Source organism: Nocardia sp. NPDC051990 (assembly GCF_040680755.1).
Classification (GTDB): Bacteria; Actinomycetota; Actinomycetes; order Mycobacteriales; family Mycobacteriaceae; genus Nocardia.
In genome coordinates, this window is record NZ_JBFAXH010000001.1 from 549726 (window position 1) to 604841 (window position 55116).

A 55116-nucleotide genomic window follows, 5' to 3' on the forward strand; every position below is an offset into this window, starting at 1 on the left:
ATTCGTCGACTTCAGCATCCCTGTCGTCGATTTCGGCATCGGGCTCCGCCGACCCGGCTTCGGGCGGGTTCTCCGTGGGATTGTCGTCCTCGGTGACCTGGCCGTCGGCCGGTGGGGTCATCCGGTCCTCCGCATCATCGCTATGGGAAAGCCTTCTCTGCATTCGGGTCGGCCGGTAATCCGGATCGCTGTCGTGTCCGGCGGCCGGACCACTCTTGGTGCGCCGCTTGGAACCTCCGCGGTGCAATACACGGGTCGCCAACCCCGCGTCGGTTATCTGTCTGATCCTGGGGTGCCGGTCGGCGAGGATCGGGAACAGCACGAAGACCCAGAACACAACCAGGCCGATCCACAGGATCGAGTTCGGCATCTCGCCTCAGCACCTCCGTCCCCACCGCATCGTCCGCTCGGCCTTTCGACCGGGTCGAACCGCGCCCCGTCGCGGTGCGTTCGCTCGCCGCAAAACGCCTCGGACGGACGGACGTCCGGCCGCCGTGAGGCGTATTCGGCACTGCCTCACAGGCTGGTTGCCGGCGGCGCGGGACGCACCTCCGACGTCCGTAGGTTAATTCCGTGTCGCACCAAGTTCGGTCAGGCGCGCCGGGCACATACGCCACACCTGTCACAGTTCCACCATCTTCGCCGCGCGTCGAAGGCGGCCGGGCGCATCGAAAACGGTGCGTAGGTGCAGGTATCCGAATTTCAGGGCAGCGTGGCCCGACCATCGCGCACCAGTCGATCGACGACGGTCCCCGCCACCTCCTCGACGGTAATGCCGACCAGCAGGTGATCGCGCCAGGCCCCGTCCACATCCAGGTACCGCTTCAGCAGCCCTTCCTCACGGAACCCTACATTGCGCAGAACCGCTTGACTGGCCAGGTTTTCCGGCCGCACAGTCGCCTCGACCCGATGTAATCCGAGGGGCCCGAAGCAGTGGTCCAGCCCGAGCGCGAGCGCGGCCGTCGCCACGCCCTGACCGCTCAAATCCTTGGCAACCCAATAGCCGACCCATGCCGAACACAATGCGCCGCGCACGATATTGCCGACGGTCAACTGCCCGCTGAACGCGCCGTCGACCTCGATCACGAGCGGAATCATCGCACCGCGCCTGGCCTCGGTCTTCAGACTCGACCACAGCGACGGCCAGTTCGAGACGTGGTTGCGCGCCTCCCAGGTACCGCGGCCGGTCGGCTCCCACGGCTCCAGATGTGCCCTGTCGCGCAACCGGATCCGGCTCCAGGCCGCCGCATCGCGCAACCGCACCGGACGCAATGTCACCTTCCCGGCCGCGACGCGCACCGGTCCCAGATGCGCGGGCCAACCGGGATGCTGCGCCACCCGGAACACATTCATCGTCTCCACACCTCAGCCGCGCTGTGCGAGAAATGCGACCCGGACCTCGTCACCGGTCCTGATCTCGGTGACGTCCGGGTCGATCACGATCAGACTGTTCGCCTCGGCCAGTGTGGCGAGCAGATGCGAGGAACCGCCCGCACCGCCGCCGAGCGGCTGGACCAGGTAGTCGCCCGTGGCCTCATCGCGCATGAGTTGCGCGCGCAGATAACCCTTGCGTCCGGGTATCGAGGTGATCGGCGTGATCGTTCTGGCGCGAATGATCCGGCGCATCGGATGTCTGCGCCCCAATGCGATTCGGATCAACGGTCGCACCATGACTTCGAAAACCACCAGTGCGCCAACGGGATTCGACGGTAGCAGAAATGTGGGAACCTCATCGCGCCCGAGTCGCCCGAACCCTTGTACCGAGCCGGGATGCATGGCGACCCTGGTGATTTCGAGGTCCCCGAGACCCTCGAGTGCCTCGCGCACCTGCTCCGAAGCCCACCCACCGACGGCGCCCGCGATCACCACGACCTCGGAGCGAACCAGCTGCCCCTCCACCACATCGCGCAGCCGCCGCGGATCCGAACTCACGATGCCGACCCGGTTCACATCCGCACCCGCATCGCGCGCTGCGGCGGCCAGCGCGTACGAATTCACGTCGTAGACCTGTCCGGGTCCGGGCGTTCGATCGATATCGATCAACTCGCCACCCACCGAGATCACCGACAGCCGAGGGCGCGGATGTACGAGCACCTTGTCCTGCCCGACCGCGGCAAGCAGACCGACCTGCGGCGCACCGATAATGGTGCCCGCACGCACCGCGACATCGCCGGGCTGCACATCGTCGCCTATGCGCCGGACATAGTCGCCAGATCGCACCGGCTCGTACACCTTGATCCTGGCCCGGCCGCCATCGGTGAAATCCAAGGGCAGCACGGCATCCGCCAACGTCGGTAGCGGCGCACCGGTATCGACCCGCACGGTCTGGCGCGGCTGCAATCGGATCGGCTGTTTGGAACCGGCGACCACCTCGCCGACCACCGGCAACGTCAGATCGACCAGTTCGCCTTCCTCGTCGCGAATATCGGTGCCCGCGGCGGACACATCGACACTGCGCACGGCGTATCCATCGATCGCGGCCTGATCGAATCCAGGCAGCGGCCGCTCGGTGACGACATCCTCGGCACACAGCAGGCCCTGGGCCTCGGAGATCGCGACCCGGACCGGCCTGGGCGCGACCGCCGCGGCCGTTACCTTGATCTGCTGATCCTCAACCGAGCGCATCCAGCCCTTCCTGATCTCTTCACACCGGCCCGATTCCGCGACCGCGCAACCGAACCCGCGCGACGAAGATGGACCATCATTCGTACCCGACGGTCCACCATCGGCGAAACCCGGCGCCCACGCCTATCAGTCGTCGGTCGTCAGCTGTGGGTCCCAGTCCGCACTGAGCCGATGCTGCAGCCACTCCCGCAGGGCGGGGCCGTATTCCTCTCGTTCCAAAGCGAAATCGACCGCAGCACGAAGATAACCGCCCGGGTTGCCCAAATCGTGGCGCGACCCACGGTGGACCACCACATGGACGGGATGGCCCTCCTCGATGAGCAGTGCGATCGCGTCGGTGAGTTGTAACTCGCCGCCTGTGCCCGGTTCGATCCGGCGCAGCGCGTCGAAGATGGCGCGGTCCAATAGGTATCGGCCCGCGGCCGCGTAGGTCGACGGTGCATCCGCGAGCGCGGGCTTCTCCACCATTCCGTTGACCCGCAGCACATTCGGGTTCACCGCATCGGGCACCGGCGCGACGTCGAAGACACCGTAGGCGCTGACCTGGTCCTTGGGAACATCGATGGCGCACAACACGGTTCCACCACGCTTGCGCCGCACCCGGCTCATCACATCGAGCACCCCACACGGCAGCACCAGGTCGTCGGGCAACAGTACGGCGATGGCATCCTCGTCGTCATCGAGGGCGCCCTCGGCCTGGGCGACGGCATGGCCGAGGCCAAGCGGCTCGTCCTGGACCACCGAGGTGACATCCAGCAGCGCGGGCGCCTTGCGCACCTTCTCCAATAGCTGGAATTTGCCGCGCTCGGCGAGCGTGCCCTCCAGCACCAAGTCCTCTACGAAGTGTGCGACCACACCGTCTTTACCCGGCGAGGTCACAATGACCAGCCGCTCCGCACCGGAATCGGCGGCTTCCGTCGCGACCAGTTCGATGCCAGGAGTGTCCACCACCGGCAGCAGCTCCTTGGGCACGGTCTTGGTCGCGGGCAGGAACCGCGTCCCGAGTCCGGCCGCGGGCACGACGGCCGTGCGGAAACACGACACGACCGCGCCATTCGCGGATTGTCCGGCCTTTGCTGTCATACGCCTACCCTATCCATCCATCACAGGCCCGAAGTGGCCATCACGCCGACTCGGGTCCCGGTGAGCTTAAGGTGATCACTATGGACATGCCCGGCGAGCGCGACAAACATGCGTGGCGGGCCGAAATCATTGCGCGACGGGCCGCGATAACCAACGCCGACCGGGAAACCGAGGCACGTGAGTTGGCCCACACTATCGCCGAACTCGACGTCCCCGAGTGGGTGTGCGCATACGTGCCGGTGCGTGGTGAACCCGGATCGACGGCGATGCTGATGGCACTGCGTACGGCAGGCGCTAGGGTGCTGCTGCCGATCACCGGACCGCCGGGACCACTGCAATGGGCCGAGTTCACCAGCCCGGACGAGCTGCAGCGGGCCGGATTCGGACTGCTGGAACCCACGAGCGAGGTGCTCGCCGATGCAATTACGTTGGCGGAGTTGATCCTGGTCCCGGCACTCGCGGTGGACCGCCGTGGCGTTCGGCTCGGCCGTGGTGCCGGTTACTACGACCGGACGTTGCCCGCGGCCCGTCCGACGGCGCGGTTGATCGCGGTGGTCCGCGACGACGAACTGCTCGACCAGCTCCCCGAGGAGCCGCACGATCTGCGCATGGGCTGGGCCCTCACACCGCACGGCGGACTGCATCGATTGGGTAGCGATAGGGACGTGGAATGAAATGCCGATTAGCGGTGTTGGCACTGTCGGCTGTAGAGTGCCAAATTGACGTACCGTGCGGAGGATCCAGTGCCAACTTATTCATATGCGTGCACCCAGTGTGACAACCGCTTCGACATCGTTCAGTCCTTCACCGACGAGGCGCTGAGCGTCTGCTCGGAGTGCTCTGGCAAGCTGCGCAAGCTTTTCAACTCCGTCGGCATCGTATTCAAGGGCAGCGGTTTCTATCGCACCGACAGCCGTGGCGGCTCGTCGACCGCCAGCGAGCCCGCGAAGTCGGACAACGGCACCAGCAGCTCCGCGTCGAGTTCGGATTCCGGTTCGTCCAGCAGCTCCAGCACCGCAAGCACGGCCGTCGCCAGCTGAGTTTCACCTGGTTGGAAGCAGCCCTGTGGGAGTTATCCCCAGGGCTGTCGTTATCCACAGGCCACGTCTTTCCCGGGCGAGTCGCAGTGCCGGTGACCATAGGCTCCCGGCATGGCTCCCCTGGGCATCATCCCGTCCGGCAAGACCCGATCCTTCGCCGATCTCGGCCGCCGCGATTCACTGCGCTCCACAATCTGGGCGATCTGGAATGGGGCGATCTGGAATCGACCGTCGTGGGCGGATGCACTACTGGCCCGACGCCTGCTCGCGGCGGCACTCACCGCACTCGCGCTCGTGCTGTTCCTGCGTGGTGATCCCGGCAGCGCCCACACCGAGGTCATGGTCGCCCGACGCGATCTGCCACCCGGTCACCTACTCGAAGCTACCGACCTGCGCGCTGCACCTGTCGAATCCGGCACACTGCCCGTGGGCGCCATCGGCGATAGCGCCGTCCTGGTCGGCGCGACGTTGACCGGCGCCATGCGCACAGGCGAGGTATTCACCGATCTGCGCATCGTCGGACCGCGACTGGCGGCGGTCGCCGCCGGCACGGATGATGCCCGCATCGTGCCCATTCGGCTGGCTGATACCGCGGTCGCCGAGATTCTGCGGGCGGGTGACCGGGTGGATGTCATCGGGGCGGAGGAACAGAGCGGTCCGAGCGCCCGGCCCGCCCGGCTGCTCGCGATCAATGCCGCGGTCGTGCTGGTATCCGGCCTGGGCGACCGGCGCAGTGTGCCCGAGCGGGTGGTGCTGGTCGCGATGGACGCCGAACACGCCACCGCGGTCGCCGCGGCCTCGCTGCGCACCGCCCTGACCGTGGTTTTTCATTGATCAAGTTTGCCGAACATTTGCAATCAGGGTCAACTAGCATCGGTCGATACGGCAGCCCGAACCGCCTTGCACAACGAGTCAGCTCCCACCCGAAGAGGAGATATCGGCAATGTTCAAGGGTTTCAAGGATTTCCTACTCCGCGGAAATGTCGTTGACCTGGCAGTAGCCGTAGTTATCGGTACGGCGTTCGTCGCGATCATCACCGCGTTCACCAACGGCATCATCAACCCGATTCTCGCCGTCTTCGGCAATCGCGAAGACCTCGGCCTCGGTTTCCGGTTGGTTGCCGATAAACCGGCAACCTTTGTACAGGTGGGTCCGATCATTACCGCGGCCATCAATTTCGTGATCATCGCGGCGGTGCTGTACTTCGTGCTGGTACTCCCCGCCCTGCACGCGAAAAAGCGGTTCGGCACCATCCCGGATACCAAGCTCAGCGATTCCGAGGTGCTGATCGAGATCCGCGACCTACTCGCCGACGGCCAGCGCAGCGCGGGCGGACGTCACGAATTCTGAATCGAATTCCCTGCCCGACAATACGAACGGGAATTCAATTGCGCCACAATCGCATACGGTAATTCGCAATCGCAGGTAAACGGGCCCATCGCGCACGGCGGATTCCAGGGGTCGCCGCAACCTCCCAAATCGAGAGTGTTGCGACGACCGCGGGAACCCAAGCACGCGACGGGCCTGTTCCCATAGTCGAGCGGATTACTCAGCCGAGACTGAACGGCTGACCCCACAACGTTGTCCAGGTGACGACATTGTCGGTCTCGACCTCGACGCTGACGAAGGACCGCGCCTGCGCATAGCCACCGCAGCCGGTCAGGCCGATCGTCTCATCGGACCAGGTGACCGAGCCGCTGCCGCCCTTGAACTTGTTGCGCTTCTTGTGCGCCTCGTTGCCGAAGTCGTCGGCCTGCTCGAGATCGAGCACATAGAACGACCGCGCCTGGCCGGGACCGAGACTCAGGTTGGCGCCGCTGCTGGCGCTCACCTTCGGCTTGACATTCTGGCTGTCACTCCAGTCCAGACCACCTGTGACGCCGCCGTCGACACTGCCGCCGTCGATATTCACTTGGCAGGCAACGACATAACCCGGGAAGATCGCGCCGTTCCAGCCGTCGGTCACCTCGACCTGCGCGCTACCGGATACCCATGCATTGCGGTGTACCGGTGTGGCACCCATAGAAGGACTGATATTGGCCGATTCGCCGGCCAGTCGGATCGTGAGAACCGTTCCGTCGGACAGGGTTTTGACGATTTGGCCGCCCGGTAGCGGAATGAAGGTGTCGGCATTTGCCGCACCGGTGGACAACAGGCCGAGTGCCAGCGCGGCGGCGCCGCCGAGCCCGGCCACGCGCGCCACAAACTTACGATCGATCATGATTGGTACTACCCCTAGCGATTGAGTTCGATGAATTCGATTAGGCGAGTAGAGATTCGACAGATCCCACCGCGGCGTTGCCGTCAGGCCCGGAGGCGCCAGCGTGTGTAACCACGTGGGGCCCGGGAACGCCACAGATCGGATACCGCGGTCAGCCGATACTGAACGGCGCTCCGTACAGGGTGACCTTGGAGTAGTTGTTGCCGATGATCTCGACAACGGTGTAGGCACGCGCCTGGGCATAACCCGCGCAGCCCTGGATCTCGATCTCCGCATCCTGGTACTCGACCGAGTAGCGACCCGGCTTCAGAATGTCCTTGTAATCGATCTGCACGAACTTGACATCGCCCGGTCCGAGATTGAGGCCAATCGAACCACCGAGCGAACCGCCCGAGAGGTTGATGCCGCCGGAAACCCCAGCCGAGATCGCATTATCGGCGATGCTGACCTGGCAGCCGACGATATAGCCGGTGCTCAACTGCGAAGCGCCGTGCGTCGAGGAGTTATTGGTACCCGGTGCCCCGGAGGCGCCGTTGCTCGGGCCGACAGTGCCCTCGGGCGTGACGGACACATCGGCATTGGCGTTACCCGAGACCCATACGACTCGGCCCGCGCCATTCGCGGCCAAAGATGGTGAAATCAAGGCGTGCTCACCCGTCCGGCTGACGGTCACACCCGGGCCCAACTTCTGGCCGTCCGGCAACGGCACAAAAACATCGGCGTTGGCGGCGCCGGTCGAAAGCAGGCCCATCCCAGCAGCGGCGGCGACAGCGGCACCCGCGATGCGGACACCTCGACGCAGACCGCTGGTGCGGTTCTCGCTCATACTTCCCCTCATCAGATTCTAGCGGTCGTCCTCGGGGTACCGAGGCCGAAGACCCTTTCATGCGGACACCGCTCGCTGGAAAGACATTGGCCATCAAGCGGTTTGCCGACAATCTCGTTGGTGGACGATCTTGGGTGCGCACAATATTAGTGGTTTGCGCCGAATTCCTGTGAGATTTCGTACATGTTACCGCTCGATCCGTTACGATCTGCGAATTTCGCTGGGCGCTAAGGGCTTTCACATGAAAGCGGGCCCGCCGCGAATGCGACGAGCCCGCTTACGTTTTCCGGGGCGATGCCCGTGTCGATCAGCCGAGGCTGAACGGCTGGCCCCACAGGGTGGTCCAGGTGATGACGTTGTCGGTCTCCACCTCGACGCTGACGAAGGACCGCGCCTGGGCGTAACCGCCGCAGCCGGTCAGGCCGATGGTCTCATCGGACCAGGTGACCGAGCCGCTGCCGTTCTTGAACTTGTTGCGCTTCTTGTGCGCCTCATTGCCGAAGTCGTCGGCCTGCTCGAGATCGAGCACGTAGAACGACTGCGACTGGCCGGGACCGAGGGTGAGGTTGGCGCCGCTGTTCGCGCCGACACCACCGGTGACCTTGTCACCACTCCAGTCCGCGGTGCCCTCGACACCACCGGTGGCACCGCCACCGGAGATGTTCACCTGGCAGCCGACGGTGTAGCCCGGGAAGATCGCGCCGCCGCCGTCACCGGATACCGTGACCTGAGCGCTACCCGAAACCCACGCGTTGCGGTGCAGCGGGGTCGAGCCCATGGACGGGTTGATGTTGGCGGATTCGTTGATCAGGCTGATGGTGACCACGGTGCCGTCGGACAGCGTCTTGGTAATCGAGCCGCCCGGCAGCGGCACGAAGGTATCGGCGTTCGCGGCGCCGGTGGAGAACAGGCCAAGAGCGACAGTGGCAGCGGCGCCGAGACCGGCCATCCGTGCCACCTTCTTACGGTTGATCATGCTAGTAATCCCTCGAGGGTTGAATCGCTTGAGCGAGAAGAATATTCGTGGATTGACCGACGTCAGCCGATGCTGAACGGCTGCCCGTAGAGGGTGGTCTTCGAGTAGTGGTTACCGATGATCTCGACGACGGTGTAGGCACGCGCCTGGGCGTAGCCGGCGCAGCCCTGGATCTCGATCTCGGCATCCTGGTACTCGACCGAGTAGCGACCCGGCTTCAGAATGTCCTTGTAATCGATCTGCACGAACTTGACTTCACCGGGGCCGAGGTTGATGCCGATCGAACCACCGAGCGAACCGCCCGAGAGGTTGATGCCGCCGGAGAGACCGGCCGAGATGGCGTCGCTGGCGATGCTGACCTGGCAGCCGACGATGTAGCCGGTGCTCAGCTGCGATGTGCCGTGGGTCGACGAGTTGTTGGTACCCGGGGCGCCGGAGGCGCCGTTGTTCGGGCCGACCTCGCCTTCCGGTGTAACAGCAACATCGGCGATGGCATTGCCCGAAACCCAGACCACGCGGCCGGCGCCGTTGGCAGCCAGCGAGGGCGAAATCAGGGCGTGCTCACCGGTGCGGGTGAGCGTCACATCGGGGCCGTTCTTCTGGCCGTCCGGCAACGGCACGAAGGTATCGGCATTGGCAGCACCGGTCGAAAGCAGCCCCATGGCCACGGCCGCGGCAGCGCCGACGCCCGCGATCCGGGCACCGCGGCGCAGACCGTTGGTGCGGTTCTCGCTCATACTTCCCCTCATCAGGTTCTAACAGTCAACCTCGACCATCGAGGCTGGACAGTGGTCCTCTCAGGCCCAGCTCAGTTTGTCGCCCGATTGTTGCCGATATGTATCCGGCTGTTATTTCGGCGCAACGGTCAGGGCTGGCATCGGAACCGAGCCAGGTTCCGCCGGGTCGGCAAACGTACGTGCCGCACCCGAGCCTGCGAGGTCCAGCAGCGTGGGTGGCTCGTGGCGAGATTAGACCGACCAGTAACGGTCTGGCAACGTAAGTTTCCGTTAAGATCAATGTGATCTAGATCACACCATCTCAAATGCTCATATTGCTTGACGTGCATAAACAGGAAAGTAGCGCCACCCAAACCGCCCCAAAAGGTAGCCACCGTCACAACGACGCCGGCGGTAACTACGGGACAGCACCGTACTTGATGATTCAGCAAACTTCAGCGTGAGCGATTCACAATGGATGAAGACGCAGCCGCGAACAATGATACGTGGCGAGACCGTAGATTGGTCATCAGCCGTGATGGGGCGGCACCTGCGAGCGGAACCAGTCATCGGATAACGATTCGGTATCGGCCCGATGCTCGTCACTGGTCGTCTCTGGGAGGACGTCTCCGAAAATTTTTGCCAGACGCGCCGCATCCCTCGCCCGGCGTGTCACCGGACGAGGGTCATCGGAGGCTGCGGCGGTAATTTATTCCGCCAATCCCGACAGCTCGCCGATGACTCGGCTGGCGAGCGGACCGAGGGTTGCCATGCCGTCGCGGACCGCAGCGCGGCTGCCCGGCAGATTTACCACCAATGTGCTGCCGGAGACGCCGGCCAGACCGCGCGAAAGACCGGCGTCGAGCGAACCGGCTACCCGACCGGAGGAACGCAGCGCCTCGCTGATCCCGGGCAGTTCCCGGTCGAGCACCTGCGAGGTGGCCTCCGGCGTGACATCGCGCGGGGACATACCGGTGCCGCCGACGGAGATGACCAGGTCGACACCGCCGATCACCGCGGTGTTGAGCGCATTGCGGATCTCCACCTCATCGGCCTGTACCGACACCGAAGCGTCCACCAGGAAACCCGCCTCGGTGAGCAGCTCGGTGACCAGCGGCCCGAGCGAGTCCACACCTCCATGCGCCGTTCGATCGTCGACGACCACCACCAGAGCACGCCCCGCGACAGGAGCATCGATTTCCATGGTGGTAACCGTAGCGTCCAGATCGACGAGGTGGGCGTCGGCTCCCGGTCGCGCCGAAAATCCGCCAGGCAGGATCCGCATCAGCGGCCACCGTCCGCGGCCGCACCGGAGAGGGTCACCTCGACCGTCTTGGGGTTATTGCCTTGTTCATCGGTATAGGTGATCTTCACCTTGTCTCCTGGCTGGTGGGAACGGACCGCGGCGATGAGTGCGTCGCCCGAGTCGATGGTCCGGCTGTCCACCTTGGTGATGATGGCACCGGCCGGGATGCCCGCCTTGGCGGCCGGACCATCCGGCGTCGCCTCGAGCACCCGCGCGGCGGTGTCCTGCGGGCGCAGTTTGATGCCGATCTGGGCGTAGGTAGCGTGACCGGTCTTGATCAGTTGTTCGGCGACCCGGCGGGCCTGATCGACCGGGATGGCGAAGCCGAGACCGATGGAACCGCTCTGCTGACCGGACGCCTCGCTACCGCCGAGGCTGGCGATGGCGGTATTGATGCCGATGAGCTTTCCGCTGGCGTCGACCAGCGCGCCACCGGAGTTGCCCGGGTTGATCGCGGCGTCGGTCTGGATCGCGTCGATGACCGGCTGCACCTGGCTCGGGGTGCCCTCACCGTTGGTGGAGACCGGACGGTTGAGTGCCGAGACGATGCCCGTGGTCACCGTGCCCGCCAGCCCGAGCGGCGAGCCGACGGCGATAACCGGCTGGCCGACCTGGAGATTCGACGAAGTACCCAGTTCGATCGGGGTCAGTCCGTCCTTGCCCTGCACCTTGATGACGGCCAGATCCGAGACCGGATCCGCGCCGACCAGCGTGGCCGGTGCCGTGGTGCCGTCGGCGAAGGCGACCTCCATCTTGGCGTTGACGCCACCGCCGGACGCGACATGGTTATTGGTGAGGATCAGACCGTCGGAGGACAGCAGCACACCGGAGCCCTCGCCCTGTGCGCGATTGCTGGCGACCTTGATCATCACCACGCTCGGGAGCACCTTCTGCGCCACCGCCTGGGTGGAGCCGGCCGGTGCGTTGGTGATATTGCTGACATTGGGCTTGGGTGCGTCCAGGGCATTGGTCACCGCGGTGTGACCGTTATCGGAGCGGGTGACCAGCGCGCCGACCGCGCCACCGACACCACCGCTGACCAGTGCGAGTGCGAGCGCGCCGGCGACGAGGCCGGTGCGGACCGGACGGCGTGCGGGTTCGGGCTGCGGCGCGGCGGCCAATGGGGCACCGGGATACGGCCCGCCGGGCGGGATCGGCGGGGCGAAGGACGGCTGGGCGTACTCCGGGCCCGCCTCTGGACCCGGAAATTGCTGAGTAAGGTTCTGCGCCGTGCGTTGCTGCCAGATCGTTGGACGCGGTGACTGCTCCCGGGGCCCGTATCCGGATTGCGCATGGGCCTGATCCGGCTGGCCCGGTGGTACGACCGGGATCTCCTGGGTCGGATACGGACCGGGCGCAGCATTGGTGTTATCCGGCTGCGGTATCGAGCCTTCCTTGGAATCCTCGGTCATTTTTCTCCTTAACGTCTTCGACCAGCTTGGCGACGACGACTGAGAGCGAACTGAGACCGCGCTTTCAGTTTTCCGAGATATCGCGGACGGCCCCGGTGCCGCCCCCCATCACCTTAGTCTCGAACGGCGTCAATCGGTTACGGAGTCGGTCGCACCATCGAGCATGGTCGCCGCGCCCGGCAGCACAATTCGGACCAAGGCGCCGCCGCGCTCGGAGGTCTCGATGGTGATCGTGCCGCCGTGCTTGGTCACCACCTGTTTGACGATCGCGAGGCCGAGCCCCGAACCCGGCATGGAACGCGACGCCGTGGTCCGATAGAAACGGTCGAACACCAGCTCGCGCTCGGCGGCCGGGATGCCGGGTCCGGCGTCGTCGACATCGAGTTCGAGCAATCCGCGACCGGTTTCCCGCATGGTGACCTTCACCTGCGCGCTCGCCGGACTCCACTTGGCGGCATTGTCGAGGACATTCAGAATCGCCCGCTCCAGGCCCGCCTCATGGCCGTACACGAACCAGGGCTGCAACTGCGCGGCGAACTCGATCGCACCGCGGCGGCGGGCCCGCTCCAGTGCCCGCTCGGCCACCTCGCCGAGATCCACTCGTTCGTAGACGGTTTCGGGCGCGTCCTCGCGGGCCAGGTCGACGAGATCGCCGACCAGGGTCGACAGCTCCTCTATCTGTGCCATCACATCGGCGCGCAGCTCGGCCATATCCTGTTCCGGAATCTGCGGCGCGCCAGGGCGACTGGAGGCGATCAGCAATTCCATATTGGTGCGCAGCGAGGTCAGCGGCGTGCGTAATTCGTGTCCGGCGTCGGCGACCAACCGGCGTTGCCGATCACGCGATTCGGCGAGTGCGCGCAGCATTGTGTTGAAGCTCTCGGTGAGCCTCGCGAGTTCATCGTCACCCGTCACCGGAATCGGTGTCAGATCGTCGGTGCGGGCGACCCGTTCGGTCGCGGCGGTCAGCCGTCCGATCGGGCGCAGCCCGGTGCGGCCGACCGCGGTACCCGCTGCCGCCGCCAGCACAACACCACAACCGCCCACGACGAACAGCAACCACGCCAGCCGGTCCAATACCTCGCGGGTTGGCTGCAACCGCTGCGAGACGACCAGCGTCGCGCCGGAATGCGTCGGCACCGCGAGCACACGCTGATTACTCACGGTGCGCAGTGACGAGGGCAACTCACCGTTCGCGACCGCCAGTTCCTGGGTGCCCACCGGCGGAATCGTTTGCTGCGGTGGCATATACGCCTTGTCTTTCGCGTATATCAGCGCAACTCCGACATCGTTGGAGTACAGCCCGGCCAGCACGATCGACTGAAACCCCAAACTGTCGAAATTATTGTTGATCATGGTGTTCGCGCGCGCTTTGAGTTGCGAGTCCACATCGGCGTTCAGCGCGCGGGCCACCATGGCATAGGCAGCGATCGAGGTGACGGCCACGGCGATGGCGACCACCGAGGCGGCGAGCAGGGTTACCCGCCAGCGCAGGGAGACCGATCTGGTCAGCGGCATCGGCGGACGCATATCCGCTGGTTGCGGGGGGTATGCGCCGAGCGCGGCGACCACTGGCCGCTTGGGATTGGTTCTGGCCATGGGGTATCGACCCGTCTACGGGGGTGTTTCGCGCAGCACGTAGCCGACACCGCGCACGGTGTGGATGAGCCGGACCTCACCCTCGGCCTCGGTCTTGCGGCGCAGATAGCCGATATAGACCTCGAGCGCATTACCCGAGGTCGGGAAGTCATAGCCCCAGACCTCCTCGAGGATGCGGCTGCGGGTCAGCACCCGACGCGGATTGGCCATCAGCATTTCCAGCAGTGCGAACTCGGTGCGGGTCAGGCTGATCGAGCGGTCAGCGCGCGTCACCTCGCGGGTCACCGGATCCAGCGACAGATCGGCGAACGTCATGGTCTCGGAAACCTCGCCGGGATCGGCGGCCGTGCGGCGCAGCAACGCCCGCAATCGGGCCAGCAATTCCTCTAGCGCGAATGGTTTCGGCAAATAGTCATCGGCACCGGCATCGAGTCCGGCTACCCGTTCGGAAACCGAATCTCGCGCCGTCAAAACCAGAATCGGCAGATCGTCTCCGGTGCTGCGCAGGCGTCGGCAAACTTCCAGCCCATCCATCCGGGGCATCATCACATCTAGTACGAGTGCATCCGGTCGCTGCGCGGTTGCCTTGTCCAGCGCGTCTACTCCGTCGACCGCGAGATCGACGGAGTAGCCGTTGAAGGTCAATGACCGGCGCAGCGATTCCCGGACGGCACGATCGTCGTCGACTACCAGAATGCGCATGTCCCCAGTTTGACCGCATCGACTGAGAGCCGACTGAGAGGGCGCCGCTCGACACGCCACACCCAGCAGCGATACCGCCCGCTCGGGGCTGGTCTAGCGACCAGCAGGTTTGTGATCACGTACAGATCTCGATGGAAACGGGCAACCGTTTTGCGCGTCGAAACCCGTTCTGAGTAGCCATATTCGAGTGAATTATAGAGTGCCTGCCCCAGATTGCCGTTGGTCACTCTGCACGGTATGTTCCGTGCGGTAAAAAGAAGACCTCTAGTTGGTTCTCAGCGGGTTGATTCAAAACCGAACAGCCATGCGCCATCCGGGGGCACTCGTGCAAGCTCGTGAAGCGGAGGCAACGGAAGCGGATGGAAGCTGCACCGCGGTCCTGGCAATTCAGTCTGTCCAACTGGTCGGTCACTCGCAAGGTTGGCATCGTGCTGGTCCTGCCCGTGCTACTGGCCACCGTCTTCGCCGTGCTCCGCATCAACAACGAACTGCGCACCATGTCGCAGTTGGATGCGGCGACCGAACAGGTCATCATCATTCGCCCGATCGTCAAGTTCGGTACGGCGACCGAACAACTCGCCGTCGCGGCGACCGCGTCCTGGGGAAACACCGCGGATCCGGCAACCGACGCGGCATTGACGAAATTCGATCAGGCGCTCGCTGATCTCCAGGCCGGAATGCGCACGACCAAGGTGAGCACCCGAGTCACCTCCGAATTGGCCTCGGCCGTCGCCACCGCCACCAGCATGCGCAACAGCCTGCGCAACGGATCGCCGATGATGGTCGGTGAGCAGGCCGATGAGATCGCGGTTCGCATCGGCAACGCGTACGCGCTCTCGCCCTCGGTCGAGGACCTCGTCATCCAGCGCTACTTCCTGCAGATCGGCGCGATCCAGAACGCCCGGCGCGTACTCACCCTGCAGCGCATGCTGATCGGCTCCCCCGAAGCCGGCCACAATCCGAGCGTGCGCGCGAAGGTACTCACCTCAGCAGGCGCCGAGATGACCATGGTCAATACCTACGGCATCATCCTTCCGGACAATGCGCCGAATATGCCGCCGCTGCTGGACGCGGTCGGCATCCGCCTCGGGGCATTCAGCCAGAACGGCGGGGATCCGACATCCGAGCCGGCGGTGCTGGATTCCCTGCAGGCCAGCGCGGACATCTACGACAAGACCACCAACTCCCTCGCCGACACCATCGATAGGGCGCTGGCGAAACGGACCACCGAGGCGCAGGGCGGCGCGCTACGCGAGACCACGATCGTCATCGGCATGCTGCTGGCCGGTCTGGCGCTGGCCCTCGCCGTCGCGCGCACCCTGGTCGTCCCGGTGCGCAGGCTGCGCCGCGACGCACTCGAGGTCGCGCATATCAAACTGCCCGACGAACTCGCGGTCGTGCGCAGCGGCGGCGCCACCCCGGAGATCACCCCGGTCGGCGTGCACACCACCGACGAGGTCGGCCAACTGGCCCGCGCCGTCGACGAAATCCACGAGCAGGCGCTGAATCTCGCCGCCGATCAGGCCCGACTGCGCCTGCAGATCGGGAATATGTTCGAAACCCTTTCCCGCCGTAGTCAGTCCCTCGTCGAACAGCAGCTGTCACTGATCGAGGATCTGGAACACGACGAAGACAATGCCGAACGGCTCCAGAGCCTGTTCCGCCTCGACCACCTCGCCACCCGCATGCGCCGTAACGGCGACAACCTGCTGGTGCTCGCCGGTACCGCATTGCGCCGCGGTCAACTACATCCGGTGCCGCTATCGGACATGCTCTGGAGTGCGGTCTCCCAGGTGGAGGACTACCAGCGGGTGGAAATCGGCGCGGTGCCCGACGGCATCGTCGCCGGTGAGCCCGCCGTCGATATCGAACATCTGCTCGCCGAACTGATCGATAACGCGCTGCGCTACTCCCCGCCGACCACACCGGTCGCGGTGACGGTGGCGCGCGCGGTGGACGGCGGCTATCTGATCGAGATCACCGACCGCGGCCTCGGCATGTCGCCGGAGGATCTGCAGCTCACCAATGACCGGCTGGCCTCCGGTGGTGAGGTCACCGTCGAAACCGCGCGCCGCATGGGTCTTTTCGTCGTCGGCCGACTCGCCAAGCGGCACACCATCACGGTGGGCCTGCGCCGCACCTCGACCATGGCGCAGCAGCCCGGCATCACCGCCAGCGTGCACCTGCCCGGCGCACTCGTCGCGCCGCCGCTCGATGCGACCGATCCGAACCAGCGAGCCATCGAGGCGCAGGCCATGGCCGCGTCGCCGGCCCCGTCACCACAACAGCCGCCGCGCACCCTGGTGCCGGTGCCGAGCCTGCCGCAGCGTGAACCGTCGCGGTTCGCGGTCACCAGTTCTGGTCTGCCACAACGTCGTCCGACCATACGCGTCGCCGACGCGCCTGAGGTATCTATACCCGGCCATGATCACACCGAAACCTCGATCGACGTATTCGCGGAGAATCCGAGCAGCCGCCGCGTCGAGGACAACCGATCCCGCAACGCGCCGTTCGGGCCGCCGACTCCGACGGATGAGCCTGCCACCGGGCCGAATTCGGTCACCGATGGGGAACCGCAGGTGTCCCTCGGCGCGGTTACCGATCTGTGGGCCGAACAGCCCGACGAACCGGCGCACACCGAATCGATGCCGATCGTCTCCCGCGAGCCCGCCGCGCCGGATGCGACCGGGCCACGGCCCACCCTGCGGCCGCCGCTGCCGGCCAGAAGGCCCGCCGCCGCAGCGGAACCGGAGCCGACCTCGACTCGACTGCAACCGGTCTCGGCCGAAGCCACGACCAACACCTCGACCCGACTGCAGCCCGTGCAGGGCGAATCGCCCACCCCGATCTATCAGCGGATGGTCTCGGAGTGGTTGGTCGAACCCGCGGCGGCGCAACACTCGCCGTCCGCATGGACCTCCCCCGCCGACGCGGGCTGGACGGCCGCCGAACAGGCCAGCCATCCGACCGCCGAGGCCCGTACCGTCGGCGGACTGCCGATCCGCAGGCCCGGAGCGCAATTGGTGCCCGGCGGCCTCGCGCCGGTCGAGGAATCCGGCATACGCGATCCGGAGGAGATCCGGAACAACCTGACCAGGCATCTCAGTGGGGTCCGCAGCGGGCGGGCCGAAGCGCAGTACAACGACGGAGGGCTTGTATGACCAACCCGAACAGCACCACGGACGAGAACCTCAACTGGCTGGTTGCCCGCTTCACCAAGGATGTGCCCGGAGTGTCGCATGCGGTGCTGGTGACGGCGGACGGTCTGCTGCAGGCGACCAGTCCGAATCTACCCGCGGACCGCGCCGAACAGCTTTCCGCGGTCACCGCGGGCCTGGCCAGTCTCTCCACCGGAGCCGCATCGCTTTTCGACGGCGGCAAGGTGATGCAGTCGATTGTGGAGATGCAGCGCGGCTATCTGTTGGTGATGAGCGTTGGCAACGGGTCGCACCTGGCCGTGCTCGCCAACAAATCGCACGATATCGGCCGGATCGGCTACGAAATGGCCCTGCTCGTCGATCGCGTGGGCACGGTGGTCACCGCCACCGCCCGGACAGCCGTCTGATCCAACGATGTCGAGTCCACTCGGCCACGGGCCGAACCGGCCGACCACCCGCGTCAGACCATATGCCCTGACCTCCGGGCGTACCGAACCCGCGGTCGACCTACCGCTCGAAGCGGTTATCGAAACCCTGTCGTACACTGCGCATCTCGATTGGCCAGCGGGCGATCTGCGCACCGAGATCCTACGGCTGGGCACGAACCGACTGTCGGTCGCCGAGATCGCCGCCCACCTGGATCGACCGCTCGGCATGGTCCGGGTCATGGTCGGTGACCTCGTCGTCGACGGCGCGCTGCGCGTGCATTCGACCCTGAACGACGAGGCAAGCTTCGATGAGCGCCGTTCCCTTATGGAAAGGACTTTGCGTGGACTCCGTGCCCTATAGGCAAGGCGGAAATTACGGGCAGCCCGGCAACTCCGGATCCGCCGAGACCGACACGCGCGTCGCCTCGACCAAGATCGTGGTCGCGGGCGGCTTCGGCGCGGGAAAGACGACCTTCGTCGGCGCGGTATCGGAGATCGTCCCACTACGCACCGAGGCCATGGTGACCCGCTTTTCCGACGGCATCGACGATCTCGCCGATACTCCGGATAAGGCAACCACCACGGTCGCTATGGATTTCGGCCGCATCATCCTGCCGGGCGACCTGGTGCTGTACCTATTCGGTACGCCCGGCCAGCGCCGCTTCTGGTTCATGTGGGACGACCTGATCCGCGGCGCCATCGGCGCGGTGGTGCTCATCGACACCCGACGGCTCGAGGACAGCTTCGCCGCCGTCGACTTCTTCGAGGCGCGCAATCTGCCGTTCCTGATCGCGGTCAACCGGTTCCCGGGCGCACCCCGCTTCCCGATCGCCGAACTGCGCGAGGCGCTTTCGGTGCGCGAGGGGGTGCCCATCGTGGATATCGACGCGCGCAATGCCATGGAGGTCCGCCAGGCGCTTGCGGCCGTTACCGAGTACGCGATCGCCCAACTGAAGGCGCTCGAACTGGAAGGAACCGCCCGACATGCATGACGTCCGGTTGTTCGCTGCGGCGAACGGCGGCGCGGCGGTGGACCAGTTCTCGATGGGGTACTGGGTCGCCGGACTCTCCCTCGGCGTTTCGGTGCTCGGCGCCGTGGTCGGGCTGGCATGCGTGCTCCACGCGGCGCGTTCATCCCGGTTCCGGTTGGTGTGGGTGACCTCGGCCGCGGTGGCGATCGGCGGCGTGGGCGCGTGGCTGTCGACCTCGGTCGCGCTGCTCGGCCTCGATATTTCGGGTACCGCCGCGCGCTTCGACGGCGGCCGGATGATCGCGGCCATGGTGACGTCGTTCGTCGCGGTATTCGTCGCGCTGATCATCATCGGCCGCCGACCGCAACTGGCCCGGCTCTTCCCGGGTGGGCTGGTCATGGGATTCGGCATCAGTCTGACCCTGTATCTGGAGCTCGGGTCCCTCCGCATCCAGGGTTCGGTCGAGATCTCGCCATGGCTCACGGCGGTCGCGGTGGCGGTCGCGCTGATCACCGGTGTCGGCACGCTGTGGTCGTTCCAGGCGCTGCACGGCCTGCTCGCGCGGGCGGCCACGGTGCTGCTGTTCGCCGTCGGCATCGCGGGCATGTATTACGCCGGTATCGCGGCCCTGGATCTGACCGTCGACACCACCGCGAAGGCGCCGGACGGACTCACGCTGTTCGAATTCGTTTTCCCGATGTTCGTCATCGGATTGCTCGCCCTGGCTGTCCCGATCAGCGCGGTGCTCATCGCACCCGACCGGCGCGAAACCGCGGCCGCGCTCGAGGCCAAGCGCCAGTCCGAGCTCCGGGCCAGCCGGTCCGACCTCCAGTCGGCGCGCTGAACCGACTGGAGCCCTGGTCAACCACCGGGCGCGGGCGAGTTCGGCGGGTTCGGCGATGCCGCCGATTTGTGCCGATGATGCCCCCTACAGTTACCGATATGCGTCTCGGTCTCGACTATGCAGCGGGCCGTCCCGGCGGTGCGGCCATCCGAGCGGCCGGTTTCGATTTTGTCATGCGCTACCTCGCTGAGGGCGGTCCGCCCCTGCCCCGCAAACAGTCGACCCCAGCCGAGGCCGATGATCTGCGGACGAACGGCATCTCCATCGTGTCGAACCGGGAGACGACCGCGACCAGGATGCTGGACGGCTATGACGCCGGAATCGTCGATGCGCGTGCGGGTTCGGCGCAGGTGCTGCGCTGCGCAGTCGTCCCGATCGGCCGATCAACTTCTGCGCGGATTTCGATTCGACACCGCGGGATCAACTGGCGATCAATGCCTATCTCGCAGGTGCGGCGACCGTACTCGGCCCCACGAATGTGGGTAGCTACGGCGGTTTCTGGTCGATCAGCCGAGCGTTGGACACGAGCGTCGCGACCTGGTCGTGGCAGACCGCTGCCTGGTCGGGTACCAATGTGGAGACCAGCCGCAATATCCATCAGACCTTGCGGCAGGTAGTCGTCAACGGCGTCTCGGTGATGTAAACGAGGCAGAGACAATAGATTTCGGCCAGTGGGACTTCGTATGGGAGGAACCGGACGTGATGCCCGAACAAGATGCAGTGCTGCGCGATATCCAGATCCAGCTGCGCGGTCCGGGGCTGTCCGGTTGGCCGCAGCTCGGCACCGATGCGGAGGGCCGCTATCTCACCCTGGTGGATGGCGTGGCCGCGGTGCTGCAGCGGATCAAGGAGTTGGAGGACGAATCGGCCGAATTGCGTACGCAAGTAGGCGAATTGCGCACGGAAATCAGCGAACTCGAAGCCACCACCGCAGAGCTGGCCGAGGAGGTCAAGCGATTGGACGGGCCGCATCTGCCGTGGCCGCTCTCACTGATCGAGGGTCCGGCCGACTTCGTGGGTGAGCAACTGGCCCGGCTCGAGTCGCTATTGGCGGAATTGCCAGGTCTGCCCGGTAGCCGGGAAGTGGGGAAATCACCAGAGGGGTCAGAATTTTGGCGATGAGCGGGTTCTCGGAGATCTGGTGAACCGGATTCCGAGAACCCGCCCTCTTGGATGAGAGTACCGGCGCAGGAGCACGAAATCATCACTGCGCCAGGACTTTTACGACCACGAAAAACCAACTCCCAGTATGCAATCGACCGGAGAGCTACCACATCGCAATCGAGTACCCGGAAAATTTCCATGTGGCACGCATCATTCGAGTAGCTATTAGTTTGCCGCACTCTCGAGTGGTTCCGATCCAAGACCTCGCGAGAGCGTCAACAGCCATTTCGGCCGATCGACCATCGCCCCCGCCCCATGCCAGCAGCGCGCGAGTTATCGTGGGCTTGCACAGAGCGGTTCGCTCGAAGGAGTTCGCATGGCCGTGAACATGGTGCTCGGAGGAATTCGAGAACAAGTCCCTGAGGGAAATCCTCTCCGCCCCGCCGTCGCGCTGGCCGGCCTCACCCCCGCGCACGATCAGCAGCAGCTGGAGGCCCTGAAGCTCGAGACCGTCGCCGACCTCGGCAACAACAAGTTCTTCCAGCGCTGAAGTATCTACCGCGCCTGCGGCGCGGCGTGTTCACGGCCCCCTGCTGTCTCGCGTCCGACCCTTTCGAGCGACCTGCAAGCAGTCGCTAGCGGCGCCGTCGAGACATACGACTGCGTCGTATGCGCTGCGACAACTCGGTTGTGTTCGATAGCCGCGCCTGCGGCGCGGACGCGAGACGGGCCGCGAACGTCGCTCGTAAGACTCGCTCCGTGGTGGTTACCTGAGCTCAAAGTCCCCGTGGATCAACAAGTCCGCGTTTGACCGCCTGCACCAGACGACGCGGCACCTTGTGTACGACCCCACCGACACTGACCGGCATCAGGTCCGGTGGGGTCGCCTTCCACTGCGAGCGGCGGCTGCGGGTATTCGACCGCGACAACCTACGCTTGGGCACCGCCATGTCAGCCCTCCCCTCGTGAGGGCTGGGACGCGACCCGCGCTCGCTTGCCGTATTTGCGCTCGAACTTCTCCACCCGGCCCTGGGTATCCAGCACGCGGTGCGCGCCGGTCCAGAATGGGTGCGAATCGGAGGTGACATCCACGACCAGCAGCGGGTAGGTATTGCCGTCTGCCCACTCGACGGTGCGTGCGCTGGTGGCGGTGGATCGGGTCAGGAACCGCTTTCCGGTGCTCGAATCCTCGAACACCACCGGGTGGTAGTCCGGATGTATGTCGCTCTTCATTTCGCTTCTCCTCTCGGGCTTTTCGCCTGGCCATCGATCGGCAGGCCGGTGGATTCGCCGGTCTCGCAGGGGTCGGCATGCCATTCGCCGAACGGGTCCGCCCACTGCGCGACCCGCTCCGGTGCGCGTTCCACCAGGCGCAGTTCGTCGTCCTCGACCAGCGCCCAGTGCAGGGCCTGACGAATCTCGGCCGGGTCCGCGTCATGGGCGAGGATGGCCAGCGAAATATCGCGGTCGCCGAACTGCTCGTCCCAGCGCAGCGCGGCCATGGCCCGACGCGTGGGGTCGGCCTGTTCCCATTCGCTCGGGCTCATGGCGGCCAGCCACGGCCCCGCGCTGCCGACGCGCAATCCGCCGCCCGCCGATTCCAGCCACACCACCTCGTTCGGCTGGGTGGCCAGCCACATCCGCCCGCGGGCGGTCACCACTCCGTCGAAGAGCACGTCGAGGGCCTCATGCAGGCGGGCCGGATGGAACGGGCGGCTCGCGGCGAATTCGATGAGGGCAACACCGTATTCGGCGCCGAGCGGCGGCTGGCCGCGCAATAGCGGCGCGTGGGCATCGAAGACGCGGCCGCGCCGCGAATGGGCCGGGATGCGCGCGAGCAATGCCTCGACATCGGCCGAGTCGAGCAGATCGATATCGTCGATCCAGGCCACCGGCGCCTCGGGCACGAGCCGGGAAAGCACAGCGCCGAGTCGCGCACGATCGTTGGGGTCGCCGGTATGACCGTGTGCCACAACGGCATCCGCGAAGTCGACCTGGCCGACCGCCACCTGAGCCACGGTCCGGTCGTCGTCGGCGGTCGCCAGTCCGCGCTCGGCCAGGGTGTCCTCGCCGGTGGCATCGGCCAACCACGTTCGCGCGTCCACACAGGTGAGTACGGCCTCGACCCGCACATCGCGGCCGGCCGGCCCGTCGACGCGACCGATCACGCCGGTGACGGCGATATTTTCGATCGCCTGGCATACCGCTTCCGCCTCGAAGGCCGGATCCAGTTCCAGCACAATGCGATCCACCGAATCACGGGCGGCGAGCCTGCACAGCAGCGGCAGCAGATCGATGCGCAGGGTGCACGAGACGCAGCCGTGTGCCAATTCGAGCACAGTGCAGCTCTCCTGCTCGCCGATGCGCACCGTGCGATGCACGATGCCCTCGCCGAGTCCGCTCAGGTCGTGGCGGATGGTGACGGTGCCCGGCCTCTCGCGCAGCGCGGCGGCCAGTCGAGCCACACCCGCCGCGGCCGCTCCCGAACATCCGGCGGCCACCACGACGGGCGTTCTCCGGTCGGACTGCCTCCCGGGCGGGAGTAGGGCGGGTTCCACGAGCGCCCCCTTTCGGTATCCAATTCGGTATGAGCGGAGGCCCTACCTGGTTACGCAGGCTGCCTCCTCCGGACCCGATCCACTCATACCGGAAACGATTTTCATTTGCTGTCACGCAACGGTACATTGTCGAGCAGCCGTTGTCGAAAATGATTATCAAAAACAGGAAGGAGTCCGCATGTCGGCCCACTGCCAGGTCACCGGGCGCAAGCCGGGATTCGGCAAGTCCGTATCGCACTCGCACAAGCGGACGAGCCGGCGCTGGAATCCCAATATCCAGCGCAAGACCTATTACCTGCCCAGCGAGGACCGCCGCATCACGCTGCATGTCTGCGCAAAGGGCATCAAGACCATCGACCGGGACGGGATCGAGGCCGTGGTGGCGCGCATCCGCGCGAGCGAAGCGAAGCGGTCCACGAAACACAGCCGGGCCCGCGGCAACAAGATCTGACGGGAGCACCATGGCCTCGAAATCGGCCGAGATCCGGCCGATCATCAAGCTGAAATCCACTGCGGGAACGGGATATACCTACGTCACGCGGAAGAACCGGCGCAACGACCCGGACCGGATGGTGTTGCGCAAATACGATCCGGTGGTGCACAGGCACGTCGACTTCCGCGAGGAGCGCTGATGGCCAAGAAGTCGAAGATCGCCCGCAATGAGCAGCGCACGGAGATCGTCGCCCGCCATGCTGCACGGCGTGCGGAACTCAAGGAGATGATCCGCAAACCGACCACATCCGAGGAAGACCGCGCCGCGGCACAGTCGGCGCTACAGCGGCTGCCCCGCGATGCCAGTCCGGTACGATTACGTAATCGGGACGCTGCGGACGGACGACCGCGCGGTCATCTCCGGAAGTTCGGACTCTCCCGCGTACGTGTGCGCGAGATGGCCCATCGGGGTGAACTCCCCGGTGTGCACAAATCGAGCTGGTAGACAACCACTGATCTCGAGAAGGAAACCCGTCATATGGCAGTCAAGCGAGCACCCTCGAAGAAGGTTCGCGCCGAGCAGGCCCGCCGCCCGAAGAAGAACCCACTGATCGCGGCGGGCGTCGAGACGGTCGATTACAAGGACGTCAATTTGCTGCGCACCTTCATCTCCGACCGTGGCAAGATCCGCAGCCGACGGGTCACCGGGCTCACCCCGCAGCAGCAGCGCCAGGTCGCCGTCGCGGTGAAGAACGCCCGCGAGATGGCACTTTTGCCGTTCACCAGCCGGTAGAAACCGACGTACCAGGGCCCCGCAGCCGAATCCATATCGGCTGCGGGGCCCTTTGCTGTTGGACGACTATCCGAGCGTCACGACACGGCAGCGGTGCATATCACGGGATGGTGAGCACCTGGCCAGGGTTGATGAGGTCCGGGTTGTCGATTCCGCTGGCGTCGGCGATCTCCTGGTAGCGGTTGCCGTCGCCGTAGAAGCGTTCGGCGACAGCCCACAGGGTGTCGCCCGGCTCGACCGTGTAGGTCTGCGCGGCCGGCGGCGGCGGAACCTCTTCGGCGGCGGGTTCGGCGACCTGTTCGGCAACCGGCTCGGGCTCCGGTGCGGGCAGCGGGTTGTCGGTATGGGTGTCCGAAGCCCACAGCGCGCTGCCGTCCGTGCCGTACAGCACCACATTGCGGTCGGCCTGCACGGTCAGCCGGTCCGCCTCCCGGCCGTTGGTCTCGGAGGCCCAAGCAGCACCCTCACTCTTGTAGAGCACGAAGTTGCCATCCTCTTGCAGGACTGCCCGCTCGACACCTTGATCGTGAGTCAAGGTGGACCACACGACATTTCCATCCGGTTCCGACAGCACCAGATTGCCATCGGCCTGCAGAGTCAGGGTGTACGCACCGCCGACCAGAGACTGGCCGAGCCTGAGTTCTTCACCAACGCGCAGCGTGTCGCCCACGTTCTTCCTTTCACCTGTTTACTGTGCCAAGCATTCGACTCGATGCGCGCCGCGAACCTTTGGCGTGCATCGGCCCCGAGGTTACTGTGCGAGCAAGCGGTGCGCAGGTATTACGCGCGGGCTTAGCCAAAAGTTCACTATGTGGGCTTCATCGCTCTATCATCTTGCCGCACAAACTGAGGCGTCCGCTCTCCTGGTTTGCTGGCCCGTCACGTCTTGCTGCATCGGCGCGTCGATTAGGGTGGTCGGCATGTATCGGATGTCGCGCGTTCGGCCCGCCGCAGTCGTCGTCGCATTGTTCGTCGGCCTTGCCGTCACGGCCTGCGGTGGCTCCGATAACGATGGGACACAAGGGAAAACGACGACAACCAGTGCGGCGAAGAGTACGCCCACCGAAGGGTCGCCCGCCGACGCGGGCCGGGCATTCGTCGCCGATCCGACAATCGTTGGCGCGCATCCGATTCCGTTCACGTCCTGGTCACGGGTGGCCGATGATCGGATCGCCGTCAATTTCGAGACCGGATCACCGGAGTGCTACGGCGTGGATGCCAGCGTGACCGAGACCGATTCGACGGTCACCGTGGAACTCCGATCGGGTACCCGCGCCGATGCCGTCGGCCGAATGTGCACCATGATCGCGGTTTTCGGCACCCTCGAGGTGCCACTGAAGGCGCCGCTCGGCAGCCGACAGGTCCTCAGCGCGGTCTAGAGTTCGGCGATCGCTTCCGAGCGGGCGGCGAACTCGACATAGGTTTCGGGTTTGGTTGGGCCTCAGGGCTTTTGCGCCTCGGTAAGCATGTGTGAGCCGGCCGCGAGAACTACCGCGGCGTCGCGCAGCCCGTCCAGGATGTACACCACTCACGCATATGCGCCGAGCACGAACCCGACCCCGCCGGGTGTCCAGCTCTGCACCAACGGAACCGTCAGCGGTGCGGCCTGTTTGCACGAGTCAACATACCGGCCACGCTACGAAAGCTGCCCTGCGCCGCCCCGCAGTTCGCCGAGGCGAGGCGTCTGATGTGCAGAACGGGCGGGAGCCGATGGCGCCCGCCCGTCGCAGCGGCAACTCAGTGCGCGAAGTGGCGAGAGCCCGTGAGGTACAGGGTGACTCCCGCCTCGCGGGCCAGGTCGATGGTGTCCTGGTCGCGGACCGAACCGCCGGGCTGCACAATTGCCCGGACACCGGCCTGGATGAGCTGCTGCGGACCGTCGGAGAACGGGAAGAACGCATCCGATGCGGCGACCGACCCCTTGGCGCGGTCGCCGGCGCGCTGCACCGCAAGACCGACCGCGTCGACCCGGTTGACCTGGCCCATGCCGACGCCGACCGAGGCACCGTCGTTGGCGAGCAGAATCGCGTTGGACTTCACGGAACGGCAGGCGCGCCAAGCGAATTCGAGATCGGCGAGGGTTTCCGCATCGGCCGCCGCACCGGCGACCAGGGTCCAGTTCTCCGGGTTGTCGCCCGGAGCGTCGAGGATATCGCGGCTCTGCAGCAGTGCGCCGCCGCTGATCGGGCGCAGCTCCGCACCGGCGCGGCGCGGCGGCTCGGCGACCAGGATGCGCACATTCTTCTTGCGCTGCAAAACCTCGACGGCGCCATCGGCATAGGACGGCGCGACGATCACCTCGGTGAAGATCTCGGCGACCTGCTCGGCCATCTCCACGGTGATCTCGCCATTGGCCGCGATCACGCCGCCGTAGGCGCTCACCGGATCGCATGCGTGCGCCTTGCGATGCGCCTCGGCGAGGTCCGCGCCGACAGCGATACCACAGGGGTTGGCGTGCTTGATGATCGCGACCGCCGGTGCCGAATGGTCGTAGGCGGCGCGCCAGGCAGCATCGGCATCGGTGTAGTTGTTGTACGACATTTCCTTGCCGTGCAACTGCTTCGCCTGCGCCAGACCCCGGCTGCCGTCATGGGTGTACAACGCGGCGGTCTGATGCGGGTTCTCGCCGTAGCGCAGCACCGAGGCGCGTTCCCAGGAGCCGCCGATCCAATTCGGGAACTGCTGCGCGGCAGCCTCATTCGGCTCGGTGGCCGGGGCGAGCACGCTGGTCATCCAGCTCGCGACCGCGACGTCATAGCTTGCGGTGTGCTGAAATGCCTTGGCCGCCAACGCAGTCCGCTCGGCTAGAGTGAAGCCACCACCGCGCACGGCGGCGAGCACATCGTCGTAGTCGCCGCTGTCGACGACCACCGCGACCGACGGATGGTTCTTGGCGGCGGCGCGCACCATGGACGGACCGCCGATATCGATCTGCTCGACGCATTCGTCATTGCTCGCACCGCTGGCCACAGTCTGGGTGAACGGGTACAGATTCACCACCACGAGCTGGAATGCCTCAACGCCGAGTTCGACCAGCTGGTCGACGTGTTCGGCCTTGCGGGTATCGGCGAGGATGCCCGCGTGCACCCGCGGGTGCAGGGTCTTCACCCGGCCGTCCAGGGTCTCCGGGAATCCGGTCAGATCCTCGACCTTGGTCACCGGAATGCCCGCGTCGGCGATCTTGCCCGCGGTCGATCCGGTGGAGACCAGTTCGACACCGGCGGCGTTCAGCCCGGTCGCGAGCTCGACGAGCCCCGTCTTGTCGTAGACGCTGATCAGCGCCCTGCGAATCCCCTTACGATCACTCACCGAAGTACCCGCTCATCTGGAATTACTGCCTTTCGTCCGTCGGAGACAATGCCTCTGGTGGCGACGGCGGCGACAACCTCCGCCAGCAACCGTCGCTCGACAACCTTGATGCGTTCGTGCAGCGTGGCCTCGTCGTCATCGTCGAGCACCGACACCGCCTCCTGCGCCAGGATCGGTCCGGTATCGATGCCGGAATCGACCAAGTGCACGGTCGAACCGGTGACCTTCACCCCGTAGGCGAGCGCGTCGCGGACCCCGTGCGCGCCGGGAAATGCGGGCAGCAGCGCGGGGTGGGTATTGATGATCCGGCCGCCGTAGCGAGCCAAGAAGACGGGGCCGAGGATCTTCATGAATCCGGCCGAGACCACCAGATCGGGTTCGTAGGCGGCGACCGCATCGGTCAGCGCGACATCCCAAGCAGCGCGGTCGGGGAAGTCCTTCACCGCCATCCGGAAGGATGGAATCCCCGCGGCGGCCGCATGTTCGGTGGCCTGGCAGACGCGGTCGACCCCGACGGCGACGACGGTCGCCGGATACTCCGAAACGGCGGCGGCCTCGATGAGGGCGCGCAGCAGTGAACCGGTGCCAGAGGCCAGTACGACGACGGTTGCCGGGACCGCCGTTGGCACCCATGGGGCATTGGGGGACGCCTGGGGGATGGCAACCGACGAAGCCGGCGGGGTGGGCAAGCGCCGGGGGACGGCAGCCGACGGAGTCGGCGGGGTGGGCAAACTCAGCGGTCTACTCCTGCGGTTCGGTCGAGTGGCGGCGGCGGTACGACGCCGCCAGGTAGAGCCTAACGACCGTCCACCCGGTCACTTTCCAGCAGGTCCGCCTCGACCACTTCGGCATCGACGATGTCGAGGACGGTATCGCTGCCCGGGGCGCCCGAGGTGGCGATGGCGGTCTGCTCCTCGACCAGTTCGCCGTCGAGTTCCACCTCGAAGTGGGGACCGCCGTAGTCCTCGTATTCGTCGTCGTATTCGTCGTAGTGATCGTCCTCGTAGTGAGCGTCGTCATGATCACTGTCGTCGTCATGATCACTGTCGTCGTCATAATCGTCGTCGTAATCGCCGTACTCGTCGTCGTACCCGGTCACCGGCACGCCGATCGGAACGACGAACCAGCGCGCGAACATCAGACCGGCATATCCGGCTACGGCCAACCAGCCGAAGGTCACCACCGCGAAGATCGGCAGGTCGAAACCGAACTGTCCGAACGTCCCGAGCTCACCGCCGGCGACCGCACCGACCATCATCAACACCACGGTCGCCAGCCCGGCCGAGGTCAGCGTTGCCCACGGGGCGGCCGCCCGGTCGTGGGAAGTCCGTCCGATATCGAGTCCACCGAGCACGCCCACCGCGGCCGGAATCAGTAGCAGCACCGGCCACCAGCCCGACGCGGGTCCGGTCGGCACCGCCGCCATGAGCGGAATGGCCGGAATCGGGCCACCGACAACGGAAAACAGTCCGATCGACGCATCCCCGAACTGCGCGCCGGTGCCGACGAGCACACCGACCGTCGCGACCACCACATTCGGCAGATACGCCACCGAGAGCAGGATCAGCCCGAGCACACCCGCCGCATTGCCCGCGGCATGAAAGGTGTCACCGATGCGCGACCAGTGCATGAGGAAGGACACGATGACGACCACGGTGGCGCAGACCAGCAGTCGCACCACCGTCCGACCCGCGCCGAACGTGCCCGCGATCGCCCAGTCCGGCAATCGCAGCAGCATGAGAAGCCGACGCCGGTGCCGGCTCGCGATGCCACCGACTGCGGCGACCACATGCACGCCGCCGACCCAGGCGAAGGCAGCGAGCGTATTCGGCGGCTGCAATGCGATGACACTGGAGGCGTCCTCGGCGACCGCCAGACAGACCGCCGTAACCAGTAGCGGTCCGGCCAGCGCCGCGCCGACGAGCCAGCCGAGATCTGCGCGCGAACTGTCCGGTTCGACCGCGTGGGCACAATCCCGGCCGGTCAGCCAGACCAGCAGTCCGGTGGGCAGCAGCGGTAAGAGTTCGAGTGAGGTTTTGCCGATCACCAGCGGAACCTGATGTGCGGCAAGCCAACCCGCGGCGATCGCACCCGAGGTACCGGCCAAGCCGCTGCCCGAGGACAACAGCGCGGCGAGCATGAGAACGATGACGGCGACGAGCGCATAGGTCGTCGGCCTGGCGGCGACCAGGAGCAGCACGCGAGCGTGCTCAGGGGTCAGCGACAGAAATCCGGCCTCGTCGAAACCGTCCGCGGATGCGCGTGGCGACGTCGATCGGTCGCTGCGCGCCGAGCGTTCCAGCCCGCCGCGGGACTCGGCGGCCCGGCGCACAAGAGAGGATCTCGAGGAGCTCATGGACATTGAGCGTGGCAGCTCCCCCGGCGCGAGCGGGTCAGGCGCGCCGACCCGGTCTGGGGTGCGCAGGGAGAGCCGACGAACTACTTGTTCTCGTCCGACGGACGGAATACCTGCGTGGCGTCCGAGGACGGGTCCGAACCGGTTCCACCGCCGAACGGCTGGTTCTGCTGCCCCTGGCCGAAACCCGGTGTGCCGTACTGCTGTCCGGACTGCGGGGTCCCGAAGTGCTGGGTGGCACCCTCATCCGGGCGCGGCTGCGCGGCAGGCGAAGCACCGTAAGGCGAACCCTGCTGTGCCGCACCGTATCCGGGCTGCTGACCATAGGCGGGCGGCTGCTGGCCGTAGGACGGCTGCTGACCATAGGGTGGCTGCTGGCCCTGACCGTAGATCGGCTGGCTCGGCTGGCTCTGACCGTAGGGCTGCTGCGACTGATACTGCGGAGCGCCCTGGCCGAACTGTCCCGGCTGGCCCTGGCCGAACTGTCCCGGCTGCCCCTGGCCGAACTGACCCGGCTGGCCCTGACCGAACTGACCAGGCTGCCCCTGGCCGAACGCTCCCTGCTGACCGTAGCCGCCGGCGCCGAAACCGCTCGGCGGGGCCTGCGGGGTGGCGGGCTTGGGCGCGGGCGGAGTCAGGATGCCGGCGTCGAACAGCGTCGCGGCGACTGCGATGGCCGTCTGCACGAACGCCAGGAATAGCAGCACGTAAGCGCCCCACTTCAACTCGACGTCCAGATCGTCGGGCGTGGTGAAGGACAGGAACAGCGTGCCGAGGAAGCCGGCGGCCGATGCCGCGGCCGCGGCGCCGGTCCAATTCTGCTTGGGCAGCAACGAAAGTCCGGCGAGCAGGCCGCCGAGCAGCAGGATCGCCAGCAGTCCTGCCCCGCCGAAGTACTGGAAGAGGCTGATCGTGTCGTTACCTTCGACCGTGACGCCGCGACCCAGATCCCGCGGCTTCTGGCCGAAGAACGGGAGGAAGCCGAGCAGGAAGTTGATCACACCGAGCGCGGCGACGCCGACCACCAGGAAGTAAGGCAGGCCCTTGGCGCTGGACTCGGTGCCGGTACCAGCCGATTGGCCGGAGCTGGCAGGTGCAGGCGGCGTCGCGGGTGCGTTGTACCCGGAGCCCCCGGTCGGGTATGACATGGTCGTCGTCTCCTAGGTCGAGTCGGACGTCTGGACGGCTGGATCTCTCCCTGACGCTACTGCACTCGCTGGCCCAGGTCACCCTTAAGCAACCGGCCTGGCGCCGGAAAAACCTCGTCTACGCTGGTCCTGCGCGATCTGCGCGGACCGATAACAATTCTGCGCTACCGCCCCTGATGGGAACGTGAATCGCCACGTTGTGACCGGAGCTCACCATCGAGCACGGCGGGTAGCATGTCCTCGGCTAGGGCCAGCGGGGCCAGTTCGACGAAGGCGACCGGGCGGCCGGAGTTGGCGGCGGCGCGGGTGGGTTCGGCTGTGAGGCGGGATCTGCCGCTGCCCGCGGCGCTGACCAGAGTGGCCGCGACGGCAACGACTCGACGAACGTGGCGGCGCCCCTGCCGACTGAAACTCCAACGGCGCCAAGCATTTCAAAAGGACACAGGTCTTTTTCAGGGCGGTGTCCTGGCGGGTTGGGCGTGCCAAGCTGTCAGGCGATGCTGACCTACACCCAAGCCGTTGTGATCGGCGCATTGCAAGGCAAAACCGAACTGTTCCCGATTTCCAGCCTGGGTCATTCCGTTTTGGTGCCTGCATGGCTGGGTGGGTCCTGGAGCGATCTGGTCACCCAGGGCGATTCCGATTCCGGCACATCGTATCTCGCCTTTGTGGTCGGACTACATGTGGCGACCGCGATCGCACTGCTGGTGTTCTATAGGCGCGACTGGGTCGAGATCGTGGTCGGCCTACTCACCACATTGCATACCCGGCGGATCGAGACCTCCGCCCAGCGCCTGGCTTGGCTGGTGCTGCTGGCGACCGTGCCGGTCGGTGTGTTCGGTATCGCTTCGGTAGTCCACTTCTTCTGAATATGACGAAGGCCGCCACCCCGATCGGGCCGGCGGCCTTCGCGTAGTCCGCGAATCAGGCGGTGACGCTTGCCTTCTCCAGGATCTCCCGCGCCAGCGCGGCGGTCTCGGACGGCGTCTTGCCGACCTTCACACCGGCGGCCTCGAGCGCATCCTTCTTCGCCTGGGCGGTACCGGCCGAACCGGACACGATAGCGCCCGCGTGGCCCATGGTCTTGCCCTCGGGAGCGGTGAAGCCCGCGACGTAACCGACGACCGGCTTGGTGACATTGGCCTTGATGTAGGCCGCGGCCCGCTCCTCGGCGTCGCCACCGATCTCACCGATCATCACGATCAGCTTGGTCTCAGGATCCTTCTCGAACGCCTCGATGGCGTCGATGTGGGTGGTCCCGATGACCGGGTCGCCGCCGATGCCGATGGCGGTGGAGAAACCGAAGTCACGCAGCTCGTACATCATCTGGTAGGTCAGGGTGCCGGACTTCGACACCAGGCCGACCGGGCCCTTGCCGGTGATGTTGGCCGGGGTGATGCCGACCAGCGCCTCGCCGGGGGTGATGATGCCGGGGCAGTTCGGGCCGATGATCCGGGTCTTGTTGCCCTTCTCCACGTTGTAGGCCCACGCGTAGGCGGTGTCCTGCACCGGAATGCCCTCGGTGATGACCACGAGCAGCGGGATCTCCGCGTCGATGGCCTCGATGATGGCGTCCTTCGAGAACTTCGGCGGCACGAACGCGATGGACACATCGGCGCCGGTCGCCTTGATGGCCTCTTCGACGGTGCCGAAGACCGGCAGCTCGATCGCGTTGCCGTCCTTGTCGGTGTGCGCGACGGTGCTGCCCGCCTTGCGCGCGTTGACGCCGCCAACGACCTGGGTGCCGGCCTTGAGCATCAGCGCGGTGTGCTTGGTGCCCTCGCCGCCGGTGATGCCCTGGACGATGACCTTGGAATCCTTGTTGAGGAAGATAGACATTTCCGGTTTCCTTACTTGGCCGCTGCCAGTTCGGCGGCCTTGTCGGCGCCTTCGTCCATTGTCTGCGCGAGCGTGATCAGCGGATGCGCGGCATCGACGAGAATCTTGCGCCCCTCGTCCACCTTGTTGCCGTCGAGCCGGACAATCAGCGGCTTGTTCGCCTCGGCGCCAAGAATTTCCAGTGCCTTCACGATGCCGTTGGCGACCGCGTCACAGGCGGTGATACCACCGAAAACATTGACGAACACGCTCTTGACCTGGGCATCACCCAGGATGACATCGAGGCCGGCGGCCATGACTTCGGCCGAGGCGCCACCACCGATGTCGAGGAAGTTGGCGGGCTTGACGCCGCCGTGGTTCTCGCCCGCGTAGGCGACCACGTCGAGGGTGGACATCACCAGACCCGCGCCATTGCCGATAATGCCGACCTCACCGTCGAGCTTGACGTAGTTGAGGTCGTTCTCCTTGGCCTTGAGCTCCAGCGGATCGGTCGCGTCCTTGTCCGCGAAGGCCTCGTGGTCCGGGTGCCGGAATTCGGCGTTCTCGTCCAGGGTGACCTTGCCGTCGAGCGCGAGGATCTCGTTGTCGGGGGTGCGGACCAGCGGGTTGACCTCCACCAGGGTGGCGTCCTCGCCGATGAACACCTCCCAGAGCTTCTGGATGGTCACGGCCGCGGCGTCCAGCACGTCGGCGGGGAGGTGGCCCTGCTCGGCGATCGAGCGGGCGAATGCGAGGTCGACACCCTTGACGGCGTCGACGGGCACCTTGGCGAGGCGCTCGGGCTTGGTCGCGGCGACCTCTTCGATCTCCATGCCACCTTCGACCGAGCACATGGCCAGGTAGGTGCGGTTGGAGCGGTCGAGCAGGAAGGAGATGTAGTACTCCTCCGCGATGTCCTTGGCTTCGGCGACCAGGATCTTCTTGGTGATGTGGCCCTTGATATCCAGGCCGATGATGTTCTGCGCGTGTGTGAACGCGTCGTCCGCGGTGGCGGCGAACTTGACACCACCGGCCTTGCCGCGGCCACCGGCCTTCACCTGGGCCTTGATCATCACCGGCTTGCCGATTTCCGCCGCGATGGCGCGGGCGTCCTCGGCCGTGTCCGTGACGCGGCCCTCGGACGAAGGCACTCCGTGCTTAACGAAGAGCTCCTTCGCCTGATATTCGAAGAGATCCATGTATTCACCGTCTCGTCTGCGTTGTGATAACAACGTCTTTGTTGGCGGCCCGACGTCGGAGCGGGTCGGGTCGGACTTTAACCAGTCACATGGAGGGCCCGAGCGGCCACGTTCATCCTAAGTGGCGCAGGTCACGAGGTGCCGCCCAGGGCGGGAAAACGCCTGGCCAAGACTACTCGCCAGTAGGTTGACGGCGGCGCGCCAGGTAGAGACGCCGAACCGGTCGACCGACGGCCTTTCGCTACGGTTCGCCGCCGCTCGGACTCACGCGCATGCCCCGATCGCAGTGAGATATTCCGGTGCGTTACCGTGATCAATCTCACATGTTCGGATTGATCGCACGTAGCGCTTGCGGATCCCGCAATCGTTTCGTTACCGTCATTGCGGTCGATGTCACAGCACGGTCACGACTAGGAGGACGGCAAGCTTGACCCAGCACAGCACTCCGCAGACGGAGAGCCGTCCCTTAACAACACCTCTGATCAGGCAGTTCGATACCGTGATCTCTCGTTCGATGATGTGGCACCAACGATGAACCATCGCTCGACCTTCGCAACCGAAAATCGCGCTCATTCCGGACATCGTTACCGGTCCGATGATGATGACGAAAGCTTCGGTGGACACTCCGACGCCGCGGTAGACCCGTTCGGGACCCCGTCGCAGCATGCCGGTGGTCACAGATATGCCGACCCCGCCGCGGCGGAGGGATACGAACACGGCGACAGCGCATGGGGCGCGGACGATTCGTGGGCGCAGTCCGATTCCGCTTGGGGACAGTCGCAGGCCGATTCGTCGTCGCAAGATGATTCGTGGGGACAGTCACAGTCTTGGACCCAAGCTGATTCCTGGTCCGATGGCGGTGCTTGGGCGTCTGACGATCCGTGGACTTCCAAGGGTGACGGTTCCTGGCACGCCAACTCCGAAGCGTCTTGGACGCCGGCGGCGGACGGATCCTACGACGGCGATGGGTCTTGGGACGACGACTCCGCTTGGGAGCCCGCGGATCCGGAAGCTCCGGCCGCTCCCACGGTGCTTCCGGCCCGCCGGACGAATCGCGGTAATGGCGGCGCGCATCGGATGCCCGCGCCCCCCGCCTCACTCAAGGGCCGCGCCGCGGTCGTCGCCGTGGCCGCGGGTGCGGTGGTCGCCGCCGGACAGGCCGCCTTCGCCGCACCCGAACAGCCTTCGCAGGCCGTCGATTACGAGGCCGCCGGACAGATTCACGAAATCGCGGCACAGTCGGTCAGCGTGGCCGACCCGAATACTTCGCCGGATTCGCCACAGGTGCTCAATGTTTCGGCACCGACCAATCTCGGTCAGTTCGGCGACATGCTGCAAAAGGGTCAGAAGTTCGCCGAAGATATGGCGGCGCAGGAGGCCGCGAAACTCCGCCCGCTGTTCACCAAATTCGCCGCGGGCAATTTCACCTCCGGATTCGGTGCCCGCTGGGGCGTACAGCATCTCGGCATCGACATCGCGGGCCCGATCGGCACTCCGATCTACGCCGTCGCCGACGCCACCGTGATCGAAGCCGGTCCGGCATCTGGTTTCGGCATGTGGGTGCGACTGCTGCACGACGACGGCACGGTCACCATCTACGGCCACATCGACACCGCCACAGTCTCGGCGGGTCAGCGCGTTATGGCCGGTGATCAGATCGCCACCATCGGCAACCGTGGTTTCTCCACCGGCCCGCACTGCCATTTCGAGGTGTGGTTGAACGGGGTCGACAAGGTCGATCCGCTGCCCTGGTTGGCGACACGCGGCATCAGCCTGGGTCCACAGCGCGACTGATTTGCCCTTCGAGGCGGAAGTTCGTCGGCGCAGGATGCATGCCAGCGTTACGACGCACGCCAGGGGCACGGCGGCACTCTGGAATACGAAGTAACCAGAACTACGGCGTGAGCGCGGATTACGGCCGGGCAGCGGCGGCTGGCACGGATTCGAGCTGAGGGCACACTGCGCTCGACGGCCGTCCCGACTAGGGCGCGGCGGCGATCGCCAGACCGAGCAGGCTCACCACCTTGACCACCTCCAAGCCCACATACCAATAGTGAGCGTGCGAGCGCGGCAGCTCCGCACCGGCGAGCACCCGATCCGAGCGGCGAGTCAGCAGCGGCCGAACCACAAGGATTTGGACGGCCAGGGTCGCGGCGGCGACGCCGAGCCAGATCCGAACGGCACCGCTGGGCGCGACGACCAGAGTCGCCACGATCAACAGGGTGGCAACAACGGCTTCCACGATATTCAGCGCCCGGAATACCAGCCGTCCGATACCGAGGCCGAGCGGCACGGTGATCCCCGGCGCCCGGAACTTCAGCGGCGTTTCCAGGAACGAGATGGCCAGCACCATGCCGAGCCACAGCATCGGAAGCAACCACAGCAGATATTGCGCGACCGTCTCCATGCCGCGCACGCTACCGACCGCACTGTCGACAGATCAGGGTCAAAGGCCCCTATCAGAGTTTGACCAGGGTTCGGCTGTACTGCGGGATGAGCCGGATCTTGCCCGCGGTGCCGAAGTCGATGGTGACGGTGGCCAGCGGCCCGAAGCCTTCGGCGGCTACTACGCGGCCGAGGCCGTACTTGTCGTCGCTGACTCGATCGCCAACAGCCAGTACGAGATTGGCATTATTGCGGGTTGCGCCGCCGGGGGCGGGGCGGCGCGGCGCGCGATCGCTGACGCCCGGCCGCTGCTGATTCCAGCCGTCGCGGGTCCAGTCGTGTTCCAGGCCGTCGTCGCCGCCGCGGCGACGGCTGCCGCGGGTCAGCGGCGAACCCTTCGGCTCCAACCGCTGCCAATCGACGAGGTGAGCCGGAATCTCTTGCAGGAATCGGGATTCCGGATTCGAGACCGGCTGCCCCCAGCCGGAACGCACCACCGCACGGGTGACGTAGAGCCGTTGCCGCGCCCGGGTTATGCCGACATAGGCGAGGCGGCGTTCCTCGGCCAGCTCGGTCGGATCGCCGAGTGCGCGCATATGCGGGAACTGTCCGTCCTCCCAGCCGGTCACGAAGACCACCGGGAATTCCAGGCCCTTCGCGGTATGCAGCGTCATCATGGTGACCACGCCGGTGCCCTCCGCGGGCAGCTGATCGCTATCGGCCACCAGCGAGACGCGTTCCAGGAAGGCGGCGAGCGAGCCCGGGTCGGGTTCGCCCTCGGCCACCTCCGGCACCAGCCCCTCGGCCCTGGCGGCCTCGGCATTGTTGTATGCCTCGGAGCTGAATTCCCGTGCGACGCTGACCAATTCGTTCAAGTTGTCGAGTCGGGCACCGTCCTGCGGATCGTCGGATCCCTCCAACTCGGCCCGGTAGCCGGTGCGGTCGAGTACCGCTTCGACCATATTGCCGAGGTCGGGGAAGTCCTGATCCGCTTGCGCGCCGGCCGCCCGCACCTCTTCGAGCAGATCAAGGAAACCGGCGATCGCGCGCTGCGACCGCGTATTCAGCAGCGCCACTTTGCCATCGGCCGCATCGCGCAGCGCCCCGGCGAAACCGATGCCGCGCTGTTCGGCGTGCACCGCCACACAGGCCTCGGCCCGGTCGCCGATGCCGCGGCGCGGGGTGTTGAGGATGCGGCGCAGGCTCACCGTATCCTCCGGATTGTCGAGCACGCGCAGGTACGCGACGATATCGCGCACCTCCTTGCGCTCGTAGAAGCGCACGCCACCGACCACCTTGTACGGCAGTCCCATGCGAATGAAGATTTCTTCCAGCGCACGGGAGTTGTTGTTGGTGCGGTAGAAGACCGCGACATCGCTGTAGTTGGCATCGCCCGCGTCCACCAGCCGGTCGATCTCGCGCGCCACGAACGATGCCTCGTCGTGCTCGTTATCGGCGACGTAACCGGTGATCAGGTCGCCTTCGCCGGAGTCGGTCCACAGCCGCTTGTCCCGGCGCTTCTCATTGCGCGATATCACCGCGTTCGCGGCGGACAGGATGTTCTGAGTGGAGCGATAATTCTGCTCCAGCAGAATGGTTTCCGCATCCGGGAAGTCGCGTTCGAATTCCTCGATATTGCGGATGGTCGCGCCGCGGAAGGCGTAGATGGACTGGTCCGCATCACCAACCACGCACAGTTCGCTCGGCGGGACCGCGTCTTCGGCCTGCTCCTGCGCGTGATGTCCGACCAACTCGCGGACCAGGATGTACTGGGCGTGGTTGGTGTCCTGATACTCGTCGACCAGCACGTGCCGGAACCGGCGGCGGTAGTACTCGGCGACCTGCGGATGGTTCTGCAGCAGCGCCACCGTTTCGCCGATCAGATCGTCGAAATCGAATGCGTTCGCCGAACGCAACCGGCGCTGATATTCGGTGTACACGCGGGCGACGAGTCCGGGCAGTTCGGTCTCGTCGGTTTCGGCATCGGCGGTGGCCTGCTCCGGGCCGATGAGCTCGTTCTTCAGATTCGAGATGGCGGTGGCCAGCAACCGCGCCGAATATTTCTTGACGTCGATATCGAAGTCGCGGCTGATCATGGTGAGCAACCGCCGGGAATCATCGGCGTCGTAGATGGAGAAATTGGAATTCAGACCGGGCAGCAGCGCGGCCTGCATGCGCAGGATGCGGACGCAACTGGAGTGGAAGGTCGAGACCCACATGTTGTTCGCGCGCGGGCCGACCAGCCCGCTCACCCGCTCGCGCATTTCGGCGGCGGCCTTATTGGTGAAGGTGATGGCCAGGACCTGCCCCGGAGTCACCCCGCGGGCCGCAAGCAGATAGGCGATGCGCCTGGTGAGCACGGCGGTCTTGCCCGAACCTGCGCCCGCGACGATCAGCAGCGGCGCACCGGAGTGCACAACCGCGGCGCGCTGCTGCGGGTTGAGACCGTCCAGGAGTCGCTCAGCCTCCTCCGCGCGACGTTGCTCACGTTCGGCGCGGCGCTTTTCTTGTTCGACACGGTGCTTGTCCTCCACGACACGCCGCGACGCATCATCAGCGGCCGGATGCGGGATCCCGGCCGCGGTCGGCATGGCAGAGCCACCCATCTCCTCGGTGCGAGCAGCGTCGACTTGCGGGTTCTGGGCTGAATCCGGGTGCCGAGTCCGCCCGGCCTGCGTCTTGGGAGCCACCGTGATGTCCATCGCCCATCCACGCTACCGGCGGGCACCGACAGAGATGAAGTCCCGGTCGACATCGGTGTCCGTTCGGCGGACGGCAGCGGAACCGCCCTGGGGTCGACACGGGGCGTCCCGACATGAAAGCCTTCTCAGGAGATTCACAAAATGAAGTGTTTTGCATTGCTTCGGCCCCATGGCAGACTGGCCCGTATGACCTGCGCGATGGCCGCGAAGTATCCGATTCCGCTAACGGCCGGATATCGTGATCGCGGACTTTGTACCTGAGCGCGCCGCCTGGGGGGAGGATTGTAAGACCCGCCAGGATTATTTTGCACGGTGAAAGAACCGACCGGTAACGAGCTGCGCTCGCCTGCCGATCCAGGTTCTGACACGAGGAGATGAATGATGAGCACCCCCGCCACGACGACCGGGTCCGACTCGGCTCTGCCCCACACCGAGGCCGAGATCGATAAGCTCCGCAAGGAGATCGACCAGCTCGACGCGGAAATTCTGGCCGCCATCAAGCGCCGCAGCGAGATCTCGCGGATCATCGGTCGCACGCGCATGGCCTCCGGCGGCCCCCGCCTCGTACACAGTCGTGAGATGAAGGTGCTCGAGCGCTTCAGCGAACTCGGCCAGGAGGGCCACACCCTCGCCATGCTGCTGCTGCGTCTCGGTCGCGGCCGACTCGGCCACTAACCCTCGGCCGCCACCAGCGGCCCGATCGAACCGCGCGGCGTTCGCGAGATCGCCGCCTTCCAGACGACCGCCCCGGGTGTTTCGCACCCCGGGGCGGTCGTTTCGGTCCGCGGGTCAGGTGAGGGCGATGTACTTGGTGGACAAGTACTCCTCGATGCCCTCGATACCGCCTTCGCGGCCGAAGCCGGAGGCCTTGACGCCGCCGAAAGGTGCTGCGGGATCGGAGATTACGCCGCGGTTGACGCCGACCATGCCGGATTCGAGGCCCTCGGCGATGCGCAGGGCGCGGTCGAGGTCGCGGGTGTAGACGTAGCTCACCAGGCCGAATTCGGTGTTGTTGGCGGCGGCGAGGCCCTCGTCCTCGGTTTCGAACCCGACGATGGGTGCGACGGGACCGAAGACCTCCTCGCGCAGGATCCGCGCATTCGCCGGTACCTCGCTGAGGATGGTCGCGGGATAGAACCAGCCGGGGCCGTCGGGTGCCTTGCCGCCGAGGAGCACCTGCGCGCCGACCGCAACCGCGTCGTCGACAAGTTCGCTGACGGTATTGAGCTGTTCCTCGTTGATCAGCGGGCCGAGCGTGGTGTCCGGATCGGTGCCTGGTCCGAGGGTCACGGTATTCGACATCGCCTCAACGAGTTTGGTGGTGAACTCTTCCAGCACACCGTTCTGCACGTGAAAGCGGTTGGCCGCGGTGCACGCCTCGCCGCCATTGCGCAGTTTGGCCAGCATCGCGCCCTGGACGGCAGCATCGATATCGGCATCGTCGAAGACCACGAACGGTGCGTTGCCACCGAGCTCCATCGAGGTGCGCAACAATCCGTTCGCCGACTTCTCCACCAGCTTCATGCCGACCTCGGTGGATCCGGTGAAGGTGAGCTTGCGCAGGCGCGGATCATCGAGCAGCGGCTGGGTGACGGCGCCGGACCGGCTGGAGGTGATCACCGAGAGCACCCCGTCCGGTAGCCCCGCCTCGCTGCACAGCTTCGCCAGCGCCAACATGGTCAGCGGGGTGGCCGATGCTGGCTTGACGATCATCGTGCAGCCTGCGGCCAGCGCGGGTCCGATCTTGCGGGTGCCCATGGCGAGCGGGAAATTCCACGGCGTAATGGCCAGACACGGCCCGACGGGCTGCTTGTGCACAATGATCCGCCCGGTGCCGGAAGGCGCGTGCAGATAACGTCCGTGCGCCCGCACCGCCTCCTCGCTGAACCAGCGGAAGAATTCAGCGCCGTAGCGCACTTCGTTGCGGCTCTCCGGCAGCGCCTTACCCATCTCCAGCGTCATCAGCAGCGCGAATTCCTCGGCGCGCGCGGTCAGTTGCTCGAAGACGCGGCGCAGGATCTCGCCGCGCTCGCGCGACGGTGTCGCCGCCCAATCGGCCTGCACCGCGACAGCCGCGTCGAGGGCGCGCACGGCATCTTCCGGCGTGGCGTCGGCGACTTCGGTCAGCACCTGCCCATCGGCGGGATTGTGCACCGGAAAGGTGCCGCCCCCGGTGGCGTCGACAGGACCGCCGATCCACAGTTGCGTCGGCACGGATTGGAGTACTTCACGTTCGGACACCATGCACCCAAGCCTAGGCCGCCCGCTCGCCCATCACCCGACTCATCGATCCGAAATCATCGACCTTCCGAGCCGCCCCATACGCTCGCCGCTGCTCCTGCTCGAGCGACACACAAGTGATCGCCATGGGTAGCCGTCAGGACAACATCGGCGAAAGTATGCCGTCCTTGCCTGCGCGCCCGATCGAGTGCTTGTAACCTCGCGGACGTGAGCAGCGACATCACCGCATCGGCGGCCTGGCGGAAACTGCACGAGCACCACAGTGCCGTCGCCAGACGACACCTGCGTGAATTCTTCGCCGAGGATCCCGACCGCGGCCGTGAGCTGATCGTCCAGGTGGGTGACCTGCACGTCGACTACAGCAAGCACCGCGTCACCCGGGAAACCCTGCATCTGCTGGTCGAATTGGCGCATGAGGCCGGGGTGGCCGAGCATCGCGACGCGATGTTGCGCGGCGACCACATCAACACCTCGGAGGACCGCGCGGTCGAACATATCGCGCTGCGCCTGCCCGCGGGCGAGACCGTCATCGTGGACGGCGCGGACATGGGCGCCGAGGTGCACGAGGTGCTGCGGCGGATGGGGGAATTCACCGACGCGGTGCGTTCGGGTGCGTGGCGGGGCGCGACCGGCGAACGCATCAAGACCGTGGTGAATATCGGCATCGGCGGTTCGGATCTCGGCCCGGATATGGTGCATCGCGCACTGCGGCACTATGCCGACGCCGGGATCGGCGCTCGCTTCGTCTCGAATGTCGACCCGGCCGATCTGCTCGCGAAACTCGACGGACTCGACCCAGCCGCCACGCTGTTCATCGTTGCCTCCAAGACGTTTTCGACGCTGGAGACGCTGACCAATGCCGTTGCCGCCCGGCGTTGGCTGGTCGCCGCGCTGGGCGCGGACGCCGTCGCCAAACACTTCGTAGCCGTGTCGACGAATGCCGAGCGGGTCGCCGAATTCGGGATCGACACCGCGAATATGTTCGGCTTCTGGGACTGGGTCGGCGGCCGCTATTCGGTGGATTCGGCCATCGGCCTTTCGGTGATGGCGACCATCGGCAAGGAGCGCTTCGCCGAATTCCTGGCCGGAATGCATGCCGTCGACCGGCACTTCGCGACCGCGCCGCTGGCCGAGAACGGACCGGTACTGCTCGGTCTGCTCGGCATCTGGTACTCGAACTTCTTCGGCGCGGAATCGCGTGTGGTGCTGCCGTATTCGAACGATCTGGCGCGCTTCCCGGCTTATCTGCAGCAGCTGACGATGGAGTCCAACGGCAAATCGGTGCGCGCCGACGGCAGCCCGGTGACCACCTCGACCGGTGAGATCTTCTGGGGCGAACCGGGCACCAATGGCCAGCACGCCTTCTACCAACTGCTGCACCAGGGCACCCGGCTGATTCCGGCCGATTTCATCGGATTCGCCCGTCCCACCGATGATCTGCCCACCCGCGAAGGCACCGGCAGCATGCACGACATCCTGATGAGCAACCTGTTCGCGCAGACCAAGGTGCTCGCCTTCGGCAAGACCGCCGCGGAGATCGTGGCCGAAGGCACCGATCCGAAGGTGGTGCCGCACAAGGTGATGCCGGGCAATCGGCCGAGCACGACCATCCTGGCGCCGCAGCTGACACCATCGGTGGTCGGCCAGTTGATCGCGCTCTATGAACATCAGATATTCGTCGAGGGCACCATCTGGGGCATCGACAGTTTCGACCAGTGGGGTGTGGAACTCGGCAAACAGCAGGCGCTAGCGCTGGCCCCTCTGCTGACGTCTCCGGAAGAACCACAGCCGCAAGGGGACTCGTCCACCGACGCCCTGATCGGCTGGTACCGCGCCAACCGCTGAGCCTCAATCCAGCGCGTGCGCCGTCTTGATCAGGGCGGCAACGACATCCGGAAGCCGGCGGTGATCTCAATTCGGCGACGCGGTGCCCATCATCCCTGGGCGGCGTAGTAGCGGCCGCCACGCTGACGCAGGAGGAGGTCGGCTCGGTGGCTGGTATCGGCGATCAGATCGGCATTGGGCAGATCGCTGTCGTACACCTTGATTTTCGCGGCCTCAGGGGTTCGGCCGCCGCGAATGTGGCGGCGCAGCAGGCGTTGTTCGATCACCTCGCGGGCCACGTCCAGATACCAGACCTCGTCGAGGAATTCACGCACACCCGACCAGGCGCCGTCGGACAGCAGCAGGTAGTTGCCCTCGGCAATGGCAATCTCCTGCCGATCGAAGACGACACCGGCCGGGGTCGGTTCCTCGATGGCGCGGTCGAAGGTCGGCCACGGCACCGGCTCGCCGAGCGGGGTATCGCGTAGGCGGCGTAGAGATGCCGCGAAGGCCGCGACGTCGAAGGTGTGCGGTTCGCCCTTGCGCTCCAGATTTCCCGTCGCGAGTAGGACGGCGCCGGGCAGGTGGAAGCCGTCCATCGGCGCGATCTCGGCGATCCGAGTACCGGCTCGGTTGTTCAGATCATCGCGAATCGCCTTGGACAGCGTGGATTTACCCGCACCCGGCGGACCCGCGATGCCGAGCACATACCGTCGGGCGCACCCCGCCGCCCGAATCCGCAGGTGCTCGACCAACGAGCGCAACGGTTTTTCGACGGAAGTCCGTGTCATCGAAATCACCCTACTCAGCCTGCGCCGGTCCGCCTCGAATTTGCGCGCATGGCTATCAAAGTCGGCTATCGAAGTCGTTGCCGGACTTCGGTCGCGAGATCGGCGGCGGCGTCGCGCAGTGCCTCGATGAAGAGCTGCCTCGAGGTAGCCGAGTCCGCGCCGCGATAGACGACGCAGGTCGGGCGTACCGCGGCGGGATGATCGACGCGGACCAACGCGATGCCCGGCGACAGCACCGGTACCGCGATCCCGGGCACCACGGTGCTGCCCATCCCCGCCGCGACCAGCCCGAGCTTGGCGAACCAGTCGCGGGCGACGAAGGCGATCTCCGGTTCCCACAGCACCACTCGAGGCGAGCCGTACGAGCAGACCTACTGCTTCATTTACCGGATCGCGAACGGTCGCCTCATCGAGGTGATCGAACACTGCGATACCGCGCTGGTCGAGCGGGTGCTCCAACCGCTCCAGCGCAGCGGCGGTCAATTCGGACGGGTCCCGCGGTAGAAGGTGACGCGGCCGAGGCGACGGTGCCGCTGGGAGGCGACGACGGCGCAGTCGAAGCCGACCTTGCGCAGGAGTTGGGGAATGCCGTCGCCGAGGTTGTCCCTGGCATGGTCGTTGTGCAGCAACAGCCGGGCCATCAGGCCGTCGTCTGGGGTCACCTCGCCACCGACATCGACGATATGCAGGCTGCCGCCGGGACGCAGCACGCGCAGCGCCTCGGCCAGTGCGGCGGTTTTGACACCGGTTTCGAGGTGATGCAGCATCATCGAAGACAGCACCCGGTCGAATTCCTGGTCCGGAAAGGGCAGTTTCTGCGCATAGGCGCGTTCGAACCGGATTCCGTTCAGCCCGTGCGCCTTTCGCTCCGCACGGGCGAGTGCGAGCAGGTCGGGATCGGAGCCGATCACCTCCGCCCCGGGCTGGGTGCGTTTGGCGCGGATCGTCAGATTGCCGGTGCCGCAGCCGATTTCCAGTACCCGCTGATCGGCGGTGAGTTCGGCCTGTGCGACGAGGGTTTCGTGGAGTTTGTACATGCCGAGCAGGCGGGTCAGCAGGTCGTAGCCGGGGAGGAGGGCATCACGACCCGCGGCGGGCAGGTAGTCGTGCCGGTTACCCATGGCTTCGACTACGGAATGTGGATGATCTTTGGTCATGAATCTCATGATGCCCGCTGATCCAACGGCATAATTGGGTGATAATCGGCCGAAGTTGGACTATTTTTGGCGATATGACCGAGGCTACCCGGGTGGTCCGGCACCGCCGTGGTGTTCCGGCGTACGACTATCGCAGCGATCAGGTCACGCCGCCGGTATCGCTGCTGTGGTTCGATCGCCTTGCCGAACGCGGCCACAGCCCGCATATTCACAACTTTCCGGCCTTGCTGTACATCCAGTCAGCCGGGATGGTGTACGTGGTCGCACCGGGTCAGGTGATCGCGGACGCACCACCGTATGAGTCCGAAGGCTCGGTCGCGGTGTTCTTCGATCCCGCGACGCTCGGTGATGCCGGACGCGCGCCCTGGCCCACATGGCGGGCGCATCCATTGTTATTTCCGTTCCTGCACCAGCATTCGGGAGGAGTGCTGGAGTTGGCCGTCCCGGTGGAACGAAGACCGTTGTGGGACAATGCGATTACTGCTATCGAAGCCGAGCTGACCCAGCGGCAGGAGGGATATCGGCAGGCGGCCTCGGCACATCTGACGCTACTGCTCATCGACCTCGCGCGACTGGCCGCCGATGTGGTCGGCGATCTACGGCGCAGCGGTGAACCGCTGCTCGCCGAGGTGTTCGACGTGATCGATCAGCGGCACAGTGCGCCGCTATCGCTACGCGATGTGGCGGATGCGGTCGGCATGACGCCGGGGCATCTGACCACCGTGGTGCGCCGCCGCACCGGGCGCACCGTACAGGCGTGGATCACCGAGCGGCGGATGACCGAGGCACGCCGTCTATTGGCCGAAACGGATCTGCCGGTGGGCGAGATCGCCCGGCGAGTCGGGATTCCGGACGCGGGCTACTTCACCCGCCTGTTCCGGCGCAATCACGACCTCTCGCCACGGCAATGGCGCGCCCAGCCTGCCGCCCTCGCGCACTGAGCCGAGCGCCGCAGCGGGCCGACGCGAGCACAGGCACCCGCAGCGGTGCGGACGCGAGCGCCCGAAAGAAGATCCCTGGATCCGCACCGTCGTCGACCCCGCACGGGATGCTCGCGAGCGGCTAGGGTCAGGTGAGGGCGCGGGCGATGATGTCGGTGGTGTTCACGCCGGTGGGGAGGGTGCCGAAAGCGATGCCCCAGTCGTCACCTAGGCGGGTGCCGCAGAAGGCGTCGGCCACGGCGGGGTGGCCGTGGCGGACCAGTTGCGCGCCCTGCAGGACCAGGGCCATGAGTTCGACGACACGGCGGGCGCGGTATTCGATTTCGTCGAGGTCGGACAGTTCCTTGCCGAGGCGAGCGATGGCATCGTCGAGACGGGGGTCCGCGCCCGCGGCGAGCGAGACTTCGTTGAAGAAGGCCTCCACGGTTTCGGGCTGACGGCCCATGGCGCGTAAGGCATCCAGCGCCGCAACATTGCCGGAACCTTCCCAGATGGACATGAGCGGGGCCTCGCGGTAGAGCCGAGGCATACCGGATTCCTCGGCATAGCCATTGCCGCCGAAGCATTCCAGGGCCTCGGCCGCATGCGCGGGGGCGCGCTTGCACACCCAGTACTTGGTGACCGCCAAGGCGATTCGGCGCAGGGCGGCCTCGGCGGGATCGGTGCCCGCGCGATCGGTCGCACCAGCTAGGCGCATCATCACCGTGGTCGCGGCATCGGATTCGATGACCAGGTCGGCCAGCACATTGCGCATCGCGGGTTGGTCGATCAGTTTGGCCCCGAACGCTTCGCGGTGCCGCGCGTGATGCGCGGCGTAGACCGCGCCGGCGCGCATGCCGGTAGCGGAGCCGATGACACAGTCCAGGCGCGTCATATTGACCATTTCAACGATGGTCTTGACGCCCGCCCCTTCCGCACCGACCAGCCAGCCGGTGGAATTCTCGTATTCGATCTCCGAGGAAGCGTTCGACTTGTTGCCGAGCTTGTCCTTGAGACGCTGGATCCGAATGGGATTGCGGGTGTCGTCCGGAAGTACGCGCGGGAGCAGGAAACAGGACAGGCCACCGGGCGCCTGGGCCAGGGTGAGGAACATATCCGACATGGGGGCCGAGGTGAACCACTTGTGACCGACGATGCGGTAGCTGCCGTCGGGTTGCGGTGTGGCGGTGGTGGTGTTGGTGCGAACGTCGGAGCCGCCCTGCTTCTCGGTCATCGACATGCCGGCGATGAGACCGGCCTTGGTCGACGGCTCGCGCAGGCCGAAATCGTAAGTGCGAGAACCGAGTAGCGGTTCGTATCTGGCCGCGAGTTCGGGATTGTGGCGCAGTGCGGGCACGATCGCGTAGGTCATGGAGATGGGGCACATATGCCCGGCGTCGGCGGCGCCCCAGGTGTAGAACTTGGCCGCGCGGGCGACATGGACACCCGGCCGATTGTCGAGCCAGGGCGAACCGTGGAGTCCGTGCGCGACAGCGACTTTCATCAGTTCGTGCCAGTACGGATGGAATTCGACCTCGTCGATGCGGTTGCCGTAGCGGTCGTGTGTGTGCAGGACCGGCGGGTATTCATTGGCCAGGCGTCCCCACTCCTGGGCTTCGAATCCGCCCGCGCGCGTGCCGAGTTCATGGACCTCCGGTTCGGCCCAGGCCGCGCCTTCGCGGTGCAGCCCCTCGAGCAGGGCCGGGTTCTGCGCGACATCGAAGGGCACGATATCGGGAACCTGATTGAAGACTTCATGCGTCGGCATCGGACACTCCTGAGTCGGATTCATCGCGCACACCCAGTGCGCGTAACGCGAAACTGATGAGTTCGGGCACAACGGATTCGCTGTGCGGTGCGTCGGCCAGCGGGCCGACCAGGACCTCGCCGATCGCGCCGACAAGGGCGGCCGCGCTGGTCTTGGCATCCTGTGCGGGCAGTTCGCCACCCGAAACGCCCGCCGCGACCGCGGATTCGAAGGCTTGGGCGAAGGCGCGGCGAAAGCGCAGACGCTCAGCGTCGACCACGGTATCGACGGGTTCGACGAGCAGGACGTAGGCGAGTTTCGGATTCTTCAGCGCCCGGCCGGCGAAGGTCTCCACCGCCGCGGTCACCCGCTCGACGGCCGTTCCGGCGGCGCTCGCGGTGACCACCGCGGCCACCTCGTGCGCCACCACCTTCCGGAATACCGCGCTCACCAGGTCGGCCTTGCCGGTGAAGTTCTTGTAGACCGTCCCGGTGGCCACGCCCGCCTCGGCGGCGACGGCCGCCATGGACAGTCCGGCATAGCCGGCATGCGATAGCACCTTGGTCGCGGCCTGCACGATCAGGCCCGCCTGGGCATCGAGGCGGGCCTGGACAGCAGGGGTTCTGCGGTAGGCCATACAAGAAGTGAACCACAAATTCATTTCTTCACACAAGGGTAATTCCGACGGCGTATGGTCATGCTCGTGACTGTGCGAATCGAACGCAACGGGGCCGTGACCACCGTGATCCTGCACCGCCCCGAGGCACGCAATGCCGTTGATGGTCCGACGGCCGCGGCCCTGGTCGACGCATTCCGCGAATTCGACGCCGATCCGGATGCGGCGGTCGCCGTGTTGTGGGGCGACGGCGGCACCTTCTGTGCGGGCGCGGACCTGAAGGCGCTGGGCACCGAGCGCTCCAATCGGGTCACCGAGGATGGTGACGGCCCGATGGGACCGACTCGAATGCGGCTGTCCAAACCGGTGATCGCCGCGATCTCGGGATATGCGGTCGCGGGCGGGCTGGAGCTGGCCCTGTGGTGCGATATGCGAGTTGCCGAGCAGGACAGCACCTTCGGCGTGTTCTGCCGCCGCTGGGGGGTACCGCTGATCGATGGCGGCACGATTCGGTTGCCGCGCATTATCGGCACTGGACGCGCCATGGATATGGTGCTCACCGGTCGTGCCGTCGCCGCCACGGAGGCGCTGCAGATCGGACTGGTCAATCGCGTGGTGCCGAATGGCGAATCCCGCAATGCCGCCGAACAGCTCGCCGCCGAATTGGCCGCACTGCCGCAGACCTGCCTGCGTTCGGACCGCATGTCACTGTTGGAGCAGGACGGCATGGACGAAGAGACGGCGCTGCGCAACGAGTACCGGCACGGCCTGAAGGCCCTGACCGACGGCGCCTTGGACGGCGCGCAGCGGTTCGCCGCCGGTGCCGGCCGTCACGGTGCGCGTACCTGACAATGGGCCCGGCCCAACGCGCGAGCGTCGTCGACGAGATCTTCCTACGCACGCATCGCGGGCTCGGTACCCCGATCGCGCTCCAGGGTTTGTGGCGCACCGCCGATCCCGTCGATCTGGAGTTGCTGCGGCAGGTGCATGCGGCACTGCGAGTCGGCCCGTTGGGCCGCAGGGTGATTCGGCCTCGGGTTCCGGGGGCACGGCGCAGTTGGCGGGCGAACACTCGGGCGTATCCGCTCGAGTTCACCGACGGCACCATCACCAACGCGGAGCTGCTCGAGTGGGCCGCTGAGCAGGGCGCGAACCTCGATCCCGAATACGGTCCGGGTTGGCGATTGTCGACCGCCGCGCTGGCTGATGGCGGCTCGATTGTGTCGCTGACCTGCTCCCATGCGCTCGCCGACGGTCGAGCCCTTGTGCTGGCGGTCGATGACGCGCTCGGCGGCACAAGCCTGCGAAGGCCGTCGGCGCTCGTCAAGCGCTCATCGTCGAAATCAACTGCACCAGAGGCGGACTGCTCGGGTGCGGCGCGAACGGTCGGGGGTCCGCCCGTCCGATCGAATACGAGCGAGCCGATGACATCCACTGCAAGAGAAGCAGACCGGTCCGACGCGCGCGTAAATGCTGCGCTGGCTCAGGAGTCCCGGGAGCCATCGTCGGATTGGTCCGATGCCTGGCGGCAGTGGTCGATCGTTGTGCGCGGCACGGTCCGTGCGCTGCGCCAGGGCATCCCAGAACGTCCTGCTCGCGCGGTACCGGACCGCGAATATGCGGTATCGGCCCAGGGGATGACCCATAGCGTGGTTCTGCAATGCCCGGCAGGCGACTGGGAGTCGGCGGCTGCGGCGCAGGGCGGCACTGCCAACAGCCTGTTCATTGCGCTGATCGCGAAGATGTTGTGGGCCAGTGGATTTCCGGGTGAGATGATCGATGCCAGCCTTCCGGTCGATACCCGCGACGAACCGCGCGTCGACAATGACCTCTCGATGACCGAGATAGCCATCGAGCGCGCCGATACCCCCGCCACCATCCGCGAGAAAGCGCGAATCGCCTACGAGCGGCGGATGTCCAGCCCGGGCGGGATGCCGGAGGAACTGCTGCAGGTCATTCCGGACCGCTGGGCATACGCCCTGTCCAAGGGCGCCGGTGAGCGAGACATCCTGTGCTCCAATCTCGGAACGCTCCCCGACTCCCTGCGCACCCTCGGCCCACACCGATGCACCGGTGTCGCCGCGCGTGCCATCCACCCCGGCCTCACCGCGAACCGCCTCCCCCGCACCCGTCTGTCCGGCTATCTCTGCCACATCGCGGACACCTACACCCTCGCTGTCGTCAGCCTCGACCCCGAACGCGTCGGCACTCCCGAAATCCTCCGCGCCCTAGCCCACGAAACCGCAACTGCCCTCGGCCTAACGATCACCTTGTGGTGACCTCCCGCCCACGCCGCGATCCGTCCTCGCACACGCAGTGAGCGCCACGCACAAAGTGTGGAGGCTGCGCCGACCGAGTCCATGACGATGGCGGAGATCACCGTCACGTTGTCCCGGTGGGTCCATCAGGCCCGCACACCACGGGCCTGTCATGCAGATGCTGCCTGCTCATCGCCGCCGCCCCCAGCCCGGCGGTGCTGATCAGCGCGGCGAGCGCTGGTCGCCGAGGGCATCCCCCGGAATTCCTCGGCGTCTAGGGTGTTGTGACTTGCCGACGGGATGTCAGTGGATGACCCGGCTGCTTGCCACGCAGGTCAGTAGCTCCTGCCATTGAATGTCAGCAGTGTGCTGACCTGGGATCCCGGTCGTAATCGCCGAAATCCAACGAAGTTGGGGATGACTTTTCCCGCGAGCCCCTGGCGGCAGGCGGCCAGGGGTATTCGTGTGGAGGCCAGATGGGTTGGCTTCAGTTTCCGATGTCAGATGTCTTGGCGGAGTTGATGTTCCGGTCGCTCTGCTGTTGCTGTGCTGTTTCCCGGCTGCCCTGTCTGGGTATTCAGCGGAGCCGAACATTTCGGCGGCGGTCACCCTGACAGTTGCCGAAGCGTCCTCCTGATTCTTCTTTTCGTGTTGGTGCGCAACGGATTTCGTGGAATGCCCGAAGTTGCGCGGTCACGGTGGCGGCGGATACGGTCGATAGCAGCGAAGGGGAGTAGCTCCCTGGCCTCGGCTGTTTGCTGATGTGCCGGGCGGGCGGTCGACATGCTGGCGCCGGTGGATTTCCGGTGCCCGGCCGTCCATCGAGCACCACGAGATGTCGAGGTGGCCGGCGAGCGAGACCTTCGGACCGACAGCTGCCCCGTCGGCCGAAGCACCTCATATCCGCGGTTCTTCGGTCGGCTGCGACCGAAGGACTTCCCGATGATTCTCGACGCACCCCGCCCGGAAACGCAGGCGGTATCGCCGCGTGTGCTGGTGCGATCCCTGCTGATCGCGGCGGTGTTCATCGTGCCGGCGCTGGTGATGCGGGTGGCCGGTGCGCACCCGGACGCGGTGCTGGCGTTGCTGGGCTACGGTGCGGCGGTGGTGGCGGCGAGCTTCCTACTCGCCTGGGCCGCCGAGGCCGTCCAGATCGACGTCTCCGGCGGTCTGGCGATCGCGGTGCTGGCGTTGATCGCGGTGCTACCCGAGTACGCGGTCGACTTTTACTACGCCTGGACCGCCGGGCATGACCCGGCCTATGTGCAGTACGCGGCGGCGAATATGACCGGCTCCAACCGGCTGCTCATGGGCTTGGGCTGGCCGGTTGTGGTGTTGATCAGCATTGCCGTGGCCAACAAGCTCGGTGGGCGCAAGGTCACCGCCCTGGTCCTCGAGCCCGGTAACCGCGTCGAGCTCGGGTTTCTGCTCATCGCCGGTGTCGTGGCGTTCGCCGCGCCCGCGACCGGGCACATCCACCTGGTATTCGGGCTGGCACTGCTGGCCTGGTTCGGGTTCTACCTGTTCAAGCTCACCCGTGGCGAGGTCGAAGAACCTGAATTGATCGGCACCGCCGCCGCGATCGGAGCCCTGTCGTCCACCCGGCGGCGCGCAACAGTGGTGGCCTTGTTCGTCATCGCGGCCGCGGTCATCCTGGCCTGCGCCGAACCCTTCGCGAACAGTCTCATCGACGCGGGCACCGAACTGGGGATCGACCGGTTCCTGCTGGTTCAGTGGCTGGCGCCGATGGCGTCGGAGGCCCCGGAATTCATCATCGCGATCATCTTCGCGGCCCGCGGCAAGGGCACCGCGGCCATCGCCACCCTCATCTCGTCCAAGGTCAACCAGTGGACGCTGCTGATCGGGTCACTGCCGATCGCCTACATGGCCGGTGGCGGCGGCACCAGCCTGGCCTTGGACGCCCGCCAAACCGAGGAACTCCTGCTCACCGCCGCACAAACATTGATGGGCGTCGCGGTGCTGCTGGCGTTGCGGTTCGACCGCTGGGCCGCCTGGACCCTGCTGGGACTGTTCGCAATCCAATTCCCTCTCACCGGCACCCACGCCCGCCTGGGCCTGACCGCCGTCTACGCGGTCATCGCCGTGATCGCGTTGATCGTCAACCGCAAACACCTACCAGGCGTGCTCACCGCCCCCTTCCACGGCACCGAAGCCACCGAGCACCCGGAGGCGGCAATTCACGACGCTCGTGGCAAGGGGTCCAGGTGAGACGTTTGCGGACCACCTCGTTGGAGACTCCGGAGTTGATCAGCTCGGTGACATGCGAATGACGGAGTTGGTGGATATCGATTCCCGCTGCGGCGCAATACTTCTCGGTGGGATCCGCGGTCGTTTCGGTCGTCTGGGTTATCGGGTGGGGAGCGTTGCTGTGTCGGTTCGATCGAGTACATCCGACGGAACCTCGATGCCCGGCTCTAGATCGTCCGAGGAGATCGGGGCGTCCCAGACCTGACGTAAGGGCAGGACACCTGCCCAGACGCCGCCGGTTTCGATATCGGCGGCGTCGTCCATGGGGCCACCGGTGCGGACTTTTACCGATGCCTCGGTCAGGTCGAGGGCGAGGACCATGGTGGCGGCCATTTCCTTTCTGTTCGGCGGTCGCACGCGATCCCACGCGCCCGGGGCGGAATGTTCGACGATGACCCGCAGCGCGTGCCTGCGCTCCTCGGGGTCGGTGAGCTCGACGGCACGACCGCGCACCACGGCCGAGCGGTAGTTGGTGGAGAAGTGCATGGCCGAGCGGGCGTAGACGATGCCGTCGACCAAAGTGACGGCGATGGAGATATCGCCGGTCAGCGCCGCCCGCAGGTTTCCGGCGCCGGTCGAGCCGTGCAGGTACAGCGTGCCGCCGTCGCGGCCGTAGACGGTCGGGAGCACCACCGGACTGCCACCGAGCAGCACGCCGAGGTGGCAGACCAGGCCGGCGTCGAGGACCGCATCCAGTTCGGCCCGGTCGGTCCGGCCGCGCTCCTTGGAACGTGTCAGTGTGCTGCGTTGGGTCGGCGAAAGCGGCGGCCGAGAGCTGATCGACTTCGTCATACCTCTAGCGTGGAACCGCAAGTGGCATTCCCGAATAGCCAATTCAGGGAAATTCGAACAGTCCAATTCTGGAGGTGCGCGATGCTGGAGGAACTTCCGATCGCCCTCGACCGCGCTGCCGACCAGCCATTATCGGTTCAGGTCGCGGAAGGACTGCGGGCCGCGGCCAGCAACGGACTCCTGCGTGCGGATGATCGACTCCCGTCGTCGCGCGAACTCGCCCAACGCCTCCGCGTGAGCCGCACGGTGGTCGCCGCCGCCTACGACCAACTGCACGCCGAGGGCTGGATCGCGGGCCGCCGGGGCTCGGGCACCTACCTGACCACCGCCCCCGCCGAACCGCCCGCCCGACCGAGTACCCGCGGCACCGCCGAGCAGGAACCGGACCTACTCGATCTCGGCCCCGGCGCACCGTGCATCGAGGCGATCGACCGGGCGGCCTGGCGGCGTGCCTGGCGTGCGGCCGCCGACGACCCCCCCGTCATCCGCAAGGATCGCGGCGGCGAACCGGAATACCGCGCGGCGGTCGCCGAACACCTGCTGCGCCACCGCGGCCTGGGCGCGGGCAGCAAGACCGTGGTGCTCGCGACGGCTGGAACCAGTTCGGCCGTAGGCGAACTCGCGACCGCCGTGCTGCGTCCCGGTGACGCCATTGCCATGGAAGATCCGGGCTATCAGCGGGCCGCGGGCGCATTCGTCGCGGCCGGTGTCCGGGTACTGCCGGTGCCGATCGATGCCGACGGTCTGTGCGTCGACCGACTGCCCGACGGCATCAAGGCCGTGTATTGCA

The 55116-nt window shown here is 66.0% G+C and carries 55 protein-coding genes and 3 pseudogenes (2 of these 58 running past the window's edge); 27 read left to right on the forward strand and 31 right to left on the reverse strand.

Features of this window, described 5'->3' with window-relative positions; all coding sequences use genetic code 11:
- From glpR to AB0L63_RS02630, 4 genes are all read right to left on the reverse strand, one after another.
- Nucleotides 1–370, reverse strand: partial view of a gephyrin-like molybdotransferase receptor GlpR gene (gene glpR / locus AB0L63_RS02615; RefSeq protein ID WP_364493487.1) — the 5' end (the start) only. 734 nt of this gene lie to the left of the window's left edge; only the first 370 of its 1104 coding nucleotides appear in the window; the start codon lies at nucleotides 368–370; its stop codon lies beyond the left edge, outside the window.
- 332 nt (nucleotides 371–702) lie between these two features.
- Entirely contained in the window at nucleotides 703–1353 is a 651-nt protein-coding gene (locus AB0L63_RS02620) for a GNAT family protein (RefSeq protein WP_364493489.1), read from the reverse strand.
- 12 nt (nucleotides 1354–1365) lie between these two features.
- On the reverse strand, nucleotides 1366–2625 hold the full coding sequence (gene glp / locus AB0L63_RS02625) for a gephyrin-like molybdotransferase Glp (protein WP_364493491.1): 1260 nt from the start codon (nucleotides 2623–2625) through the stop codon (nucleotides 1366–1368).
- A 126-nt stretch (nucleotides 2626–2751) separates the two neighbouring features.
- Nucleotides 2752–3708 (reverse strand): UTP--glucose-1-phosphate uridylyltransferase, encoded by a 957-nt coding sequence (locus AB0L63_RS02630; RefSeq protein ID WP_364493493.1) that lies wholly within the window; start codon nucleotides 3706–3708, stop codon nucleotides 2752–2754.
- An 80-nt stretch (nucleotides 3709–3788) separates the two neighbouring features.
- Between AB0L63_RS02630 and AB0L63_RS02635 the strand changes: the two genes are divergently transcribed.
- The 4 genes from AB0L63_RS02635 to mscL all read left to right on the forward strand — a co-directional run bounded on the left by AB0L63_RS02635 (nucleotide 3789) and on the right by mscL (nucleotide 6099).
- Entirely contained in the window at nucleotides 3789–4382 is a 594-nt protein-coding gene (locus tag AB0L63_RS02635) for a 5-formyltetrahydrofolate cyclo-ligase (RefSeq protein ID WP_364493495.1), read from the forward strand.
- A gap of 69 nt (nucleotides 4383–4451) precedes the next feature.
- Nucleotides 4452–4748 carry an FmdB family zinc ribbon protein gene (locus AB0L63_RS02640; RefSeq protein WP_364493497.1) on the forward strand — a complete coding sequence of 99 codons (297 nt, stop codon included), beginning with the start codon at nucleotides 4452–4454 and terminating at the stop codon, nucleotides 4746–4748.
- A gap of 111 nt (nucleotides 4749–4859) precedes the next feature.
- The gene (locus AB0L63_RS02645; protein WP_364493499.1) at nucleotides 4860–5582 is read left to right on the forward strand and encodes an SAF domain-containing protein; all 723 of its coding nucleotides are present in this window, start codon (nucleotides 4860–4862) and stop codon (nucleotides 5580–5582) included.
- A 109-nt stretch (nucleotides 5583–5691) separates the two neighbouring features.
- The gene (gene mscL / locus AB0L63_RS02650; protein ID WP_364493501.1) at nucleotides 5692–6099 is read left to right on the forward strand and encodes a large conductance mechanosensitive channel protein MscL; all 408 of its coding nucleotides are present in this window, start codon (nucleotides 5692–5694) and stop codon (nucleotides 6097–6099) included.
- A gap of 199 nt (nucleotides 6100–6298) precedes the next feature.
- On the opposite strand, the gene AB0L63_RS02655 is transcribed toward mscL, so the two are convergent.
- From AB0L63_RS02655 to AB0L63_RS02690, 8 genes are all read right to left on the reverse strand, one after another.
- The gene (locus tag AB0L63_RS02655) at nucleotides 6299–6970 is read right to left on the reverse strand and encodes an MspA family porin (protein WP_364493503.1); all 672 of its coding nucleotides are present in this window, start codon (nucleotides 6968–6970) and stop codon (nucleotides 6299–6301) included.
- 151 nt (nucleotides 6971–7121) lie between these two features.
- Complete coding sequence (locus tag AB0L63_RS02660; protein WP_364493505.1) at nucleotides 7122–7796, reverse strand: MspA family porin; 675 nt, start codon at nucleotides 7794–7796, stop codon at nucleotides 7122–7124.
- A 307-nt stretch (nucleotides 7797–8103) separates the two neighbouring features.
- Nucleotides 8104–8772, reverse strand: a complete 669-nt coding sequence (locus tag AB0L63_RS02665; RefSeq protein WP_364493507.1) for an MspA family porin — start codon at nucleotides 8770–8772, stop codon at nucleotides 8104–8106.
- 62 nt (nucleotides 8773–8834) lie between these two features.
- On the reverse strand, nucleotides 8835–9509 hold the full coding sequence (locus tag AB0L63_RS02670; protein WP_364493509.1) for an MspA family porin: 675 nt from the start codon (nucleotides 9507–9509) through the stop codon (nucleotides 8835–8837).
- 688 nt (nucleotides 9510–10197) lie between these two features.
- Nucleotides 10198–10692 carry a MogA/MoaB family molybdenum cofactor biosynthesis protein gene (locus AB0L63_RS02675; RefSeq protein WP_364392993.1) on the reverse strand — a complete coding sequence of 165 codons (495 nt, stop codon included), beginning with the start codon at nucleotides 10690–10692 and terminating at the stop codon, nucleotides 10198–10200.
- Between the two features lie 80 nt (nucleotides 10693–10772).
- Nucleotides 10773–12206: a trypsin-like peptidase domain-containing protein gene (locus AB0L63_RS02680; RefSeq protein WP_364493511.1), complete on the reverse strand. Its 1434-nt coding sequence runs from the start codon at nucleotides 12204–12206 to the stop codon at nucleotides 10773–10775.
- A 129-nt stretch (nucleotides 12207–12335) separates the two neighbouring features.
- Entirely contained in the window at nucleotides 12336–13736 is a 1401-nt protein-coding gene (locus AB0L63_RS02685) for a HAMP domain-containing sensor histidine kinase (protein WP_364494001.1), read from the reverse strand.
- An 84-nt stretch (nucleotides 13737–13820) separates the two neighbouring features.
- Nucleotides 13821–14507 carry a response regulator transcription factor gene (locus tag AB0L63_RS02690; protein ID WP_364493513.1) on the reverse strand — a complete coding sequence of 229 codons (687 nt, stop codon included), beginning with the start codon at nucleotides 14505–14507 and terminating at the stop codon, nucleotides 13821–13823.
- 359 nt (nucleotides 14508–14866) lie between these two features.
- On the opposite strand from AB0L63_RS02690, the gene AB0L63_RS02695 reads away from it, so the two are divergent.
- The 9 genes and pseudogenes from AB0L63_RS02695 (at nucleotide 14867) to AB0L63_RS02735 (ending at nucleotide 21562) form a co-directional block, all read left to right on the forward strand.
- On the forward strand, nucleotides 14867–17668 hold the full coding sequence (locus AB0L63_RS02695; RefSeq protein ID WP_364493515.1) for an ATP-binding protein: 2802 nt from the start codon (nucleotides 14867–14869) through the stop codon (nucleotides 17666–17668).
- Nucleotides 17665–18072 (forward strand): roadblock/LC7 domain-containing protein, encoded by a 408-nt coding sequence (locus tag AB0L63_RS02700; protein WP_364340981.1) that lies wholly within the window; start codon nucleotides 17665–17667, stop codon nucleotides 18070–18072. The genes AB0L63_RS02695 and AB0L63_RS02700 overlap by 4 nt, the downstream gene beginning before the upstream one ends.
- Nucleotides 18073–18079: 7 nt before the next feature.
- A complete protein-coding gene (locus tag AB0L63_RS02705; protein ID WP_364493517.1) occupies nucleotides 18080–18454 on the forward strand; it encodes a DUF742 domain-containing protein in 375 nt (124 codons plus the stop codon).
- On the forward strand, nucleotides 18435–19085 hold the full coding sequence (locus AB0L63_RS02710) for an ATP/GTP-binding protein (RefSeq protein WP_364493519.1): 651 nt from the start codon (nucleotides 18435–18437) through the stop codon (nucleotides 19083–19085). Before AB0L63_RS02705 ends, AB0L63_RS02710 begins: the two co-directional genes overlap by 20 nt.
- Nucleotides 19078–19908 (forward strand): hypothetical protein, encoded by an 831-nt coding sequence (locus AB0L63_RS02715; protein WP_364493521.1) that lies wholly within the window; start codon nucleotides 19078–19080, stop codon nucleotides 19906–19908. The genes AB0L63_RS02710 and AB0L63_RS02715 overlap by 8 nt, the downstream gene beginning before the upstream one ends.
- A 98-nt stretch (nucleotides 19909–20006) precedes the next feature.
- Nucleotides 20007–20246 (forward strand): annotated as a pseudogene (locus AB0L63_RS02720) (glycoside hydrolase domain-containing protein); the annotation flags it as partial.
- Nucleotides 20247–20425: 179 nt separating this feature from the next.
- A complete protein-coding gene (locus tag AB0L63_RS02725) occupies nucleotides 20426–20551 on the forward strand; it encodes a hypothetical protein (RefSeq protein WP_364494051.1) in 126 nt (41 codons plus the stop codon).
- 59 nt (nucleotides 20552–20610) lie between these two features.
- A complete protein-coding gene (locus AB0L63_RS02730; protein WP_364493523.1) occupies nucleotides 20611–21030 on the forward strand; it encodes a hypothetical protein in 420 nt (139 codons plus the stop codon).
- A 358-nt stretch (nucleotides 21031–21388) separates the two neighbouring features.
- Nucleotides 21389–21562: pseudogene (locus tag AB0L63_RS02735) on the forward strand (hypothetical protein).
- A gap of 226 nt (nucleotides 21563–21788) precedes the next feature.
- Here the strand turns inward: AB0L63_RS02735 and rpmF are convergent.
- The 3 genes from rpmF to AB0L63_RS02750 are packed head-to-tail and all read right to left on the reverse strand — an operon-like array spanning nucleotide 21789 to nucleotide 23570.
- Nucleotides 21789–21962: a 50S ribosomal protein L32 gene (rpmF, locus tag AB0L63_RS02740; protein WP_364493525.1), complete on the reverse strand. Its 174-nt coding sequence runs from the start codon at nucleotides 21960–21962 to the stop codon at nucleotides 21789–21791.
- Between the two features lies 1 nt (nucleotide 21963).
- On the reverse strand, nucleotides 21964–22245 hold the full coding sequence (locus tag AB0L63_RS02745) for a type B 50S ribosomal protein L31 (protein WP_364493527.1): 282 nt from the start codon (nucleotides 22243–22245) through the stop codon (nucleotides 21964–21966).
- Entirely contained in the window at nucleotides 22242–23570 is a 1329-nt protein-coding gene (locus AB0L63_RS02750) for a GTP-binding protein (protein WP_364493529.1), read from the reverse strand. The genes AB0L63_RS02745 and AB0L63_RS02750 overlap by 4 nt, the downstream gene beginning before the upstream one ends.
- Nucleotides 23571–23748: 178 nt before the next feature.
- Here AB0L63_RS02750 and rpmB point away from each other — a divergent pair, with 178 nt between their 5' ends.
- From rpmB to rpsR, 4 genes are read left to right on the forward strand one after another with little or no spacing between them, the layout of a single operon-like run.
- Nucleotides 23749–24021 (forward strand): 50S ribosomal protein L28, encoded by a 273-nt coding sequence (gene rpmB, locus AB0L63_RS02755; protein WP_364493531.1) that lies wholly within the window; start codon nucleotides 23749–23751, stop codon nucleotides 24019–24021.
- Between the two features lie 10 nt (nucleotides 24022–24031).
- Nucleotides 24032–24202, forward strand: a complete 171-nt coding sequence (gene rpmG, locus AB0L63_RS02760; RefSeq protein WP_364493533.1) for a 50S ribosomal protein L33 — start codon at nucleotides 24032–24034, stop codon at nucleotides 24200–24202.
- Nucleotides 24202–24507, forward strand: a complete 306-nt coding sequence (gene rpsN / locus AB0L63_RS02765) for a 30S ribosomal protein S14 (RefSeq protein WP_364493535.1) — start codon at nucleotides 24202–24204, stop codon at nucleotides 24505–24507. Before rpmG ends, rpsN begins: the two co-directional genes overlap by 1 nt.
- A 33-nt stretch (nucleotides 24508–24540) precedes the next feature.
- The gene (gene rpsR, locus AB0L63_RS02770) at nucleotides 24541–24795 is read left to right on the forward strand and encodes a 30S ribosomal protein S18 (protein ID WP_040695439.1); all 255 of its coding nucleotides are present in this window, start codon (nucleotides 24541–24543) and stop codon (nucleotides 24793–24795) included.
- 100 nt (nucleotides 24796–24895) lie between these two features.
- Here the strand turns inward: rpsR and AB0L63_RS02775 are convergent, their stop codons facing one another.
- A complete protein-coding gene (locus tag AB0L63_RS02775) occupies nucleotides 24896–25465 on the reverse strand; it encodes a LysM peptidoglycan-binding domain-containing protein (RefSeq protein WP_364493537.1) in 570 nt (189 codons plus the stop codon).
- Between the two features lie 259 nt (nucleotides 25466–25724).
- On the opposite strand from AB0L63_RS02775, the gene AB0L63_RS02780 reads away from it, so the two are divergent.
- Complete coding sequence (locus AB0L63_RS02780; RefSeq protein ID WP_364494004.1) at nucleotides 25725–26174, forward strand: hypothetical protein; 450 nt, start codon at nucleotides 25725–25727, stop codon at nucleotides 26172–26174.
- A gap of 358 nt (nucleotides 26175–26532) precedes the next feature.
- Here AB0L63_RS02780 and purH read toward each other — a convergent pair whose 3' ends face one another.
- The 4 genes from purH to AB0L63_RS02800 all read right to left on the reverse strand — a co-directional run bounded on the left by purH (nucleotide 26533) and on the right by AB0L63_RS02800 (nucleotide 31608).
- Nucleotides 26533–28104, reverse strand: a complete 1572-nt coding sequence (gene purH / locus AB0L63_RS02785) for a bifunctional phosphoribosylaminoimidazolecarboxamide formyltransferase/IMP cyclohydrolase (RefSeq protein ID WP_364493539.1) — start codon at nucleotides 28102–28104, stop codon at nucleotides 26533–26535.
- Complete coding sequence (purN, locus tag AB0L63_RS02790; protein ID WP_364493541.1) at nucleotides 28101–28733, reverse strand: phosphoribosylglycinamide formyltransferase; 633 nt, start codon at nucleotides 28731–28733, stop codon at nucleotides 28101–28103. The genes purH and purN overlap by 4 nt, the downstream gene beginning before the upstream one ends.
- 167 nt (nucleotides 28734–28900) lie before the next feature.
- Nucleotides 28901–30460, reverse strand: a complete 1560-nt coding sequence (locus AB0L63_RS02795) for a DUF6350 family protein (protein WP_364493543.1) — start codon at nucleotides 30458–30460, stop codon at nucleotides 28901–28903.
- Between the two features lie 83 nt (nucleotides 30461–30543).
- Complete coding sequence (locus AB0L63_RS02800; protein WP_364493545.1) at nucleotides 30544–31608, reverse strand: DUF5336 domain-containing protein; 1065 nt, start codon at nucleotides 31606–31608, stop codon at nucleotides 30544–30546.
- A 497-nt stretch (nucleotides 31609–32105) separates the two neighbouring features.
- Here AB0L63_RS02800 and AB0L63_RS02805 point away from each other — a divergent pair.
- Nucleotides 32106–32453, forward strand: a pseudogene (locus tag AB0L63_RS02805) (undecaprenyl-diphosphate phosphatase); the annotation flags it as partial.
- A gap of 79 nt (nucleotides 32454–32532) precedes the next feature.
- On the opposite strand, the gene sucD reads toward AB0L63_RS02805, so the two are convergent.
- Together sucD and sucC are read right to left on the reverse strand one after the other, a co-directional pair.
- On the reverse strand, nucleotides 32533–33447 hold the full coding sequence (gene sucD / locus AB0L63_RS02810; protein ID WP_364493547.1) for a succinate--CoA ligase subunit alpha: 915 nt from the start codon (nucleotides 33445–33447) through the stop codon (nucleotides 32533–32535).
- A gap of 11 nt (nucleotides 33448–33458) precedes the next feature.
- Nucleotides 33459–34625 (reverse strand): ADP-forming succinate--CoA ligase subunit beta, encoded by a 1167-nt coding sequence (gene sucC, locus AB0L63_RS02815; RefSeq protein WP_364493549.1) that lies wholly within the window; start codon nucleotides 34623–34625, stop codon nucleotides 33459–33461.
- Nucleotides 34626–35156: 531 nt separating this feature from the next.
- Here sucC and AB0L63_RS02820 point away from each other — a divergent pair.
- Nucleotides 35157–36419 carry a M23 family metallopeptidase gene (locus AB0L63_RS02820; RefSeq protein WP_364493551.1) on the forward strand — a complete coding sequence of 421 codons (1263 nt, stop codon included), beginning with the start codon at nucleotides 35157–35159 and terminating at the stop codon, nucleotides 36417–36419.
- A 187-nt stretch (nucleotides 36420–36606) separates the two neighbouring features.
- On the opposite strand, the gene AB0L63_RS02825 is transcribed toward AB0L63_RS02820, so the two are convergent.
- Both AB0L63_RS02825 and AB0L63_RS02830 read right to left on the reverse strand, forming a co-directional pair.
- Complete coding sequence (locus AB0L63_RS02825) at nucleotides 36607–37032, reverse strand: hypothetical protein (RefSeq protein ID WP_364493553.1); 426 nt, start codon at nucleotides 37030–37032, stop codon at nucleotides 36607–36609.
- A gap of 52 nt (nucleotides 37033–37084) precedes the next feature.
- A complete protein-coding gene (locus tag AB0L63_RS02830) occupies nucleotides 37085–39712 on the reverse strand; it encodes a UvrD-helicase domain-containing protein (RefSeq protein WP_364493555.1) in 2628 nt (875 codons plus the stop codon).
- A 381-nt stretch (nucleotides 39713–40093) separates the two neighbouring features.
- Between AB0L63_RS02830 and AB0L63_RS02835 the strand changes: the two genes are divergently transcribed.
- Nucleotides 40094–40387: a chorismate mutase gene (locus AB0L63_RS02835; RefSeq protein ID WP_364493557.1), complete on the forward strand. Its 294-nt coding sequence runs from the start codon at nucleotides 40094–40096 to the stop codon at nucleotides 40385–40387.
- A 114-nt stretch (nucleotides 40388–40501) separates the two neighbouring features.
- On the opposite strand, the gene AB0L63_RS02840 is transcribed toward AB0L63_RS02835, so the two are convergent.
- Entirely contained in the window at nucleotides 40502–41956 is a 1455-nt protein-coding gene (locus AB0L63_RS02840; protein WP_364493559.1) for an NAD-dependent succinate-semialdehyde dehydrogenase, read from the reverse strand.
- 204 nt (nucleotides 41957–42160) lie between these two features.
- Here AB0L63_RS02840 and pgi point away from each other — a divergent pair, with 204 nt between their 5' ends.
- Nucleotides 42161–43798: a glucose-6-phosphate isomerase gene (gene pgi, locus AB0L63_RS02845; protein ID WP_364493561.1), complete on the forward strand. Its 1638-nt coding sequence runs from the start codon at nucleotides 42161–42163 to the stop codon at nucleotides 43796–43798.
- Nucleotides 43799–43887: 89 nt separating this feature from the next.
- On the opposite strand, the gene AB0L63_RS02850 is transcribed toward pgi, so the two are convergent.
- The 3 genes from AB0L63_RS02850 to AB0L63_RS02860 all read right to left on the reverse strand — a co-directional run bounded on the left by AB0L63_RS02850 (nucleotide 43888) and on the right by AB0L63_RS02860 (nucleotide 45725).
- A complete protein-coding gene (locus AB0L63_RS02850; protein WP_364493563.1) occupies nucleotides 43888–44568 on the reverse strand; it encodes a nucleoside/nucleotide kinase family protein in 681 nt (226 codons plus the stop codon).
- 65 nt (nucleotides 44569–44633) lie between these two features.
- Complete coding sequence (locus AB0L63_RS02855; RefSeq protein WP_364493565.1) at nucleotides 44634–44915, reverse strand: LysR substrate-binding domain-containing protein; 282 nt, start codon at nucleotides 44913–44915, stop codon at nucleotides 44634–44636.
- A 132-nt stretch (nucleotides 44916–45047) separates the two neighbouring features.
- The gene (locus tag AB0L63_RS02860) at nucleotides 45048–45725 is read right to left on the reverse strand and encodes a class I SAM-dependent methyltransferase (RefSeq protein ID WP_364493567.1); all 678 of its coding nucleotides are present in this window, start codon (nucleotides 45723–45725) and stop codon (nucleotides 45048–45050) included.
- Nucleotides 45726–45799: 74 nt separating this feature from the next.
- Between AB0L63_RS02860 and AB0L63_RS02865 the strand changes: the two genes are divergently transcribed.
- Nucleotides 45800–46666 (forward strand): helix-turn-helix transcriptional regulator, encoded by an 867-nt coding sequence (locus tag AB0L63_RS02865; RefSeq protein ID WP_364493569.1) that lies wholly within the window; start codon nucleotides 45800–45802, stop codon nucleotides 46664–46666.
- A gap of 127 nt (nucleotides 46667–46793) precedes the next feature.
- On the opposite strand, the gene AB0L63_RS02870 is transcribed toward AB0L63_RS02865, so the two are convergent.
- Both AB0L63_RS02870 and AB0L63_RS02875 read right to left on the reverse strand, forming a co-directional pair.
- Nucleotides 46794–48413 carry an acyl-CoA dehydrogenase family protein gene (locus AB0L63_RS02870; RefSeq protein WP_364493571.1) on the reverse strand — a complete coding sequence of 540 codons (1620 nt, stop codon included), beginning with the start codon at nucleotides 48411–48413 and terminating at the stop codon, nucleotides 46794–46796.
- Complete coding sequence (locus tag AB0L63_RS02875) at nucleotides 48400–49029, reverse strand: TetR/AcrR family transcriptional regulator (protein WP_364493573.1); 630 nt, start codon at nucleotides 49027–49029, stop codon at nucleotides 48400–48402. The genes AB0L63_RS02870 and AB0L63_RS02875 overlap by 14 nt, the downstream gene beginning before the upstream one ends.
- 66 nt (nucleotides 49030–49095) lie before the next feature.
- Between AB0L63_RS02875 and AB0L63_RS02880 the strand changes: the two genes are divergently transcribed.
- The 3 genes from AB0L63_RS02880 (at nucleotide 49096) to AB0L63_RS02890 (ending at nucleotide 53495) form a co-directional block, all read left to right on the forward strand.
- Nucleotides 49096–49857 carry a crotonase/enoyl-CoA hydratase family protein gene (locus tag AB0L63_RS02880; protein WP_364493575.1) on the forward strand — a complete coding sequence of 254 codons (762 nt, stop codon included), beginning with the start codon at nucleotides 49096–49098 and terminating at the stop codon, nucleotides 49855–49857.
- Nucleotides 49858–49859: 2 nt separating this feature from the next.
- Nucleotides 49860–51287: a hypothetical protein gene (locus tag AB0L63_RS02885; RefSeq protein WP_364493577.1), complete on the forward strand. Its 1428-nt coding sequence runs from the start codon at nucleotides 49860–49862 to the stop codon at nucleotides 51285–51287.
- A gap of 921 nt (nucleotides 51288–52208) precedes the next feature.
- Entirely contained in the window at nucleotides 52209–53495 is a 1287-nt protein-coding gene (locus AB0L63_RS02890) for a sodium:proton exchanger (protein WP_364493579.1), read from the forward strand.
- Between the two features lie 138 nt (nucleotides 53496–53633).
- Here AB0L63_RS02890 and AB0L63_RS02895 read toward each other — a convergent pair whose 3' ends face one another.
- Nucleotides 53634–54326: a pyridoxamine 5'-phosphate oxidase family protein gene (locus AB0L63_RS02895; protein ID WP_364493581.1), complete on the reverse strand. Its 693-nt coding sequence runs from the start codon at nucleotides 54324–54326 to the stop codon at nucleotides 53634–53636.
- Nucleotides 54327–54407: 81 nt separating this feature from the next.
- Between AB0L63_RS02895 and AB0L63_RS02900 the strand changes: the two genes are divergently transcribed.
- Nucleotides 54408–55116, forward strand: the 5' portion of a protein-coding gene (locus AB0L63_RS02900) for a PLP-dependent aminotransferase family protein (protein ID WP_364493583.1). 695 nt of this gene lie beyond the right edge of the window; 709 of the gene's 1404 nt are visible here — the first part of the coding sequence; its start codon is at nucleotides 54408–54410; its stop codon lies off the right edge, out of view.

Bases quoted from the DNA above. Each gene is read 5' to 3' on its own strand.
- AB0L63_RS02620 (WP_364493489.1), bottom strand. From the start codon at position 1,353: ATGAATGTGTTCCGGGTGGCGCAGCATCCCGGTTGGCCCGCGCATCTG.
- glp (WP_364493491.1), bottom strand. From the start codon at position 2,625: ATGCGCTCGGTTGAGGATCAGCAGATCAAGGTAACGGCCGCGGCGGTC.
- AB0L63_RS02630 (WP_364493493.1), bottom strand. From the start codon at position 3,708: ATGACAGCAAAGGCCGGACAATCCGCGAATGGCGCGGTCGTGTCGTGT.
- AB0L63_RS02635 (WP_364493495.1), top strand. From the start codon at position 3,789: ATGGACATGCCCGGCGAGCGCGACAAACATGCGTGGCGGGCCGAAATC.
- AB0L63_RS02645 (WP_364493499.1), top strand. From the start codon at position 4,860: ATGGCTCCCCTGGGCATCATCCCGTCCGGCAAGACCCGATCCTTCGCC.
- mscL (WP_364493501.1), top strand. From the start codon at position 5,692: ATGTTCAAGGGTTTCAAGGATTTCCTACTCCGCGGAAATGTCGTTGAC.
- AB0L63_RS02655 (WP_364493503.1), bottom strand. From the start codon at position 6,970: ATGATCGATCGTAAGTTTGTGGCGCGCGTGGCCGGGCTCGGCGGCGCC.
- AB0L63_RS02660 (WP_364493505.1), bottom strand. From the start codon at position 7,796: ATGAGCGAGAACCGCACCAGCGGTCTGCGTCGAGGTGTCCGCATCGCG.
- AB0L63_RS02665 (WP_364493507.1), bottom strand. From the start codon at position 8,772: ATGATCAACCGTAAGAAGGTGGCACGGATGGCCGGTCTCGGCGCCGCT.
- AB0L63_RS02670 (WP_364493509.1), bottom strand. From the start codon at position 9,509: ATGAGCGAGAACCGCACCAACGGTCTGCGCCGCGGTGCCCGGATCGCG.
- AB0L63_RS02675 (WP_364392993.1), bottom strand. From the start codon at position 10,692: ATGGAAATCGATGCTCCTGTCGCGGGGCGTGCTCTGGTGGTGGTCGTC.
- AB0L63_RS02680 (WP_364493511.1), bottom strand. From the start codon at position 12,206: ATGACCGAGGATTCCAAGGAAGGCTCGATACCGCAGCCGGATAACACC.
- AB0L63_RS02685 (WP_364494001.1), bottom strand. From the start codon at position 13,736: ATGCGTCCGCCGATGCCGCTGACCAGATCGGTCTCCCTGCGCTGGCGG.
- AB0L63_RS02690 (WP_364493513.1), bottom strand. From the start codon at position 14,507: ATGCGCATTCTGGTAGTCGACGACGATCGTGCCGTCCGGGAATCGCTG.
- AB0L63_RS02695 (WP_364493515.1), top strand. From the start codon at position 14,867: ATGGAAGCTGCACCGCGGTCCTGGCAATTCAGTCTGTCCAACTGGTCG.
- AB0L63_RS02700 (WP_364340981.1), top strand. From the start codon at position 17,665: ATGACCAACCCGAACAGCACCACGGACGAGAACCTCAACTGGCTGGTT.
- AB0L63_RS02705 (WP_364493517.1), top strand. From the start codon at position 18,080: ATGTCGAGTCCACTCGGCCACGGGCCGAACCGGCCGACCACCCGCGTC.
- AB0L63_RS02715 (WP_364493521.1), top strand. From the start codon at position 19,078: ATGCATGACGTCCGGTTGTTCGCTGCGGCGAACGGCGGCGCGGCGGTG.
- AB0L63_RS02730 (WP_364493523.1), top strand. From the start codon at position 20,611: ATGCCCGAACAAGATGCAGTGCTGCGCGATATCCAGATCCAGCTGCGC.
- rpmF (WP_364493525.1), bottom strand. From the start codon at position 21,962: ATGGCGGTGCCCAAGCGTAGGTTGTCGCGGTCGAATACCCGCAGCCGC.
- AB0L63_RS02745 (WP_364493527.1), bottom strand. From the start codon at position 22,245: ATGAAGAGCGACATACATCCGGACTACCACCCGGTGGTGTTCGAGGAT.
- rpmB (WP_364493531.1), top strand. From the start codon at position 23,749: ATGTCGGCCCACTGCCAGGTCACCGGGCGCAAGCCGGGATTCGGCAAG.
- rpmG (WP_364493533.1), top strand. From the start codon at position 24,032: ATGGCCTCGAAATCGGCCGAGATCCGGCCGATCATCAAGCTGAAATCC.
- rpsN (WP_364493535.1), top strand. From the start codon at position 24,202: ATGGCCAAGAAGTCGAAGATCGCCCGCAATGAGCAGCGCACGGAGATC.
- rpsR (WP_040695439.1), top strand. From the start codon at position 24,541: ATGGCAGTCAAGCGAGCACCCTCGAAGAAGGTTCGCGCCGAGCAGGCC.
- AB0L63_RS02780 (WP_364494004.1), top strand. From the start codon at position 25,725: ATGTCGCGCGTTCGGCCCGCCGCAGTCGTCGTCGCATTGTTCGTCGGC.
- AB0L63_RS02795 (WP_364493543.1), bottom strand. From the start codon at position 30,460: ATGAGCTCCTCGAGATCCTCTCTTGTGCGCCGGGCCGCCGAGTCCCGC.
- AB0L63_RS02800 (WP_364493545.1), bottom strand. From the start codon at position 31,608: ATGTCATACCCGACCGGGGGCTCCGGGTACAACGCACCCGCGACGCCG.
- sucD (WP_364493547.1), bottom strand. From the start codon at position 33,447: ATGTCTATCTTCCTCAACAAGGATTCCAAGGTCATCGTCCAGGGCATC.
- sucC (WP_364493549.1), bottom strand. From the start codon at position 34,625: ATGGATCTCTTCGAATATCAGGCGAAGGAGCTCTTCGTTAAGCACGGA.
- AB0L63_RS02820 (WP_364493551.1), top strand. From the start codon at position 35,157: ATGAACCATCGCTCGACCTTCGCAACCGAAAATCGCGCTCATTCCGGA.
- AB0L63_RS02825 (WP_364493553.1), bottom strand. From the start codon at position 37,032: ATGGAGACGGTCGCGCAATATCTGCTGTGGTTGCTTCCGATGCTGTGG.
- AB0L63_RS02830 (WP_364493555.1), bottom strand. From the start codon at position 39,712: ATGGACATCACGGTGGCTCCCAAGACGCAGGCCGGGCGGACTCGGCAC.
- AB0L63_RS02835 (WP_364493557.1), top strand. From the start codon at position 40,094: ATGAGCACCCCCGCCACGACGACCGGGTCCGACTCGGCTCTGCCCCAC.
- AB0L63_RS02840 (WP_364493559.1), bottom strand. From the start codon at position 41,956: ATGGTGTCCGAACGTGAAGTACTCCAATCCGTGCCGACGCAACTGTGG.
- AB0L63_RS02850 (WP_364493563.1), bottom strand. From the start codon at position 44,568: ATGACACGGACTTCCGTCGAAAAACCGTTGCGCTCGTTGGTCGAGCAC.
- AB0L63_RS02860 (WP_364493567.1), bottom strand. From the start codon at position 45,725: ATGACCAAAGATCATCCACATTCCGTAGTCGAAGCCATGGGTAACCGG.
- AB0L63_RS02865 (WP_364493569.1), top strand. From the start codon at position 45,800: ATGACCGAGGCTACCCGGGTGGTCCGGCACCGCCGTGGTGTTCCGGCG.
- AB0L63_RS02870 (WP_364493571.1), bottom strand. From the start codon at position 48,413: ATGCCGACGCATGAAGTCTTCAATCAGGTTCCCGATATCGTGCCCTTC.
- AB0L63_RS02875 (WP_364493573.1), bottom strand. From the start codon at position 49,029: ATGGCCTACCGCAGAACCCCTGCTGTCCAGGCCCGCCTCGATGCCCAG.
- AB0L63_RS02885 (WP_364493577.1), top strand. From the start codon at position 49,860: ATGGGCCCGGCCCAACGCGCGAGCGTCGTCGACGAGATCTTCCTACGC.
- AB0L63_RS02890 (WP_364493579.1), top strand. From the start codon at position 52,209: ATGATTCTCGACGCACCCCGCCCGGAAACGCAGGCGGTATCGCCGCGT.
- AB0L63_RS02895 (WP_364493581.1), bottom strand. From the start codon at position 54,326: ATGACGAAGTCGATCAGCTCTCGGCCGCCGCTTTCGCCGACCCAACGC.